The sequence below is a fragment of the Streptomyces bicolor genome (assembly GCF_000719285.1).
Classification (GTDB): Bacteria; Actinomycetota; Actinomycetes; order Streptomycetales; family Streptomycetaceae; genus Streptomyces; species Streptomyces bicolor.
The window spans coordinates 281,659-339,329 of sequence record NZ_JOFS01000006.1 but is presented as its reverse complement, the minus strand read 5'-3'; the positions used below and the strand labels follow the sequence as shown (position 1 = coordinate 339,329).

At 70.9% G+C, this 57,671-nt stretch carries 44 protein-coding genes, 1 tRNA gene and 2 pseudogenes (1 of these 47 running past the window's edge); 18 read left to right on the top strand and 29 right to left on the bottom strand.

Going from position 1 to position 57,671, the window contains the following annotated elements:
* The 12 genes and pseudogenes from IF78_RS0110355 to bldG all read right to left on the bottom strand — a co-directional run.
* Nucleotides 1-1,059 carry the 5' portion of an alpha/beta hydrolase gene (locus IF78_RS0110355; RefSeq protein WP_031482594.1) on the bottom strand. It extends 597 nt beyond the left edge of the window, so 1,059 of the gene's 1,656 nt are visible here — the first part of the coding sequence; its start codon is at nucleotides 1,057-1,059; the stop codon falls past the left edge of the window.
* Between the two features lie 128 nt (nucleotides 1,060-1,187).
* Nucleotides 1,188-2,393 (bottom strand): DNA polymerase III subunit delta', encoded by a 1,206-nt coding sequence (locus IF78_RS0110350; protein WP_031482597.1) that lies wholly within the window; start codon nucleotides 2,391-2,393, stop codon nucleotides 1,188-1,190.
* Between the two features lie 405 nt (nucleotides 2,394-2,798).
* Nucleotides 2,799-6,038, bottom strand: a complete 3,240-nt coding sequence (tmk, locus tag IF78_RS0110345) for a dTMP kinase (RefSeq protein WP_031482599.1) — start codon at nucleotides 6,036-6,038, stop codon at nucleotides 2,799-2,801.
* A gap of 204 nt (nucleotides 6,039-6,242) precedes the next feature.
* Entirely contained in the window at nucleotides 6,243-9,080 is a 2,838-nt protein-coding gene (gene topA / locus IF78_RS0110340; protein ID WP_031482602.1) for a type I DNA topoisomerase, read from the bottom strand.
* Between the two features lie 248 nt (nucleotides 9,081-9,328).
* The gene (locus tag IF78_RS0110335) at nucleotides 9,329-9,526 is read right to left on the bottom strand and encodes a hypothetical protein (RefSeq protein ID WP_031482603.1); all 198 of its coding nucleotides are present in this window, start codon (nucleotides 9,524-9,526) and stop codon (nucleotides 9,329-9,331) included.
* Nucleotides 9,527-9,607: 81 nt separating this feature from the next.
* The gene (locus IF78_RS49595; RefSeq protein WP_234439848.1) at nucleotides 9,608-10,195 is read right to left on the bottom strand and encodes a hypothetical protein; all 588 of its coding nucleotides are present in this window, start codon (nucleotides 10,193-10,195) and stop codon (nucleotides 9,608-9,610) included.
* A 1,054-nt stretch (nucleotides 10,196-11,249) separates the two neighbouring features.
* Nucleotides 11,250-11,918 (bottom strand): annotated as a pseudogene (locus IF78_RS49590) (serine/threonine-protein kinase); the annotation flags it as partial.
* A gap of 422 nt (nucleotides 11,919-12,340) precedes the next feature.
* Entirely contained in the window at nucleotides 12,341-13,882 is a 1,542-nt protein-coding gene (locus tag IF78_RS0110325; protein WP_031482608.1) for a DUF7059 domain-containing protein, read from the bottom strand.
* Between the two features lie 270 nt (nucleotides 13,883-14,152).
* Nucleotides 14,153-14,743: a hypothetical protein gene (locus IF78_RS0110320; protein WP_031482610.1), complete on the bottom strand. Its 591-nt coding sequence runs from the start codon at nucleotides 14,741-14,743 to the stop codon at nucleotides 14,153-14,155.
* A gap of 214 nt (nucleotides 14,744-14,957) precedes the next feature.
* The gene (locus tag IF78_RS0110315) at nucleotides 14,958-17,363 is read right to left on the bottom strand and encodes a sodium-translocating pyrophosphatase (RefSeq protein ID WP_031498156.1); all 2,406 of its coding nucleotides are present in this window, start codon (nucleotides 17,361-17,363) and stop codon (nucleotides 14,958-14,960) included.
* A 306-nt stretch (nucleotides 17,364-17,669) separates the two neighbouring features.
* The gene (locus tag IF78_RS0110310) at nucleotides 17,670-18,107 is read right to left on the bottom strand and encodes an ATP-binding protein (protein WP_031482614.1); all 438 of its coding nucleotides are present in this window, start codon (nucleotides 18,105-18,107) and stop codon (nucleotides 17,670-17,672) included.
* 122 nt (nucleotides 18,108-18,229) lie between these two features.
* Entirely contained in the window at nucleotides 18,230-18,571 is a 342-nt protein-coding gene (gene bldG / locus IF78_RS0110305; RefSeq protein ID WP_003975386.1) for an anti-sigma factor antagonist BldG, read from the bottom strand.
* A gap of 82 nt (nucleotides 18,572-18,653) precedes the next feature.
* On the opposite strand from bldG, the gene IF78_RS0110300 reads away from it, so the two are divergent.
* Nucleotides 18,654-21,461: a DEAD/DEAH box helicase gene (locus tag IF78_RS0110300; protein WP_234439830.1), complete on the top strand. Its 2,808-nt coding sequence runs from the start codon at nucleotides 18,654-18,656 to the stop codon at nucleotides 21,459-21,461.
* On the opposite strand, the pseudogene IF78_RS45930 reads toward IF78_RS0110300, so the two are convergent.
* The 7 genes and pseudogenes from IF78_RS45930 to ssd form a co-directional block, all read right to left on the bottom strand.
* Nucleotides 21,421-21,786, bottom strand: a pseudogene (locus IF78_RS45930) (Rv3654c family TadE-like protein); the annotation flags it as partial. The gene IF78_RS0110300 and the pseudogene IF78_RS45930 sit on opposite strands and share 41 nt — an antisense overlap.
* A gap of 272 nt (nucleotides 21,787-22,058) precedes the next feature.
* Nucleotides 22,059-22,484: a TadE family type IV pilus minor pilin gene (locus IF78_RS0110290; RefSeq protein WP_280514399.1), complete on the bottom strand. Its 426-nt coding sequence runs from the start codon at nucleotides 22,482-22,484 to the stop codon at nucleotides 22,059-22,061.
* Nucleotides 22,471-22,689: a DUF4244 domain-containing protein gene (locus IF78_RS0110285; RefSeq protein WP_031482620.1), complete on the bottom strand. Its 219-nt coding sequence runs from the start codon at nucleotides 22,687-22,689 to the stop codon at nucleotides 22,471-22,473. Before IF78_RS0110285 ends, IF78_RS0110290 begins: the two co-directional genes overlap by 14 nt.
* Before the next feature lie 223 nt (nucleotides 22,690-22,912).
* Nucleotides 22,913-23,701: a type II secretion system F family protein gene (locus IF78_RS0110280; RefSeq protein ID WP_031482622.1), complete on the bottom strand. Its 789-nt coding sequence runs from the start codon at nucleotides 23,699-23,701 to the stop codon at nucleotides 22,913-22,915.
* A gap of 98 nt (nucleotides 23,702-23,799) precedes the next feature.
* Nucleotides 23,800-24,660 carry a type II secretion system F family protein gene (locus tag IF78_RS0110275; RefSeq protein ID WP_031482624.1) on the bottom strand — a complete coding sequence of 287 codons (861 nt, stop codon included), beginning with the start codon at nucleotides 24,658-24,660 and terminating at the stop codon, nucleotides 23,800-23,802.
* Nucleotides 24,661-25,893 (bottom strand): TadA family conjugal transfer-associated ATPase, encoded by a 1,233-nt coding sequence (locus IF78_RS43490; RefSeq protein ID WP_078662375.1) that lies wholly within the window; start codon nucleotides 25,891-25,893, stop codon nucleotides 24,661-24,663.
* A 218-nt stretch (nucleotides 25,894-26,111) separates the two neighbouring features.
* On the bottom strand, nucleotides 26,112-27,224 hold the full coding sequence (gene ssd / locus IF78_RS0110265; RefSeq protein ID WP_031482628.1) for a septum site-determining protein Ssd: 1,113 nt from the start codon (nucleotides 27,222-27,224) through the stop codon (nucleotides 26,112-26,114).
* 573 nt (nucleotides 27,225-27,797) lie between these two features.
* On the opposite strand from ssd, the gene IF78_RS0110260 reads away from it, so the two are divergent.
* On the top strand, nucleotides 27,798-28,631 hold the full coding sequence (locus IF78_RS0110260) for an HAD family hydrolase (RefSeq protein ID WP_031482630.1): 834 nt from the start codon (nucleotides 27,798-27,800) through the stop codon (nucleotides 28,629-28,631).
* 457 nt (nucleotides 28,632-29,088) lie between these two features.
* On the opposite strand, the gene IF78_RS0110255 is transcribed toward IF78_RS0110260, so the two are convergent.
* Nucleotides 29,089-29,913: a Fic family protein gene (locus tag IF78_RS0110255; RefSeq protein ID WP_031482633.1), complete on the bottom strand. Its 825-nt coding sequence runs from the start codon at nucleotides 29,911-29,913 to the stop codon at nucleotides 29,089-29,091.
* Between the two features lie 167 nt (nucleotides 29,914-30,080).
* Between IF78_RS0110255 and IF78_RS0110250 the strand changes: the two genes are divergently transcribed.
* Nucleotides 30,081-31,091 (top strand): ATP-binding protein, encoded by a 1,011-nt coding sequence (locus IF78_RS0110250; protein WP_051827639.1) that lies wholly within the window; start codon nucleotides 30,081-30,083, stop codon nucleotides 31,089-31,091.
* A gap of 44 nt (nucleotides 31,092-31,135) precedes the next feature.
* Here IF78_RS0110250 and IF78_RS0110245 read toward each other — a convergent pair whose 3' ends face one another.
* Nucleotides 31,136-32,464 (bottom strand): polysaccharide deacetylase family protein, encoded by a 1,329-nt coding sequence (locus IF78_RS0110245; protein ID WP_234439831.1) that lies wholly within the window; start codon nucleotides 32,462-32,464, stop codon nucleotides 31,136-31,138.
* Nucleotides 32,465-32,764: 300 nt separating this feature from the next.
* Between IF78_RS0110245 and IF78_RS0110240 the strand changes: the two genes are divergently transcribed.
* The 6 genes from IF78_RS0110240 to IF78_RS49585 all read left to right on the top strand — a co-directional run bounded on the left by IF78_RS0110240 (nucleotide 32,765) and on the right by IF78_RS49585 (nucleotide 41,248).
* Entirely contained in the window at nucleotides 32,765-35,416 is a 2,652-nt protein-coding gene (locus tag IF78_RS0110240) for a SulP family inorganic anion transporter (RefSeq protein ID WP_031482639.1), read from the top strand.
* 413 nt (nucleotides 35,417-35,829) lie between these two features.
* Nucleotides 35,830-37,785, top strand: a complete 1,956-nt coding sequence (gene acs, locus IF78_RS0110235; RefSeq protein ID WP_031482641.1) for an acetate--CoA ligase — start codon at nucleotides 35,830-35,832, stop codon at nucleotides 37,783-37,785.
* A gap of 203 nt (nucleotides 37,786-37,988) precedes the next feature.
* On the top strand, nucleotides 37,989-39,428 hold the full coding sequence (gene nhaA, locus IF78_RS0110230; RefSeq protein WP_031482643.1) for a Na+/H+ antiporter NhaA: 1,440 nt from the start codon (nucleotides 37,989-37,991) through the stop codon (nucleotides 39,426-39,428).
* A 77-nt stretch (nucleotides 39,429-39,505) separates the two neighbouring features.
* Nucleotides 39,506-40,003 carry a phage holin family protein gene (locus IF78_RS0110225; RefSeq protein ID WP_031482645.1) on the top strand — a complete coding sequence of 166 codons (498 nt, stop codon included), beginning with the start codon at nucleotides 39,506-39,508 and terminating at the stop codon, nucleotides 40,001-40,003.
* Nucleotides 40,000-40,938, top strand: coding sequence for an alpha/beta fold hydrolase (locus tag IF78_RS0110220; RefSeq protein WP_031482646.1), 939 nt, complete (start codon nucleotides 40,000-40,002; stop codon nucleotides 40,936-40,938). The genes IF78_RS0110225 and IF78_RS0110220 overlap by 4 nt, the downstream gene beginning before the upstream one ends.
* Before the next feature lie 127 nt (nucleotides 40,939-41,065).
* Nucleotides 41,066-41,248 carry a hypothetical protein gene (locus IF78_RS49585; RefSeq protein ID WP_078662374.1) on the top strand — a complete coding sequence of 61 codons (183 nt, stop codon included), beginning with the start codon at nucleotides 41,066-41,068 and terminating at the stop codon, nucleotides 41,246-41,248.
* A 61-nt stretch (nucleotides 41,249-41,309) separates the two neighbouring features.
* On the opposite strand, the gene IF78_RS0110215 is transcribed toward IF78_RS49585, so the two are convergent.
* The 3 genes from IF78_RS0110215 to nth all read right to left on the bottom strand — a co-directional run bounded on the left by IF78_RS0110215 (nucleotide 41,310) and on the right by nth (nucleotide 44,595).
* Entirely contained in the window at nucleotides 41,310-42,509 is a 1,200-nt protein-coding gene (locus IF78_RS0110215; RefSeq protein ID WP_031482648.1) for a MarP family serine protease, read from the bottom strand.
* A 120-nt stretch (nucleotides 42,510-42,629) separates the two neighbouring features.
* Nucleotides 42,630-43,325, bottom strand: a complete 696-nt coding sequence (locus tag IF78_RS0110210; protein ID WP_031482650.1) for an NUDIX hydrolase — start codon at nucleotides 43,323-43,325, stop codon at nucleotides 42,630-42,632.
* 106 nt (nucleotides 43,326-43,431) lie between these two features.
* A complete protein-coding gene (gene nth / locus IF78_RS0110205; RefSeq protein ID WP_078662373.1) occupies nucleotides 43,432-44,595 on the bottom strand; it encodes an endonuclease III in 1,164 nt (387 codons plus the stop codon).
* Between the two features lie 273 nt (nucleotides 44,596-44,868).
* Between nth and IF78_RS0110200 the strand changes: the two genes are divergently transcribed.
* From IF78_RS0110200 to IF78_RS0110190, 3 genes are all read left to right on the top strand, one after another.
* Entirely contained in the window at nucleotides 44,869-45,543 is a 675-nt protein-coding gene (locus tag IF78_RS0110200) for a Crp/Fnr family transcriptional regulator (RefSeq protein ID WP_015658871.1), read from the top strand.
* Between the two features lie 141 nt (nucleotides 45,544-45,684).
* Nucleotides 45,685-46,551, top strand: coding sequence for an NUDIX hydrolase (locus IF78_RS0110195; protein ID WP_031482657.1), 867 nt, complete (start codon nucleotides 45,685-45,687; stop codon nucleotides 46,549-46,551).
* Between the two features lie 67 nt (nucleotides 46,552-46,618).
* On the top strand, nucleotides 46,619-47,449 hold the full coding sequence (locus IF78_RS0110190) for an MBL fold metallo-hydrolase (RefSeq protein ID WP_031482659.1): 831 nt from the start codon (nucleotides 46,619-46,621) through the stop codon (nucleotides 47,447-47,449).
* Nucleotides 47,450-47,452: 3 nt separating this feature from the next.
* Here the strand turns inward: IF78_RS0110190 and IF78_RS0110185 are convergent, their stop codons facing one another.
* The 3 genes from IF78_RS0110185 to sp36 form a co-directional block, all read right to left on the bottom strand.
* On the bottom strand, nucleotides 47,453-48,277 hold the full coding sequence (locus IF78_RS0110185; RefSeq protein WP_031482661.1) for a nucleotidyltransferase domain-containing protein: 825 nt from the start codon (nucleotides 48,275-48,277) through the stop codon (nucleotides 47,453-47,455).
* Between the two features lie 133 nt (nucleotides 48,278-48,410).
* The gene (locus IF78_RS0110180; RefSeq protein WP_031482663.1) at nucleotides 48,411-48,878 is read right to left on the bottom strand and encodes a RidA family protein; all 468 of its coding nucleotides are present in this window, start codon (nucleotides 48,876-48,878) and stop codon (nucleotides 48,411-48,413) included.
* Nucleotides 48,875-49,036 (bottom strand): Sp36 family protein, encoded by a 162-nt coding sequence (gene sp36, locus IF78_RS47570; protein ID WP_010986011.1) that lies wholly within the window; start codon nucleotides 49,034-49,036, stop codon nucleotides 48,875-48,877. Before sp36 ends, IF78_RS0110180 begins: the two co-directional genes overlap by 4 nt.
* Nucleotides 49,037-49,142: 106 nt before the next feature.
* Between sp36 and bagA the strand changes: the two genes are divergently transcribed.
* On the top strand, nucleotides 49,143-50,120 hold the full coding sequence (bagA, locus tag IF78_RS0110170) for an ATPase BagA (RefSeq protein ID WP_031482665.1): 978 nt from the start codon (nucleotides 49,143-49,145) through the stop codon (nucleotides 50,118-50,120).
* Between the two features lie 52 nt (nucleotides 50,121-50,172).
* Entirely contained in the window at nucleotides 50,173-51,603 is a 1,431-nt protein-coding gene (gene bagB / locus IF78_RS0110165; RefSeq protein WP_031482667.1) for an ATPase BagB, read from the top strand.
* 72 nt (nucleotides 51,604-51,675) lie between these two features.
* Here the strand turns inward: bagB and wblA are convergent, their stop codons facing one another.
* A complete protein-coding gene (wblA, locus tag IF78_RS48850; RefSeq protein ID WP_031482669.1) occupies nucleotides 51,676-52,014 on the bottom strand; it encodes a transcriptional regulator WblA in 339 nt (112 codons plus the stop codon).
* 573 nt (nucleotides 52,015-52,587) lie between these two features.
* Between wblA and IF78_RS0110155 the strand changes: the two genes are divergently transcribed.
* The gene (locus tag IF78_RS0110155; protein WP_031482671.1) at nucleotides 52,588-54,867 is read left to right on the top strand and encodes a transglycosylase domain-containing protein; all 2,280 of its coding nucleotides are present in this window, start codon (nucleotides 52,588-52,590) and stop codon (nucleotides 54,865-54,867) included.
* Nucleotides 54,868-54,958: 91 nt separating this feature from the next.
* Here IF78_RS0110155 and IF78_RS0110150 read toward each other — a convergent pair whose 3' ends face one another.
* Nucleotides 54,959-55,423 (bottom strand): GatB/YqeY domain-containing protein, encoded by a 465-nt coding sequence (locus IF78_RS0110150; protein WP_031482673.1) that lies wholly within the window; start codon nucleotides 55,421-55,423, stop codon nucleotides 54,959-54,961.
* 131 nt (nucleotides 55,424-55,554) lie between these two features.
* On the opposite strand from IF78_RS0110150, the gene IF78_RS0110145 reads away from it, so the two are divergent.
* The 3 genes from IF78_RS0110145 to IF78_RS0110135 all read left to right on the top strand — a co-directional run bounded on the left by IF78_RS0110145 (nucleotide 55,555) and on the right by IF78_RS0110135 (nucleotide 57,528).
* Nucleotides 55,555-56,481, top strand: a complete 927-nt coding sequence (locus tag IF78_RS0110145; RefSeq protein ID WP_031482675.1) for a metallophosphoesterase — start codon at nucleotides 55,555-55,557, stop codon at nucleotides 56,479-56,481.
* 130 nt (nucleotides 56,482-56,611) lie between these two features.
* The gene (locus IF78_RS0110140; RefSeq protein ID WP_031482677.1) at nucleotides 56,612-57,421 is read left to right on the top strand and encodes a Pr6Pr family membrane protein; all 810 of its coding nucleotides are present in this window, start codon (nucleotides 56,612-56,614) and stop codon (nucleotides 57,419-57,421) included.
* 33 nt (nucleotides 57,422-57,454) lie between these two features.
* Nucleotides 57,455-57,528, top strand: a tRNA-Pro gene (locus tag IF78_RS0110135).
* Nucleotides 57,529-57,671: the final 143 nt, after the last annotated feature.

Sequence of the window (57,671 nt, the reverse complement as noted above, 5' to 3'; positions counted from 1 at the left end):
ATCACCGGTCGGGATGGGCTTGGCGTCGAGCTTGCGGAAGAACGACTTGAGGTTCTTGCCCACCTCGGCGGCCTTCGTGCCGAGCGGGCACTCCGGCTGCCGCACGCAGTCCCGCGCGAACGCCTGGAACGCCGTCTCGAAGCCCGCCGTCTGGTCGAGGTTCATCCTGCGGGCGGGCAGCGACGGGTCCATCGCGCCGTCCAGGACCAGCCTGCCCACCCGGTCCGGGAAGAGCCCCGCGTACGTCGCCCCGAGGAAGGTGCCGTACGACGCCCCCACGTACGTCAGTTTCTCGTCCCCCAGCGCCGCCCGCAGGATGTCCATGTCCCGGGCCGCCTCGGTGGTGGAGAGGTGGCGCAGGACGCCGGGCGAGTGCGCTCCGCACCCTTCCGCGAACCGCTTGTAGGCGCCGACGAGCTTCTCGGTCTCCTTCTCGTCGTCGGGCGTGAAGTCCGTCTGCGTGTACCTGTCCATCGCCCGCCCGTCGAGGCATTTGACGGGCTCGCTGCGGGCGACTCCGCGCGGGTCGACCGCGACCATGTCGTAGCGGGCGCGTACGTCGGCCGGGTAGCCGATCCCCGCGTACTGCTGGAGGTAGCCGATCGCCGAGCCGCCAGGTCCGCCCGGGTTCACGAGCAGCGAACCGAGCCGCTCGTCCCGGCCGGTCGCCTTCTTGCGGGCGACAGCGAGCCGGATGCTCCCGGCGTCCGGCTTGGCGTAGTCGAGCGGTGCCCTCATCGTGGCGCACTGGAATCCGGGCGCCCCGCAGTCGCGCCAGCTCAGCTTCTGCCCGTAGTACGGCGCGAGCGCGGCCGGCGTCGACCTCGGGAGCGCGGCCAGGGCCGCCTCGGCCGCCGGCCTTCCCGGGTTCGGCGAACCGCCGGAGGTGCAGGCGGACAGGAGCAGGGTGGCGGCCGCGAGGAAGGCGCCCAACGTGCGGGCTCGCCAAGGGCTTGAGCTGGGGCCGCGGCCGCTGCGACGGCTGGGGTGGCTGCTTTGGCGGCCGTTCCCGGTTGGGCCCGGGTCCGGACTGACTGGAGAGCTGCGCCTGGTGTGCATCAGGCGAGAGTAACTCTGTGCAGCGGCTCGGATGCTGTGCGTGCACGCTACGGCTCGTACGTGTTACATGGTCAACCTTCCGTCGATCACTTGTGGAGGGGAGTGGGACCGGGCGGGCCGCCTCCGTTTCAGCCCGCTCTGAGGGCCATCGTCATCGCCTCCACCGCCAGCAGGGGCGCCACATTGCGGTCGAGGGCGTCGCGGCAGGCGGCGATCGCCTCGATGCGGCGGAGGGTGGCCTCCGGGGCGCTGTCGCGGGCGAGGCGCTCCAAGGCGTCCTCGGCGTCGGTGTTGGCGAGGGCGACGCGGGTGCCCAGCTGGAGAGCGAGAACGTCGCGATAGAAGGCGGTCAGGTCGGTCAGCGCGAGGTCGAGGCTGTCGCGCTGCGTGCGCGTACGGCGCCGCTTCTGCTTGTCCTCCAGCTCCTTCATCACGCCCGCCGTGCCACGCGGCATCCTGCCGCCCTGGGACGCGCCCAGCGCCGCCTTCAGCTCCTCGGTCTCCTTGACGTCGATCTCCTCGGCGAGCTGCTTGGCGTCCTCGGCGGCGGCGTCGACGAGCTCCTGGGCGGCCCTGAGGCAGCCGCCGACATCGCCGAGCCGGAGGGGCAGCTTGAGCACGGCGGTCCGGCGCTCGCGGGCAGCCGGATCGGTGGCCAGGCGGCGGGCCCGGTCGACGTGCCCCTGCGTGGCGCGGGCCGCCGCCGCGGCGACGTCGGGCTCGATGCCTTCCCGCCGTACGAGCATGTCCGCGACGGCATCGACGGACGGCGTCCGCAGGTTCAGGTGGCGGCAGCGCGAGCGGATGGTGGGCAGGACGTCCTCGATGGAAGGGGCGCAGAGCAGCCAGACCGTACGGGGAGCGGGCTCTTCCACGGCCTTCAGCACCGCGTTGGCCGACTTCTCGTTCAGCCGCTCGGCGTCCTCGACGAGGATGATCTGCCAGCGGCCGTTCGCCGGCGAGGTGAACGACTTGCGGACGGTGTCCCGCATGTCGTCGGCGAGGATCTGGGTGCCGACGGCGGCGACGGTGGTGACGTCGGCGTGCGTGCCGACGAGCGCCGTATGACATCCGTCGCAGAACCCGCATCCGGGTGCGCCGCCGAGCGCCCGGTCCGGGCTGACGCACTGCAACGCGGCGGCGAAGGCCCGGGCCGCCTGGTTCCGGCCCGCCCCGGGCGGCCCCGTGAACAGCCAGGCGTGGGTCATCTTGGACGCCTCGGGGGGCGGTGCGTCGGCGGCGGCAGCGGTGACGAGGGCATCGGCGTCCCGAGCGGCTGCGGCCAGCTGCTCGCTGACCCGCTCCTGCCCCACCAGGTCGTCCCACACGGTCATGGGTCACGCCCGCCTTTCGTCCACTCTTCGCGTTGCGGGATCCATTGTGCGGGGCGGCACTGACAATGGAGGCCGGGTCGGGCGGCATGAGGTGGCGGACGGCTCCCGGCTTCGTGCGTGTGCCGACCGGTGGGGGGTATTCGCACAGCGCCGGGGCGGGTGAGGGTTAGTCGCGCGCGTGCCGGCCGGTGGGGCTGGTCGCTTACGCGCGGCGGTAGCCGCACATCAAACAGAGCCCCACGCCCCTTGGGTGGTACCAGGCACGGCGTCGTAGCCGCGCCCGGCAGCGAGCTCATCGAGCGAGCGGCTCAGTCGAGCGGCGCCCCGTCGATACCGGGCGAGCCGGCCGATCTCACGCCGTCCGCAGCACACCTCAGCCGACCAGCCGCCCCAAGCTCAGCGACCTCAGCGCCGCCGACCCCGCCCCCGGCCGCCCTCGTCGTCGTACTCGTCCTCATGCGGCCCCAACAGCTCATCCGCCAGAGTCGGCAGATCATCCAGCGGCGTCTCCTCGGCCCAGTCGGACCGGGCCCTGCGCCGAGGTGCCCCCTCCTCGTCGACCTGAGGCAGCTCACGCGTGCGTTCCTCGTCGCGGAAGTACCCGGGCGGAACCCGATCCCCGGGCTCGTCCCCCGAAACGGGAGGCAGTACGGCCGTCTCATCCGCGGCGCCCGGAGGAACCGGCGGCAGCACAGCCGTCTCAACGGCCGCCCCCGGCGCCACGGGAGGAAGCACGGTGGTCTCGTCCGCCGCGCCCGGAGGAACCGGCGGCAGCACAGCCGTCTCGTCCGACGCCCCCGAAGGCGCCGGCGGCTGCGGCAGCTTCGCCGTCACCTCGGAGTCGGACTCCCCGGAAGCACGGCCGCCGGAACCCCGCTCACCGCCACGCTCCTCGTCACGCACCGGCCGCAGCACCGTCGTCTCGTCCGACGCCTCGCCGGGCACCTTCCCCGGCGTCACCACAGGCGTGGGTACCGTCGCCGCGTCCCCGAAAGCAGGCCCGGACACGGGCCCCGTCGGCTTCGGACCCGCCTCCGCCGCGGCCGCCGCCTGCTCCGCCTGGCGGCGCGCCTCCTCGGCCCGCAGCAGAGCCTCCTCCGCCTTGCGCTGCTTCTCCAGACGGAGGGCCTCCGCCTCGGCACGCAGCCTGGCCTCTTCCTCGGCCTGCTTACGGCGCCGTTCTTCCTCGGCCCTGCGGCGCGCCTCTTCCTCGGCGCGCGCCTTCTCCTCCGCGAGAAGCCGCTGCCGTTCCTCCTCGGCGCGCCGAGCCGCTTCCTCGGCCCGCTGCCGGGCCTCCTCCGCCTGCCGTTCGGCCTCGCGCCGCTGCGCCTCCTCCAGCTCGCGCCGCTTGCGCTCCTCCTCTTCGGCACGCAGCCGGGCGAGCTGCTCCTGGCGCTCGCGCTCCAGGCGCTCCTCCTCGGCCTTGCGGGCGGCCTCTTCCTCGGCCTTGCGGCGGGCCTCTTCCTCGGCCTTCCGGCGCGCTTCCTCCTGCGCCTGGATCTCGGCCTCGGACAGCGGCAGCATCTGGTCGAGCCGGTGCCGGATGACCGTCGTCACGGCTTCCGGTTCCTGGCCCGCGTCCACCACCAGGTACCGGCCCGGGTCGGCCGCGGCCAGCGTCAGGAAGCCGGAGCGCACGCGTGCGTGGAACTCGGCCGGCTCGGACTCCAGCCGGTCCGGCGCCTCGGTGAACCGCTCGCGGGCGACCTCCGGCGCGACGTCCAGCAGCACCGTCAGATGCGGCGCGAGCCCGTTCGTCGCCCAGCGGTTGATGCGGGCGATCTCCGTCGGCGACAGGTCACGGCCCGCGCCCTGGTAGGCGACCGAGGAGTCGACGTAGCGGTCCGAGATCACGACCGCGCCGCGCTCCAGCGCGGGCCGGACCACCGTGTCCACGTGTTCCGCGCGGTCCGCCGCGTACAGCAGTGCCTCCGCCCGGTGCGACAGGCCCGCGCTCGACACGTCCAGCAGGATCGACCGCAGCCGCTTGCCGACCGGCGTCGCCCCCGGCTCGCGCGTGACGACGACCTCATGGCCCTTGCCCCGGATCCACTCGGCGAGCGCCTCGGCCTGGGTGGACTTCCCGGCGCCGTCGCCGCCCTCCAGGGCGATGAAGAAGCCGGACGTCGCGGGCACCTGCTCGGGGTCGTCGCCCCCGAGCACCGCGTCGCGCAGGTCCTGCCGCAGCGGTACGCCGGAGCGGTCGTCGACCTTGGCCAGCACGAGCGCGGCCACCGGCAGCAGCAGCGCGCCGACCAGCATCAGGGTGAACGCGGCACCGCCGTGCGCGAAGACGAACTTGCCGCTCTCCAGGCGGTGCGGCCCGATGAGCGCGGCCACCAGGGGCGCGATCACCGCGCCGAGCGCGACACAGACCCGTACGACCGCGTGCAGATGCTCCGTCGTGCGCGGCCGGCGGAATTCCTCGGCCTCCTGGTCGAGCAGGGTGTGCCCGGTGTTGGCGGACACGCCCGCGCCGAGGCCGGCCAGCGCGACGATCAGCAGCACGGTGGTGACGTCCGGCACGAGTCCGGCAGCCAGCAGGGCGACGCCGGTGAAGGCGAGCACCAGCGCCAGCAGCCGGCGCCGCGACAGGGCGGGCAGCACGGAGGGCGCCGTACGGATGCCGACGACCACGCCGCCGGTCAGCGCGAGCACCAGCAGGCCGTACAGCACCGGCCCGCCGCCCAGGTCCTTGGCGTGCAGCACGGACACCGCGACCGCGGCGGACACCGCCCCGGCGACGGCGGCGCAGGCGAGTACCAGCAGCGGCATCGCGCCGGTACGGCCCTTGTCGACACCCGAACCGGTCTTCGGCCGGCGCAGCCCCTCGAGCGGCGACCGCGCGCGCGGGGTGCGCGTGTCGGGCAGCTCCAGGAAGGTCAGCACGGACAGGGACGCGGCGAACAGGCCGGCCGCGACATACGACGCAAGGGCCGCCTGGTGCTGCTCGAACCAGTCGAGCCCGGCACCGAGCAGGTTGTTGAGCAGCGCGGCGACGACGAGTGCGGCGGCGGCCAGCGGGATCGCCACGAAGCCCGTACGAAGTGACAGGCGGCGCAGGGCGTCCATGTGGTCCGGCAGCGGTCGTACCGTCGCGCCCTCGGGCGGCGGGGGCGGCAGAAGCGCGGGCGCCGCGCTCTCACGGCACACCGTCCAGAAGCGCTCGGCGACGCCGGTCACGAAGACGGTGACCAGGAGAACGGCCAGCGCGTTGTCCGGTGTCCAGTCGATCCACAGGGGCGCGACGATCAGCAGGGCGACCCGCAGGCCGTCCGCGCCGACCATGGTCCAGCGCCGGTCGAGCGGGCCCTCCTGGGAGGTGAGCGACGTCAGGGGGCCGAGGAGTACGGCGCCGAAGAGCAGCGTCGCCAGGATGCGCACACCGAAGACGGTCGCCACTGCGAACGCCACGCCCCGGTAGCCACCGCCGAACGAGCCCTCGGCGATCGCCGCCTGAAGGGCCAGCAGCACCAGCACCAGGAGCGTGAGGATGTCGCCGACACCACCCACCAACTGCGCGCTCCACAGCCGCTTGAGCTGCGGTCGGCGCAGCAGGGCGCGGACGGCGCGCTCGCGGGAGTCCGCGGCCAGGGCGTCGTCGGGGGCGGTGTCGTGGGCCGTAGGCTGCTCGGCACGAGTCATGCTTTCAGCCTATCGGGACCCACTGACAGCCCGACGCGCGCGCCCGAACGCCCGCACGACCCGACACCAAACTGATGCCGATGCGTTCGTTTCGCGAACCGGAAGTGAAGAACCTGACCGTCAACCGGCCCCCGAGAGAGCCGGGTTGGCCCTCCTGGAGACCGGTCGCCCCTCGCGGAGAGGGTGGTTCGGTGGTCCGACGCCTCAGTCGTCCGTCGCCGTCTTGGAAGCCGTCGCCTTCTTGGCGGCCGTCTTCTTCGCCGTCGTCTTCTTCGCGGCCGTCGTGGTCTTCTTCGCCGCGGTCTTCTTCGCGGCCGTCTTCTTGGCCGGGGCGGCCTTCTTGGCGGCCGCCTTCTTCGCCGGAGCCTTCTTCGCCGTCTTCTTGGCGGGACCCTTCGCGCGCTTCTCGGCGAGCAGTTCGAAGCCGCGCTCCGGGGTGATCGTCTCGACGCTGTCGCCGGAGCGCAGGGTCGCGTTGGTCTCCCCGTCGGTGACGTACGGCCCGAAGCGACCGTCCTTGACGACGACCGGCTTCTCGCTGACCGGGTCCGTGCCCAGCTCCTTCAGCGGCGGCTTGGCGGCCGCGCGGCCCCGCTGCTTGGGCTGGGCGTAGATCGCCAGCGCCTCTTCGAGGGTGATCGTGAAGAGCTGCTCCTCGGACTGCAGCGAGCGCGAGTCCGTGCCCTTCTTCAGGTACGGCCCGTAGCGGCCGTTCTGCGCGGTGATCTCCTGGCCCTCGGCGTCGGCACCGACGACTCGCGGCAGCGACATCAGCTTCAGCGCGTCGTCCAGCGTCACCGTGTCGAGCGACATCGACTTGAACAGCGAGGCCGTACGCGGCTTCACGGCGTTCTTGCCGGTCTTCGGGGTGCCCTCGGGGAGCACTTCGGTGACGTACGGGCCGTAGCGGCCGTCCTTGGCGACGATCTGGTGCCCGGTGGCCGGGTCGGTGCCCAGCTCGAAGTCGCCGCTCGGCTTGGCCAGCAGTTCCTCGGCCAGCTCGACGGACAGCTCGTCCGGCGCCAGGTCGTCCGGGATGTCGGCGCGCTGGTGCTGCTCGGTGTCCTTCTCGCCGCGCTCGATGTACGGGCCGTAGCGGCCGACCCGCACCACGATGTCGTTGCCCAGCGGGAACGAGGACACCTCGCGCGCGTCGATCGCGCCCAGGTCGGTCACCAGCTCCTTGAGGCCACCGAGGTGGTCGCCGTCGCCGTTGCCCGCGTCGGCCGCGTCTCCGTTGCTCGTGCCCTCGCCGAAGTAGAACCGCTTCAGCCACGGCACGGCCTGCGCCTCGCCGCGGGCGATGCGGTCGAGGTCGTCCTCCATCTTGGCGGTGAAGTCGTAGTCCACGAGCCGCCCGAAGTGCTTCTCCAGGAGGTTGACCACGGCGAAGGACAGGAAGGACGGAACGAGCGCCGTGCCCTTCTTGAACACATAGCCGCGGTCGAGGATCGTGCCGATGATCGACGCGTACGTCGACGGCCGGCCGATCTCGCGCTCTTCCAGCTCCTTGACGAGCGAGGCCTCGGTGTAGCGGGCCGGGGGCTTAGTGGCGTGCCCGTCGACCGTGATCTCCTGGGCGCTCAGCGCGTCGCCCTCGGCGACCTGCGGCAGCCTGCGCTCGCGGTCGTCAAGCTCGGCGTTCGGGTCGTCGGCGCCCTCGACGTACGCCTTCAAGAAACCGTGGAAGGTGATCGTCTTGCCGGACGCGCTGAACTCGACGTCACGGCCGTCGGCGGCGGTGCCACCGATCTTCACCGTCACGCTGTTGCCGGTCGCGTCCTTCATCTGGGAGGCGACGGTCCGCTTCCAGATCAGCTCGTAGAGCTTGAACTGGTCGCCGGTCAGACCGGTCTCGGCAGGCGTGCGGAAGCGGTCGCCGGAGGGGCGGATCGCCTCGTGCGCCTCCTGCGCGTTCTTGACCTTGCCGGCGTAGGTGCGCGGCTGGGGCGGCAGGTAGTCGGCGCCGTACAGGTGCGTGACCTGGGCACGGGCTGCGGCGATGGCGGTGTCGCTCAGCGTCGTGGAGTCCGTACGCATGTACGTGATGTAGCCGTTCTCGTACAGCTTCTGCGCGATCTGCATCGTGGCCTTCGCGCCGAAGCCGAGCTTGCGGCTGGCCTCCTGCTGCAGCGTCGTCGTACGGAACGGGGCGTACGGCGAGCGGCGGTACGGCTTGGACTCGACGGACCGGACGGCGAACTGCGTCTGCTCCAGGGCGGCGGCCAGGGCGCGGGCGTTCGCCTCGTCGAGGTGGAGGGTGTTCGCGCTCTTGAGTTGTCCCAGGGAGTCGAAGTCGCGGCCCTGCGCGACCCGCCTGCCGTCGACGGTCTGCAGGCGGGCGACCAGCGACGACGGGTCCGACGAGTCCCCGGCGCGGCCGGTCGCGAAGGTGCCCGTCAGGTCCCAGTACTCAGCAGAACGAAACGCGATGCGCTCGCGTTCCCGCTCCACGACGAGTCGTGTGGCGACCGACTGGACACGGCCCGCCGACAGGCGCGGCATGACCTTCTTCCACAGGACCGGCGAGACCTCGTAGCCGTAGAGACGGTCGAGGATGCGGCGGGTCTCCTGGGCGTCGACGAGCTTCTGGTTGAGCTGGCGCGGGTTGGCCACGGCGGCCTGGATCGCGGCCTTGGTGATCTCGTGGAAGACCATCCGCTTGACCGGGACCTTGGGCTTGAGCACCTCCTGGAGGTGCCAGGCGATGGCCTCGCCCTCGCGGTCCTCATCGGTGGCGAGGTAGAGCTCGTCGGACTCCTTCAGCAGGTCCTTGAGCTTCTTGACCTGGGCCTTCTTGTCGGCGTTGACGACATAGATCGGCTCGAAGTCGTGCTCGACGTCCACGCCGAGCCGGCGGACCTCGCCGGTGTACTTCTCCGGCACCTCCGCGGCGCCGTTGGGGAGGTCGCGGATGTGCCCGACGCTCGCTTCGACTACGTAGCCGGGGCCCAGGTAGCCCTTGATCGTCTTCGCCTTGGCAGGCGACTCGACGATGACGAGTCGGCGGCCGCCCTGTGCGGTCTCGCTGGTCGGGGACAACTTCGCTCTTCTCTCCGGTCGACGCTGGGGCCTCCCCAGGGTCGCTCAGTCCCGGGGTCGGGTGGTGGTGACGCTGCGGAGTGTGACGGTACATCCCGCCCCGTTGTCAAACGGGAAAAGCCCGCAACGGCCACTCGAACGGTAACCCGACTTCCGCCATTCCTGCCGCCCGGAGTGCCTACCGGTCTTTTGGAGCCTTTCCGGAAGTCGGCCTCCCAATTATCCGCCGCGCAGCTCATGGGCCGTTCTCAGAGCCGGGTGAGGCACCACGTTCCGAGGGTCAGCGTGATCACCGAGACAAGGCCGGCCAGCGTCGCCGATGCGACGGGGCTCACACCCTGAGCGACGGGTCGGCGCTGCCGCACCCGCACCGTCGTCCACGCCAGCAGTCCACTTCCGAACAGGGCGAACACCACCCCAGCGAAGATCGCCGGTCCCCTCTCCATGGTTCCGCTTGCCCCTTTTCTCCCGTCCGTGAGTGCCCAGCCCGGCGAGGCTGACACGCGCGGACGGCGCACAGGCGAACCTCAGGTGAACGAGGGACCGACGCGGCTGTGGACTCTCAGGGCCCCGCCTCTGCCCGGCGCCCGGGGCGCAGCAGCCACCACAGCACCGCCTTCCCCGCCAGCCCATCCCCTCTCCTCTGCCTCACCGGCCTCGACCTCACCGGGCGCGGGTATCTTTCCGGTCGTCTTCTTGTCGTCGGACCGGCTGACTGTGCACACGACCTTGTTGAAGCCTGGTTCCCAGTCCTCCTCGTCCGCGATCCAGCCATAGACGGTCCGCTCCGGACCGGGGGCCCAGATCGACTCGAATTTGTTGCCACACAGCTTGGTGGCGTTGTCGGAGCCGTTCTTGTGGCTCATTTCCCGGGGCGCCTGAACAGTGCCTATGACCTGGTCGGTGTGGGGTTTGGCGCAGTCGATCAACAGGGCGCTGTAACCGTCTTCCTCTTCCTCGTAGACCCAGCAATCGCCGACGCTCATCTGCCCGACCCAGAGGTTCTCGCCGTCGTCGCGGAATCGGGGTACGACGGCGTAGCAGGCGCCGGCGAAGTCGGTGGCCGTGTCGACCGCCACGACCTGACCGTCCGGCCAGTCGTCGTCGCGGTCCACCACACCGAGGTTCGGCACCGACTCGAATTGCGTCCCCGACCACACCGCCTGCACGCAGTCCCCGGTCTGGCTCGGTGAGTCCCACGGCATCGCCGTACGGATACCCGGCCCCGGTCGGCGACGCCGACCCCTGCGACCCGCTCGCCGAAGGCGAGCTCCTCGCCGCGGCACTCTTCTTGTCCCCGCCGTCACCGCTGGTCAGCGACACAGCGGCCCACGTCCCACCGGCGACGACGAGAACGCCGCCGACGACCAGCGCGACGAGCGCGGTGCACTTCCTGACGCCGAGAGCGGAGGCCGGCCCATCGCCGCCCACCCCGGCGCGGCGACGGTGGGCGCAGCGCTGCTCCAGGGAGGCCGCCGGGGGCACTGGGGGTGCCGCTCGGGCGCGGCGGTGGCGTGAGGGCTCCCGAGTACCGCGGCGGTGTGGGGCTCCCCGCGTACGGCGGCGGCATCGGACTCCCCGCGTACGGCGGCTGCGCGGCGCCACCCGCATACGGCCGCCCGCGCTCCCGGGTTGGGGCGCCTGCCCACCGCCATCCGCATACGTAGGGCCCGCACCCTGCGCATAGGGGTTCCCGGGGTCGAAGTGCGGCGGCGAGGCAGGCGGTCGCCAGACGTCGTACGGCGCCGATCCGGGCGTCCGCCCACCGGATCTGTCCGCCGGAGTGTGCGGTGCCTGCGGGGTGTTCGGAGTCAGAGCCGCACTCGGTGTCTGCGGGGTACCGGACGCCGGCCCGACACCACCTGGCGTCTGCGAGCCACTCGGCGCCGGCCCGACACAACCCGGCGTCTGCCGAGCACCCGCCGCCCGCCCGAAGCCGCCCGGCGGCGGACCCAACTCCCCAGGTCCGGCGCCCACCCCGGGCGCTCCACCCCACCCCGGCAGTACCCCGAGCCCCCCTGCCTGCCGCCTCCGGCATCCCAGGCGTCCCCGCCAGCCCCTGCACCACCCACTCCAGTCCCGTGCCACCACCTCCGGCGCCGACCGCCGCACCGGGTGCTTGACCAGCAACCCGTGCAGTACAGGCGCCAGTTCGCCCGCCCTGATCGGCGGTGTCGGGTCCTCGCCGCGCAGGGCCGTCAGTGTCGCGAAGTCCCCGTGGCGGTCGAAGGGGCCGCGGCCCTCCACGGCGGCGTACAGCGTGGCGCCGAGAGAGAACAGGTCGGCGGCCGGGGTGGGCGGTTCGCCACGCACGCGTTCGGGGCGAGGCAGCCGGGTGCCGAGGATGCCCGCGGTGGCCGTGAGCCGGGGCTCGCGGGACTCGGGCTGGAGAGCGATGCCGTAGTCGGTGAGCAGCACGCGCGCGTAGGGGTCACCCGAAGCGTCCGGCGCCAGAAGGATGTTGGCCGATTTCACATCCCTGTGGAGGATGCCGATCCGGTGCCCGGCGGTCAGCGCGTCGAGCACGGCGAGCCCGACGCGGGCCGCCTGAGCGGGCGTCAGCGGTCCCGAACTCCGCACGACCGCCTGGAGATCCACCGCGTCCGGCCCGTACTCCATGACGATCCACGGCAGCCCCTCGTGCACCAGCACGTCGTGCACCGTCGCCACATGCGGGTGCCCGCGCAGCCGGGCCGCGTGCCGGGCCTCGCTGCGGGCCCGGGCGATCCTCTGCGAGGTCTCGCTCGCGTCCATCGGCACGTCCGGCAGCGTCGCAATCTCCTTCATCGCGACGTCGCAGGCCAACTCCTCGTCGTATGCGAGCCACACGCGGCCCATACCGCCCGCGCCGGGCGTCCGCCGCAGCCGGTACCGCCCGTTGATGACCCTGCCTTCGCCGTGCTCCGGCGTCTCCCTCGCCATCACGCCTCCCCCCGAGACCCGAGAGGCAGCGCGCCTCCCCCGAGGACGCGTCGAGTCTGTCTCTCGAAGGTAGCTTCGCACCTGCCACTGACAGGAGGCCTTTTCGGGGCCAATCACGCCAGACCGGGCACTCGTGACCCGCACACGTCCGGCGGTCTACGGGGAGCCGGGAGATTCGGAGATTCAGAGGCCCGTCCGGGAAGCGCACGCAGCGGGGTGCCCCGGCCGTCGCCCCGGATCACCTCACGCGCGCGGATGACCCACTTCCGGTACCGGCCGGGAGGTATTCCGGTGCGGTGATGTGGATCACCGGAACCGGCTCACCCCAGTGGTCACCGTCAGAGCGCCGCCCCGTCCGCCGGTTCCAGGAACCCCTGCTCCACCAGAAGCCGGATCTGCGCGGGCGTGCGGTCGCGCAGCAAAACCGGGTCCTCGCCCATCAGTTGGGCGATCGCGTCCAGAATGCGGCCCGCGCTCAGCGAACCGTCGCACACGCCCGCGAAGCCCGCGCCGACCGTGTCCACCTGGGTGGCCCGTCGCATGCCGCGGTGCTGGCGCAGCACCACATGCTCCGGGTCCTCAGCGCCGGGCAGCCCGACCTGCTCCTGCACAACCTCGGAGACGAGCCTGAAGTGGTCCTCCAGCAGGGCCGCGTCGTCGCGGTCGCGCAGGTAGTCGAGACGCTCGAAGTGCGCCCTGACCGTGTCACCGAGCGGCTGTTCGATCGGATGCGGCCACTCCTCGACCGTGATCGAGGGCACGGCACCCGACGTCTTCCGCAGGGTGATCCACCCGAACCCCACGGCCTTCACCTTGCGCGCCTCGAACTCGTCCAGCCACGCGTCGTACCGCGCCTGGTACTCGGCCGGGTCACCCCGGTGGTCACCGGCGTCCCGCAGCCACAGCTCGGCGTACTGAGTCACGTCCTGGACCTCGCGCTGCACGATCCACGCATCGCACCCACGCGGCACCCACGACCGCAGCCGTTCCTGCCAGTCCTCCCCCTCCACGTGCTGCCAGTTGGCGAGGAACTGCGCGAACCCGCCCTCGTTCAGCCGCTCCCCCGCCCCCTGAACGATCGAGCGGCACAGATCGTCCCCGCCCATCCCGCCGTCGCGGTACGTCAGCCGTGCACCCGGTGAGATCACGAAGGGCGGGTTCGACACGATCAGGTCGTACGTCTCGCCGTTCTTGAGCGGCTCGAACAGCGAGCCCGTCCGCAGGTCCGCGCCCGGGGCGCCGGACAGCGCGAGCGTGAGCGCGGTGATGTGCAGCGCGCGCGGGTTGAGATCGGTCGCCGTCACACGCGTGGCATGCTGCGCGGCGTGCAGCGCCTGGATGCCGGAGCCGGTGCCGAGGTCCAGCGCGGAGGCGACGGGCGTACGGACCGTGATGCCGGCGAGTGTCGTGGAGGCGCCACCGACGCCGAGGACGACTCCCTCGTCCTTGCTGCCGATGCCGCCTGCCCCACCGACCGCGCACCCAAGGTCGGACACGATGAACCAGTCCTCGCCCCCGGGCCCGCCGTACGGCCGTACGTCCACGGTCGCGGCGAGGTCGCCGTCGGAGTCCCCGCCGACGCGGACCAGCCATCCGCTCTCCAGACAGGCGTCGACGGGCAGAACGCCCGCCACGCGCGCGTGGGGCACGGGCTGCTGCAACAGGAACAGCCGTACGAGCGCCTCCAGCGGCGAGTCTCCGCGGGTCGCCCGGAGCGCGGGCACGGTCTCGCTCCGCGCGAGCGCCGCGTACGCGGGCGCGCCGAGCAGTTCGAGCAGCCCGTCGGCGGTGAAGGAGGCCCCGAGCAGGGCATCCCGCAGCCGGGCGGCTACATCTGGGCGATCGGAGGCGGGCAGCGCGGACAGACTGGAGTCACTCACGCCCTCATTGTGACCCGCGCCCGGCCCCGCCCGCCGCGTAAGACCTCGGCCACCCGCCCCGCGAGCCCTGGAACACCGCCCCCGCAAGCACGGCGCGCCCGTGGCGAGGCCCGGTGCATGACCGGCGCCGCGACTCAGCCACCCGCCTCGCAAGGCCTGCGCAAGCCCTCAGATGTCCGCACGCGCGCGTGCGGCCGTCCGCTCGGCGGCGTCCTGCGGCGGCGCTGGAACGCCCGCCCGCGGCGCCTCGGCCGCCCGGCCCGTCAGATCTCAGCTGTCGGTGGCCGACGCGGAAGCCGAAGCGGCCGCCTCCTTGCAGCCCTCCTGCTTGAGCAGCGCCTTCTTGGTGTCGCCGCCCGATTCCAGCTGCTTGAGAGCGTCGAGGGCGCTCTTGCGCTGGCTCACCACGTCCCTCATCTCTTCGCCGACCTTGCGCAGCCCGGACGCGAACTTCGCCTGGTCCTTCGTGTTGAGCTCGTCCGTCTGCTTCTTCAGCTCGGCGTAGCTCGTGGAGACCGCGGTGAGCTTCTTGATGGCGTCCTGCTGCTTCTTCGCGCCGCCCTCGACGCCCGGCGGCGGCCCGGCCTGCTGGAGGAGCGTCGCGCGGGCCTTGAAGCCTTCGGAGAGGTCCTGGAAGGCCTGGGCGTCGACCTGCTGGAGCTCCTTGGGCGGGCTGTCCTTGGCCGCCTTCGTGATCGCGGCGTCCGCCGCCGCGATCTTGGCGTTCTGCGTCGGCGCCGTGTCACAGATCTTCTTGGCCCAGGCGTCCAGCTCCGGGTTGCCCTCGTCGCTCGTGCATCCCGTCAGTGCCAGCGCCAGTACCGCACCGCCGGACAGTGCGGCCGCGAGCTTCTTGTTCACCGGTTTGGTCCCTTCCGTGGCTCTCGGCCCCCGGACCCTACACGGCGAGCGGGAAACGGCAGCGCGCCACATATCCCTTATGTGGCACTTCCATGCTCTTTGCACCATGTGAGAGAAGCGTCACGGCAAGGGCGTGAACAAGCATGAGGCGGGCGGGCGGCGCGTCAACACGCGCCGCCCGCCCGCCCCTTGAACTGGGCCGTCGTAGGACCGCCTATGAAACCACCGCGGGATCGACCGGTTTGGCCACCCTGTCGGCGTTGCCTTCGTCACCCATGGCGATACCGCGCCGCTTGGAGACGTATACCGCGCCGACGATCACGAGGAGCGACAGTACGGCGATCGTGATCCGTACGCCGACGTTCTTGTCCTCGCCGTAGCTGAACTGGATGACCGCGGGCGCGATGAGCAGCGCGACCAGGTTCATCACCTTCAGCAGCGGGTTGATCGCCGGACCGGCGGTGTCCTTGAAGGGGTCGCCGACCGTGTCGCCGATCACCGTCGCGGCGTGGGCCTCGCTTCCCTTGCCTCCGTGATGACCGTCCTCGACGAGCTTCTTGGCGTTGTCCCAGGCGCCGCCGGAGTTGGCGAGGAACACCGCCATCAGCGTGCCGGTGCCGATCGCGCCCGCCAGGTAGGCGCCGAGGGCGCCGACGCCGAGCGTGAACCCGATGAAGATCGGCGCCATCACGGCGAGCAGACCGGGCGTCGCGAGTTCCCGGAGCGCGTCCTTGGTGCAGATGTCGACGACCTTGCCGTACTCCGGCGTCTCGCTGTAGTCCATGATCCCGGGCTTCTCACGGAACTGCCGCCGCACCTCGTACACCACGGAACCCGCCGACCGCGACACGGCGTTGATGGCGAGCCCCGAGAAGAGGAAGACGACCGCCGCGCCCGCGACCAGGCCGACGAGGTTGTTGGGCTGCGAGATGTCCATCATCAGGCTCATCGGCGCGCCATCGCCGCTGAGTTTCTCGCCCACGTCCCGTGCGCCGGTGGTGATGGCGTCGCGGTACGACCCGAAGAGCGCCGCCGCCGCCAGGACGGCGGTGGCGATGGCGATGCCCTTGGTGATGGCCTTGGTGGTGTTGCCGACCGCGTCCAGGTTGGTGAGCACCTGGGCACCCGCGCCCTCGACGTCGCCGGACATCTCGGCGATGCCCTGCGCGTTGTCGGAGACCGGGCCGAAGGTGTCCATGGCGACGATCACGCCGACCGTGGTGAGCAGGCCGGTGCCGGCGAGCGCCACCGCGAACAGCGCCAGCATGATCGACGTACCGCCGAGCAGGAAGGCTCCGTACACGCCGAGGCCGATCAGCAGGGCGGTGTAGACGGCCGATTCGAGACCGACGGAGATACCGGCGAGGACGACGGTGGCCGGGCCGGTCAGCGACGTCTTGCCGATGTCCATCACCGGTCGGCGGTTGGTCTCCGTGAAGTAGCCGGTGAGCTGCTGGATCACGGCGGCGAGCAGGATGCCGATCGCCACCGCGACCAGCGCGAGGATCCGCGGGTCGCCGTCCTTGGCCTGGATCGCCGCGTCGGTGACGCCGTCGAGGTCGGCGTACGACGACGGCAGGTAGACGAAGACGGCGATCGCGACCAGTACGAGCGAGATCACCGCGGAGATGAAGAACCCGCGGTTGATCGCCGTCATCCCGCTGCGGTCGGACCGACGGGGCGCCACCGCGAAGATCCCGATCATGGCCGTGATCACGCCGATCGCCGGCACCAGCAGCGGGAAGCCGAGCCCGGCGTCGCCGAAGGCGGCGGAGCCGAGGATCAGCGCGGCGACGAGGGTCACGGCGTACGACTCGAACAGGTCGGCCGCCATGCCCGCGCAGTCGCCGACGTTGTCGCCCACGTTGTCGGCGATGGTCGCGGCATTGCGCGGATCGTCCTCCGGAATGCCCTGTTCGACCTTGCCGACCAGGTCGGCGCCGACGTCGGCGGCCTTGGTGAAGATGCCGCCGCCGACACGCATGAACATCGCGATCAGCGCGGCGCCGAGGCCGAAGCCCTCGAGCACCTTCGGCGCGTCGGCCGCGTACACCAGCACCACACAGGAGGCGCCCAGCAGACCGAGCCCCACCGTGAACATGCCGACGACGCCGCCCGTGCGGAAAGCGATCTTCATGGCTTTGTGCGAGACGGCGGTGAGATCCTTTTCCGGCTCTCCCGGCGCCGGGGTCGCTTCCCGTGCGGCCGCGGCGACGCGCACATTGCTGCGCACGGCCAGCCACATGCCGATATAACCGGTGGCCGCCGAGAACGCGGCGCCGATCAAGAAGAACACCGATCGGCCGATGCGCTGATTCCAGTCGTCCGCGGGCAGCAGCATGAGCAGGAAGAACACCACGACGGCGAATACGCCGAGGGTTCGCAACTGCCGGGCCAGATAGGCGTTGGCGCCTTCCTGGACCGCTGCCGCGATCTTCTTCATGCTGTCGGTGCCCTCGCCCGCCGCGAGCACCTGGCGCACGAGTACGCCGGCGACCACGAGCGCGGCCAGCGCGACGACCCCGATGACCGTCACGATGATCCGGTTCTCGTCGGTCAGTACCGCGGCTGCGAGGGTTGTGGGGTGGTCCAGCTGATGAGGGGTAGAAAGCCCCGCCATTCGTCCTCCTTGACGCTTGGGCTGAGCTCAAGATGTGGACGGATTCTAGGTACCGGAACCTGATCAAAACAGATGGCGGTAAACGGAATTAGCCTTCACATGCCGTTCAGCAAATGATCGACGTCAAGCCACTGAACCCGAAAGTGCTAATGCCCTAAAACCATTGACGTACACATGGCCACTTGATCGAATTATCGGCTCATTGATCGTGAATTCCTTCACGAATTCCGCGGCACGTCGCCGACAACCCGAAGGGGCCCTGCTCAGCAGGGCCCCTTCGGGATGAGTGCGGTTCGGCTGGGTCGTTCAGGGGAGCACCGCGGCCGGCGGTGTGGTCGGCCAGGTCATGCGGATCAGGCCACCATGCTCCCCCGCGGAGACCTCCACGTCGTCGACGAGGCCGCTGATGACCGCGAGGCCCATCTCGTCCTCCTCGGCATCCACCTCGCCGTCGCCGCCCACGGCGCCGGATGCCCGCTCGCCGGGAACGGAGCGCGGCGCCTCGTCGCCGACCTCGATGGAGAACTGTTTCTCCTCCTCGATCAGCGCCACCTTCACCGGCGCCGTGATACCGACGCTCTGGTGGAGTCCGACGGCACGGGAGCAGGCCTCGCCGACGGCGAGCCTGACCTCGTCCAGGACGGCCTCGTCCACTCCGGCCCTGCGCGCCACCGCTGCCGCCACCAGTCGGGCGGTCCTGACGTGCTCGGGCAGCGCGCTGAAACGGAGTTCAACGGTGGCCATGCATCCCCCTCCGAACTACGGGCGTGCTGTCCGGAGGACCGGGCCGCCGAAAGCCCGGTCCCCCTTCTCTTTCAACTTCTGCCGTGCCGGAACCCGCGCTCGGGCGGGCCCCGGTCCGGTGATCAGTCGGTCGCCGCCACCGCTTCCTCGACCGAGGTGTGGATCGGGAACACCTTGGTGAGGCCGGTGATGCGGAAGATCTTGAGAATGCGCTCCTGGTTGCAGACCAGGCGCAGGGAGCCCTCATGGGCGCGCACCCGCTTGAGGCCGCCGACCAGTACGCCGAGCCCGGTGGAGTCGAGGAAGTCCACGCCCTCCATGTCGACGACGAGGTGGAAACTCCCGTCGTTCACCAGCTCGACCAACTGCTCGCGCAACTTGGGCGCGGTATATACGTCGATTTCGCCACCGACCTCGACGACCGTACGATCGCCGACGGTACGGGTCGACAGGGACAGGTCCACGGATCCTCCAGCACCTTGCTATCGAGCGGTCGTCCCTCGGGACACCTCGGCTTGAAGCCCCCAGGACGGTTCGCCAGCCGCGATGGCATTCAATCACTTACCGGCAGGCGTGCACGACGCCTTGGTCCCATTGTCCGTCACGCCAGTGACACACTCGGTGCCGATGGCCAAGAATCACCGATCCGATCGATCCCCGACGGGCCCCGTTTCCCGGGTGGACCCGGCCACTGTGCTGGGCCGACTCGCCTCGGGGCCGAGCCGGGCTTCGCGCATCACTCATACGGAGCATGTGCCCCCGCGCGAGGGTCGCCATGCCGTCTGGCCGGACCGGATCCGCGCGGAGGTCATCGCCGCGGTGCAGACCGCGGGAATCGAACATCCCTGGGCCCACCAGGCACGAGCCGCCGAGCACGCCCTGGACGGCGACTCGGTCGTCGTCGCCACGGGCACCGCGTCCGGCAAGTCCCTGGCCTACCTCGTGCCGGTCCTCTCGACGCTCCTGGACGGCTCCGAGGCCCCGAACGGCCGCGGCGCCACCGCGCTCTACCTGGCCCCGACCAAGGCCCTTGCGGCGGATCAGTGCCGCTCGGTGAAGGAACTTTCACATCCGCTGGGCAATTCCGTACGCCCGGCCGTGTACGACGGCGATACTCCGTTCGAGGAACGCGAGTGGATCCGCCAGTACGCCAACTACGTCCTGACCAACCCCGACATGCTGCACCGGGGCATACTCCCGTCCCACCCCCGCTGGTCCTCCTTCCTGAAGGCGCTGAAGTACGTCGTCATCGACGAGTGCCACACCTACCGCGGCGTCTTCGGCTCCCATGTCGCCCAGGTCCTGCGCCGACTGCGCCGCCTGTGCGCCCGCTACGGCGCCTCTCCCGTCTTCCTGCTGGCCTCAGCGACCGCCGCCGAGCCCGCGGTGGCCGCCCGGCGCCTCACCGGCCTGCCGGTGGTGGAGGTCGCCGACGACGCCTCCCCGCGCGGAGAGCTGGTCTTCGCCCTCTGGGAGCCCCCGCTCACCGAGATGCAGGGCGAGAAGGGCGCCCCCGTCCGCCGTACCGCCACCGCCGAGACGGCCGACCTCCTCACCGACCTCGCCGTCCAGGGCGTCCGCTCGGTCGCCTTCGTACGCTCCCGGCGTGGCGCCGAGCTGATCTCGGTCATCGCCCAGGAACGCCTCGCCGAGGTCGACCGCTCCCTCGCTCGGCGTGTCGCGGCCTACCGCGGCGGCTACCTCCCCGAGGAGCGCCGTGCCCTCGAGCAGGCCCTGCACTCCGGCGAACTCCTCGGCCTGTCCGCCACCACCGCCCTGGAACTCGGCATCGACGTCTCCGGCCTGGACGCCGTACTGATCTCCGGATACCCCGGCACGCGCGCCTCCCTGTGGCAGCAGGCGGGCCGGGCCGGCCGCTCCGGGCAGGGGGCACTGGCCGTCCTGGTCGCCCGCGACGACCCGCTGGACACCTACCTCGTCCACCACCCCGAGGCCCTGTTCGACCGTCCGGTGGAATCGACAGTCCTCGACCCCGACAACCCGTATGTCCTCGCCCCGCACCTGTGCGCGGCCGCCGCGGAGATCCCGCTGACGGACGAGGATCTGGCGCTGTTCGGGCCGGAGACCGAGGGGCTGCTGCCGCAACTGGAGGCCGCGAAGCTGCTGCGCCGCCGTACAAAGGCCTGGCACTGGACACGCCGGGAACGGGCCGCCGACCTCACCGACATCCGCGGCGGGGGCGGCCGACCGGTCCAGGTGGTCGAGGCCGGGACGGGCCGCCTGCTCGGCACGGTCGACGCGGGCGCCGCGCACAGCACGGTGCACGAGGGCGCGGTCCATCTGCACCAGGGCCGCACGTATCTCGTCCGCTCCCTCGACCTGGAGGACTCGGTCGCCCTGGTCGAGGAGGCCGCGCCGCCGTATTCGACGGTCGCCCGGGACACGACGTCGATCTCCGTCCTGGAGACGGACGTCGAGGTCCCCTGGGGCGACGGCCGCCTGTGCTACGGCTCCGTCGAGGTCACCAACCAGGTGGTCTCCTTCCTGCGCCGCCGGCTGATCACCGGCGAAGTACTGGGCGAGACGAAACTCGACCTCCCTCCTCGTACGCTGCGCACGCGCGCGGTGTGGTGGACGGTCACCGAGGACCAGTTGGACGAGGCCCGGATCAACCCGGAGATCCTCGGCGGCGCCCTGCACGCCGCGGAGCACGCGTCCATCGGCTTGCTCCCCCTTTTCGCGACCTGCGACCGCTGGGACATCGGCGGCGTCTCGATCCCGCTCCACCCCGACACGCTCCTTCCCACGGTCTTCGTCTACGACGGCCACCCCGGCGGCGCGGGCTTCGCAGAGCGCGCCTTCCACACGGCCCGCTCCTGGCTCACCGCCACCCGCCAGGCCATCGCCTCCTGCGAGTGCGACGCCGGCTGCCCGTCCTGCATCCAGTCCCCCAAGTGCGGCAACGGGAACGATCCGCTGCACAAGAGGGGGGCGGTGCGGTTGCTGACGGTGCTGTTGCGGGGGGCGCCGGAGGAGAAGGCGGGGGATGGGCCGGGTATGCAGGATGGGCCAGGTCTGCAGGGGGACGGGTCGGGTGGGCAGGGAGAGCCGGTTGCGGGCGGAGGTGGGGGCGCCTCGGATGGGGAAAGCAGTGCCCCGGCCGGCGGCGGGGCTGGCCCGGCTGCGGAGTCGGTCAGGGGGCCGGCGTCGGGCGGTCCGTCCCCGCAGGGCCGGGCGGCAGAGGCTCCGTCGGCGAAGTCGCGTCCGTCGGCAGGGACGAGCCCGACTGGGATGAGTCCGTCGCCAGGGACGGGTCCGTCGGCTGGGGCAGGTCCGTCGGCTGGGGCAGGTCCGTCGGCAGGGGCTGGTCCGCGGGTCCCGCCCGCGCCCTGACCTCGGCGGTGAACGGCCCATGGCCCGACGCCGCCGTCACGTCCGAGACCTCGCCCACCACCTCACAGCGCACGAGCCGCACGCCTTGCGCCCGAGCCACCCGCTCCGCACGAGCGCAGGCCGCGGTACCGCCCTCCGCCCAGTGGTCGGCCGCCGCGAGCGCCGCCAGATCCGCGCCACCCGCCGCTTGGTGCCGGGTCACGACGGCTTGGCCCAGGGCGAGTACGACACCGAAGACGACACAGAGCACGGCGATGGCACCGACGCTCCAGACCGTGGCGGAACCGCGGTCGGAGCGCAGATCGGCGGCAGATTTCCGGGCCATGGGCCTGCTGTGGGCGGGTTCCCGGCGCGTATGCCGGTCGGTGACGGACCCGCCGTCCGCGTGCCTGTCGGTGAGGGACCCGCCGTCCGCATGACTCACGGGGGCGGGCCCGCCGTCCGGCTGCCGATCGATGACGGGCAGCCCGACTTCCGCATGGCATTCGGTGACGGGCCGTCTGCCTCCCGCACGGTGGCCGGCGACCGGCCTTCGGCCGTCACGCCGGCCGGTGAGGAGCCCGTGGACAGACCCACGCCCCCGGACGAAGCCCCCTTTCATGTCCCCACCCCCACCATCTCCTCCGCCGACGCCACGGCCTCCTCCCGCACTTCGAAGGGGAGCCCGCGCAGCAACGGCGGCTTGGCCACCACGACCACGCGGATCTCGTCACCCTCCCGGCCGACCGTGACCGTCGCGCCGCGCGGTGCCGCCTCGCGGGCCACCTCGATGACCGCTTCGGCCGGATCCTGCCGGGCTGCCGCGCGGGCGCCCGTCCGGGCGGCGTCCACGCACTGGATCTGTGCGGCCACCACAAGCAGCCCCCACACCAGCGCCATCGCGAACATCACCAGCACAGGCAGCACGACAGCCGACTCAGCCGTCACGAACCCTTGGTCCGACGCCCAGCCCACGGCCCGATCCGGCCCTCGGCCAGATCGCCGGCCCCGCCCCCGCTCGCTCTCCCGCTCACATCCGCGCATCGAGGGCCCTCTTCACGATGGCCTGCAGCTCCTCGCTGACCTGCCCGCTCGTCACGACCTTGTAGAGCACCACGGCGAACGCCACCGCCGCGACGATCCCCATCGCGTACTCGGACGTGACCATCCCCGCGTCCCTCCGGGCCCCACGCCCAGTGCGCATCCTGCACACCAGACCGCGCATCCGCGCCCGTACCGCCTTGCACATCTCAACCCCCGTAAGAATCAGTCCTGTTGAAACATCTGTTGAACATCTTTTGTCGACCGACTGCTGCTGAACGACTGCGGCTGCGCGCCTCTACCGAACGCCGACGCCGAACCCGCGAGCCCGAACCCCGAGCTCTGAACGCCGAGCCCCGAACCACGACGCCCGGAACACCGAACTCCGAACCCCGTCCACTGCCCCGCAGCCGTCACCGCCCCTCACCCCGTCATCCCCCACCCCCTCCCAGCACCCCGCCCGCAAGCCCGATCACCACCGGCGCAACGCCGACCGCGATGAACGCGGGCAGGAAGCACAGCCCCACCGGCGCGGAAACCATCACGGCCGCTCGCCTCGCCCGCTCCGTCGCGGTGCGTGCGCCGTCGGCGCGGGCCTCCGCGGCGAGTCGCGCGACCGGTCCGGCCGCCGGCAGACCCGAAGAGCCGGCTCGCTCCAGCAGCCGCGCCAACGCCCCCGCCCTCGGCAGTGACGCCAGCCGCTGCCACGCCTCACCCGGCTCCCCGCCGAGCCGCACCTCCGCGGCGCCCCGTGCCAGTGCCTCCCCGACGGGGCCGCCCAGGGCCTCGCCCACGGCCTGCGCCGCGATCACCGGACCGGCTCCCGCCGCGACGCAAGCCGCCAACAGATCAGCCGCCAGTGGGAGTTGCCGAGCCACCTCTGCGGCGTCCAGCTCCTTCTCGGTCTCGACGGCTCCCTGCCGACGCCGCCAGAGCCACAGCCCGCCCGCGACAGCCAGCCCCACCGCGACCCCGGCAACACCACCGACCAGGACCCACCCGGCGCCCACGACCGCCACCATGAGCAGCCCTTGCCGCACGCCCTGCCGGACGTCGAGCCGTCGGCGTTTCGACGTCACGTCGGTGGTCGTCATCAACTCGGCCAGCCGACGCCGAACCCTCCGCTCGCGCCGCACCGCCACCGGCCATCCCAACAGCCACCCGACGACCAGCGCCGTCCCCACGGCCACCCCCAGCCTGTGGAAAAGTTCCGCACTCACACCATCACCTCCCTCTTACGTCCCGACCCGCACGCCCCTAGGAACCGCACGACCCCACGTCCCGCACGCACCGAGCCCTCACGACTCCTCACCCCGTCTCACCCCGCCTCCGCCCGCCGCACGATCCGCAGCGCCCACCACATCCCCAGCCCCTCCAAGCCCCCGCCGACCACCAAGCAGCCAAGCCCGGCCCCGGTATGCAGCAGCACATGCAGCGGGTCGGCCCCCATGGCGGCACCGAGCAGCAGCCCCAGGACCGGCAACCCGGCGAGCATCGCCACCGTCGACCGAGCCCCCGCCAACTGGGCGCGCAGGTCCGCGCGCTGGTCCCGTTGGGCCCGCAGTGCTCCTTCCAGCCGTTCGAGTCCGGCCGCGAGCCCGGCGCCCTGATCCACGGCCACGCGCCAGCACGCCGCCAGCCCCAACAGGCCCTCGGCGCCCGACTGCCGCGCCCCGGAGGCGAGCGCGCCCGGCACATCCCCACCGAACCGCGCCGCGGCCAGCACCGCGGCCTGCGCTTCCCCGAGCCCACCGGAGTCCCATGCCGCCCGCAGCAACGCCTCTCCGGGCTGCCGCCCGGCCCGCACCTCCCCGGCGAGCGACCCGCACAGCGCGATCACCGCGTCCGCTCGACGCTCCCGTTCCCGCCGCGCCGCCCGGGCCAGCCGCACCCTCCTCAGCAACGGCACCCCGGCCGCCCCCGCGACGACCGGCAGCACCGACGACCCCAGCACGCCCAGCAACAGCCCGACGGTCGGCGCCCACCACTCGGCCCGTAACCGCCCTCGCAGCCGCCGCAGCTCCCCGGCCAAGTGCCTCCAGTCGGAAGGCCCGGCTCCCGCCACCCCACCACCTGCAAGCAGCAACTGCGCCCGCCGCGCCCCGGAGTTCCGCCCGCCCAGCATCCAGACCGCGGCCCCGAGACACACCACGGCCGCGCCCAGCGACATCTCACCCATTCAGTTCACCGACCCTTCAAGATCAGCACGTCCCGCCATGCGGCCCGCACCCTCACCGCGCTCACCGCTGTCACCCCGAAGCAGTCCTCCCTCACCCCGAAGCAGCCCTCGCAGCCGCTCCCAGCCCCGCTCGCACGCGAACGCCCCCGCGCCCCACCGCAGCGCCGGCACCGTCCGCACCAGCCCCGACGCATCCCGCTCCAGCACATGGACCTCGGCGATCCGCCGCCGCCCCGTCCGATCACGTACGAGGTGCACTACGACCGACAGCGCGGCCGCCAACTGGCTGTGCAACGCGGCCCGGTCGAGCCCGGCCGCCGTGCCGAGCGCCTCCAGGCGGGCCGGCACATCGGACGCCGCGTTCGCGTGGACGGTCCCGCAGCCTCCCTCGTGGCCGGTGTTCAACGCCGCGAGCAGATGGACCACTTCGGGCCCACGCACCTCACCCACGACCAGCCGGTCCGGCCGCATCCGCAGCGCCTGCCGCACCAGGTCCTCGAGGGTGACGAGCCCTGCGCCCTCCTGATTGGCGGATCTGCTCTCCAGCCGTACGACATGCGGATGGTCGGGCCTGAGCTCCGCCGAGTCCTCCGCCAGCACGATCCGCTCACCCGGCCCGACCAGCCCGAGCAACGCGCTCAGCAAGGTCGTCTTGCCGCTGCCGGTCCCACCGCTGACGACGAAGGACAGCCGCGCGTCGACCAGCGCCCGCAGCACCCGATCCCCGCCGGGCGGCACCGTGCCCGCCGCGACCAGCTCGTCGAGCGTGAACGCCCGGGGCCGTACGACCCGCAGCGCCAGGCAGGCGCAGCCGACGGCGACCGGTGGCAGCACCGCGTGCAGCCTGGTTCCGTCGGGCAGCCGGGCGTCCACCCAGGGCCGGGCGTCGTCCAGCCGACGCCCGGCCACCGCGGCGAGGCGTTGCGCCAGACGCCGTACGGCTGCCTCGTCGGGGAAGGTAACGGAGGTCAGCTCCAGACCGCCGCCCCGGTCCACCCAGACCCGGTCCGGCGCCGACACCAGCACATCCGTCACGGACGGATCAGCGAGCAGCGGCTCCAGCGGCCCGCTCCCGACCAACTCCGACCGCAACTGCTCGGCCGCCCCGAGGACTTCGGCGTCCCCGAGCACCCTGCCCTGCTCCCGCAGGGCCTGCGCCACGCGCGCGGGCGTCGGCTCGGCCCCGCTCTCGGCCAGCCACTGCCGCACGCCGTCGAGCAACCCCGCCGACATGTCCGCCCCGGCCCCCGTCGCGCCCGACGCCCACCGCGGCGTGGCCCTACGTCCCCTGCCCGCAGCTGTTCCGCCCGTAGCTGTTCCGCCCGATGCCGACCTGCCCGCCACTGTCCCGCCCGACCGCCACCGCTCAGGAGCCGCCCGCACCGAACCGACCGCGCTGCCGCTGACCCATGCGAGCCCCGACGGGCCCCGGTCGAGCCCCGAAGCCGTACTCATGCCGCCCTCGCCTCCAACAACGCCCGCTCCCAGAACTCCCGGCAGAACCGCGCCAGCGGCCCCCGGCCCACCGCACCCGGCGGTGCCGTGTTCTCGTGCGGGCGCAGCAGGCCCGACTCGATCGGCACCTCGCCCACGAGGGGAAGGTCCAACAGGCGGGCCACCTCCCGGTCGTCGAGCCCGGGTGGGTACGGCCCGCGTACGGCCACGCGCAGATCCCGCAGGACCATCCGGACCGCGGAGGCCACCTGCCGGGCCGCCGCGACGGCGCGCAGTTCGGCGGGGACCACAAGGATCCCGACGTCGAGTTGGGCGAGGGCCTCCGCGACCCCGTCGTCGATACGGCGGGGCAGATCGACGACGACCGCGCCGCCCCGGCGCCTGGCAGCGGCGAGCACCGCGCGCATCGCCTGCGCAGGCACGGCGAGATGGTCGCCGCGATCCCAGCTCAGGACCCGCAAGGAGTGGAGTTTCGGCAGGGACTCCTCCAGCGCGCCGCTGCCGAGCCGCCCGCGTGAGCCGGCGAACGCGGGCCAGCGCAGGCCCTCGGTCGCCTCGCCGCCGAGAAGGACGTCGAGCCCGCCGCCCAGCGGATCGGCGTCCACGAGCAGCGTGCGCAGCCCTTCGCGCGCGGCGGTGACGGAGAGGGCACACGCGAGAGTGGACGCTCCGGCCCCGCCGCGGCCGCCGATGACGCCGACGGTGAGGGCGGGCCGGCCGACGCCCTCGGCGACGTCGGCGATGCGGTCGACCAGCCACTGCTCGCCGTCCGGCAGCATCAGGACGTGATCGGCGCCGATCTCGACGGCCCGGCGCCAGACCCCGGAGTCGTCCTGGTCCCGGCCGACCAGGACCACTCCACGCCTGCGTCCGGCCCCGCGCACCCGGCGTGCGGCGTCGTCCCCGACCAGGACGAGCGGCGCGGCCTCCCAGCTGCCTCTTGGCTCGGGCACTCCGTGGTGGACCTCGGGTGTGGCGCCGGCCGCCGCGCACAGGCGCAGCAGGTCGTCGAGCAGTTCGGCGTCTTCCGTGAGGATCAACGGCCGGCCCGGCCGCCCGGAGGCGGTGGGCGGCGGATCGTGTGTGACGGCTGCGGTCACGGTTTCCATCCCCCTTCGCTGCATCACTCGCGCAGCCCTGCGGCCCCGCGAATCCCAAACGTGTGAAGAACCGGCAAGCGGCCTCCATATGAACGGCCGATACGAACCGGCCAAACTCGCCCGACTAACCAGAACCGGCCATGAAGTCGGCCTGAGCGGGACGCGCTGGAATCACGGTGCAGCGATCCCGGAAATCGTGTGGATCTTGGTCGATAACTGTGGACAACTCGGCGGTTGTGAATATCGCCGTCACCCATACCGGTGACCCCCGCACCGACCCCTGTACGACTTCCGCAGAGCAGCGCGACGGCTACGCACAGTCACGGATCATGCGCATGCAGAAGAGGCGACCGCAGCCGCCTCGCCGCGGCCCCATGGCCGCGCTTGAAAGGGAGAAACCACCCCGGACATGCGACGACCCCCGCCGGGGGGGAGAGCGGGGGTCGTCTCCACGGCCGACTCGGGGGGGGAGGAGTCGGACCGGGTTAGCACGGTCGCGAACGATCCGTGACTTCCATGGTGTACCCGAGAGCCCTCTCAGGCAAACCCACGCGCCCACCTTACGCCGAATGGGCTGCGCCTATGCTCGGGGTCGTGGAAAACCACTCCTTGCCCCGCACAGCCGCCTTCTTTGACCTGGACAAGACGGTCATTGCGAAGTCGAGCACGCTCACGTTCAGCAAGTCGTTCTACCAAGGCGGTCTGATCAACCGCAGGGCCGCCTTGCGGACCGCATATGCCCAGTTCGTCTTCCGCATCGGCGGTATGGACCATGACCAGATGGAGCGCACGCGCGAGTACCTCTCCACGCTCGTCCGCGGCTGGAACGTCCAGCACGTCAAGGAGATCGTCGCGGAGACGCTGCACGACCTGATCGACCCGATCATCTATGACGAGGCCGCCTCCCTCATCGAGGAGCACCACACGGCCGGCCGCGACGTCGTGATCGTGTCCACGTCGGGCGCCGAGGTGGTGGAGCCGATCGGCGAGCTGCTCGGTGCCGACCGCGTGGTGGCGACGCGCATGGTCGTGGGCGACGACGGCTGCTTCACCGGGGAGGTCGAGTACTACGCATACGGCCCGACGAAGGCCGAGGCGATCAAGGAGCTGGCCGAGTCCGAGGGCTACGACCTCTCCCGCTGCTATGCCTACAGCGACTCCGCCACCGACCTGCCGATGCTTCAGTGCGTCGGCAATCCGCACGCCGTGAACCCCGACCGCCCGCTACGCCGCGAGGCACTCGCGCGCGGGTGGCCGATTCTCGACTTCCATCGCCCTGTTCGGCTCAAGCAGCGCATTCCCTCCTTCTCGGTACCACCGCGCCCCGCCCTTCTCGCGGCCGCCGCCATAGGAGCCGCCGCGGCCACCGCCGGCCTCGTCTGGTACGCGAGCCGACGCCGTACGGCGCTCGCCTGACCGGCGCAGTCGGGGTTCCCGAGTACCCCATTCGGCGTATCGACGCCCGTTTGACACAGTTTTGAGAGCAAAAGTAAAGAACTGCAGTCAGGGCTTCCGCTTGGTTGGGTCCTGGAGTACAAAGGACTCAACGGCCCGCGAGACCAAGGACATCCGAGAGGATCACCTTAAATACGCATTTGGCCCCACGGACCGAGCATGGACATTGGGCACCCACGCGACGTCGACCCGTCGATTACGGGCCAGCCGCACCAGGTGACGGGCAAAGTTCCCGACCTGATGGGCAACATATCGAGGACGCTTGGTAACCCGGTGGACATGCCAGCGGCGGTACGAATCCTCGTACCGCCGCAACTCATATGAGCCCCCTTGCGGGGCTTTTCTCATGCCCTATGGCCCTCGGTCCGCCGCGCAACGACCACTCGATCGGCCGTACGCCGCCCCACGCGCGCGTGGGCTACGCCGCCCCGCGCTGCAGCGCCTCGCACACCGCCGTCGACTCGCGCGCCCCGAGCTCGATCGCCTTGCCGCAGTGCGCGATCCAGGCGGCCATGCCCTCGGGCGTTCCGGAGACATAACCGTCCAGCGCCGCCAGATAGGCCGCGCGCCCCAGTTCGGCGTGCCCGACCTCGGCCGGGCAGACGGACTTCGGGTCGAGGCCGCTGCCGACAAGGACGATGCGCTCGGCCGCGCGCGCGACCAGGCCGTTGTGGGACGTGAAGGGTCGCAGCGCGAGGAGCTCGCCGTGCACGACGGCGGCCGTCACCAGGGCGGGCGCCGAACCGCCGGCGATGATCAGGTCGGACAGCCCCTCCAGACGGCCGTGCATCTCCGCCGCGCCCGGCGCAGGCAGCTCGATCAGCGGCTCGTCGACCGGCTCGCCCACCTGGCGCGGGCGCCCGACCGTGTCGTCGTTGCCGGCCGCCGCCACCAGGTGCAGCCGGGCCAGTACCCGCAGCGGCGACTGCCGCCAGATGGACAGCAGTTGACCCGCCTCAGCGGTCAGCCGCAGGGACCCGCCCATGACGCGGGCCTCGTCGTCACCGCTGAAGTCGGTACGCCGGCGGACCTCTTCGAGCGCCCAGTCGGCGCCCGACAGCGCGGCGGAGCCCCGGGCTCCACGCAGGGCCGCCTCGGAGGTGATCTCGTTGCTGCGGCGCCGCATGATCCGGTGCCCGTAGACCCGGTCCACGGCCTTGCGTACGGACTCCACGGACTCGGGCACACCGGGCAGCGACCCGAGGGCCGCGAGCGGATCGGCGGTCGCGCCTGTCGTACTCATGAGTACGACACTACGCGCCCATCCATCACCACCACGCGCCCACCCGCCACGCCGACCGCAGCCCCCATCAGGCTTCGCCTTCACTGACAGCCCGCACCCCACGATCGAGTGGCCTTCCTCACTCCCATCTGCCACATACAGCTACCAGCCCGCTACTCTTCGTGAACATGAAAATTGCTTTCGTCGGGAAAGGCGGCAGCGGCAAGACGACCCTGTCCTCCCTCTTCATCCGCCAGCTCGCCGCGACCGGCGCGCCGGTCGTCGCCGTCGACGCCGACATCAACCAGCACCTGGGGGCCGCGCTCGGTCTCGACGAGGCGGAGGCAGCCGCACTGCCCGCGATGGGCGAGCGGTTGCCCCTGATCAAGGACTACCTGCGCGGCTCCAATCCGCGGATCGCCTCCGTCGAGACAATGATCAAGACGACGCCGCCCGGCGAAGGTTCGCGGCTGCTGCGGGTGCGCGAGCGGAATCCGGTGTACGACGCCTGCGCCCGTCCGGTGGAACTCGACGGCGGCGCCGTCCGTTTGATGGTCACCGGCCCGTTCACGGACTCCGACCTCGGGGTCGCCTGCTACCACTCCAAGACGGGTGCGGTGGAGCTGTTCCTGAACCACCTCGTGGACGGCCCCGACGAGTACGTCGTGGTCGACATGACGGCGGGCTCGGACTCCTTCGCCTCCGGCATGTTCACGCGTTTCGACATCACGTTCCTCGTCGCCGAGCCGACCCGGAAGGGGGTATCCGTCTATCGCCAGTACAAGGAGTACGCCCGTGACTTCGGAGTCGTCCTGAAGGTCGTCGGCAACAAGGTGCAGGGCCAGGACGACCTCGACTTCCTCCGCGCCGAGGTCGGGGACGACCTGCTGGTGACCGTCGGGCACTCGGACTGGGTGCGCGCCATGGAGAAGGGCCGCCCGCCCCGGTTCGAGTTCCTGGAGGACGCCAACCGCCTCGCCCTGCGCAGGCTGCACACGGCGGTGGACGCGACGTACGAGCTGCGGGACTGGGAGCGCTACACGAGCCAGATGGTGCACTTCCACCTGAAGAACGCCCAGTCCTGGGGGAGCGAGCGCACCGGGGCCGACCTCGCGGCGCAGATCGACCCCGGATTCGTGCTCTGCGAGAGCCTCACCGCCCTGCGCGAGGGCAACTCCCGCCTGACTCCGACTGCTTGACCTGTACGACCCGTACGACCTGTGCGCCCGCTTCTGCCCAGCCGCTACTGCCGGACCGTCGGCGCCCCGGGCACCCCCTTCGGGGCCGGGGCTGGATGCGCCGAGAGGAAGGACGCCCAACCCTGCTTCGGGGCCTCGCCGACCCCGAGAGTGCGCAGCTTCCCCAGGGTCGCCGGATCCTGGGCGTCCAGCCAGTCGGCGAGCTGCCGGAAGGAGACGCAGCGCACGTCGGGCTTGTTGCAGACGGCCTCGATGACCTCCTCGACGGCCCGCATGTAGGTGCCGCCGTTCCAGGACTCGAAGTGGTTGCCGATGATCAGGGGCGCGCGGTTGCCGAAATAGGCCCGGTGGAAGCCCTTGAGCAGGCCGTCCCGCATCTGGTCGCCCCAGAAATCGTGCTTGGCGGGGTCACCCTGGCTCGTGGTGCCGGACTGGTTGACCATGAAGTTGTAGTCCATGGTGAGCTGCTCGTAGGAGTGCCCGGGGAACGGCACGAGTTGCATCGACAGGTCCCAAAGGCCTCCCTTCTTGGCAGGCCAGACCTGGTTGTTGACGCCGCTGGAGTCATAGCGGAAGCCCATCTCGCGGGCGGCCTTGACGAAGTTCTTCTGGCCCTCCAGACAGGGCGTGCGGGCGCCGATGAGTTCCTTGTCGTAGTCGAATGGCAGGGGCTCCGCATTCGCCATGCCCGTGTTGGTCTTCCAGGACTTCACGAACCTCTTCGCCTGGCCGATCTCGTCCTTCCACTCCTCCACCGACCATTCGCCGACCCCACCGCCGCTGCCACAGAAGTGGCCGTTGAAGTGGGTGCCGATCTCGTTGCCCTCCAGCCAGGCCAGGCGCAACTGCTTGGCGGTGGCGGCGATGCCCTCCTCGTCGTTGAAGCCGATGTCGGAGCGGCCCGGAGAGTGCTGCGGCGGGCGGTACAGGTCACGTTTGTGGTCCGGCAGCATGTACACGCCGCTGAGGAAGTAGGTCATCGTCGCGTTGTTCGCCTTGGCGACCTTGCGGAAGTGGGAGAACAGCTTCTGGCTGTCCTCGCCGGCGCCGTCCCAGGAGAACACCACGAACTGCGGGGGCTTCTGACCCGGCTTGAGCCTTTCGGGTCTGTGCAGGTGGGGCTGTGCCCCGGTGTACGCGGTGGACCCGTCGCCGATCAGGCGGAACACGCTCTTGGGAGCGGGCGCCGCCGGCTTCGCCTTCTCTGGTCCCGGCGCCCCCTGCCGGGTGGTGTCGGTGCCGGTCGCGCAACCAGTGAGTGATGTGGCGCAGACCGCGGCGATCGCGGTGCCCGCCGCGATCCTGTGCGTCACGACGCCCCTGTGTGTCGCGGCGATCTTGCGGGAGGCGGCGTTCCTGCTGGTGGCGGCCATGTTCCGTCCACCTTCTTCCTTCTCTCGGGGGCCGACAGCGCCGCCAAGGTCGCACGGGACCGAGAAGGAATTAGTACGACAAGCCGACTAATGGGCCACTTCACCCTTCAGGGGGATTTATTAGTCCATTTGCTCGGAAAAACTATTCCGGCCCTTTACTCTGCATTACGATCCGTTTACCGACTGTTGTTCCATCCCGCCGCTGCACGCCGTGACCACACGGCCGCGACCCGACCCCTCGCCCATGAGCGGGGGACCACCAGATCCGCGACCGCGCTGCCCCGGAGGAAGACGGGAAACATGTCCGCCTGCGTCCCCACCCGCGCCGACGACCCGAGTCGAGCGGAACGCACCCACGAGTCGCCCAGCCCGCCCCCGACCCGGCCCCGCCGCAACCGCATCGCGGGCGCCGACGTGTCGGCATCGATCGCGGTCTTCCTGATCGCGCTCCCACTGTCCCTGGGCATCGCCCTCGCCACCGGCGCACCCCTCCAGGCAGGCCTCGTCGCCGCCGCCGTCGGAGGGCTCGTCGTCGGATGGCTCGGCGGTTCCCCGCTCCAGGTCAGCGGCCCCGCCGCCGGCCTCACCGTGGTCACCGCCGACCTCATCCATCAGTACGGCTGGCGGACGACCTGTGCCATCACCGTCCTCGCCGGTCTCGCCCAACTCGGCCTGGGCACCCTCCGGGTGGCGCGCGGCGCGCTCGCCGTGAGCCCCGCCATCGTGCACGGGATGCTCGCCGGCATCGGCGTCACCATCGCCGTCGCCCAGCTGCACATCGTCATGGGCGGCACCCCGCAGAGCTCGGTCCTCGCCAACCTCCGCGCGCTGCCCGCCCAGTTGGCCGAGCTGCGGCCGGCCGCCGTGTCGGTGAGCGCGCTGACCCTGGCGCTGCTGCTGCTCTGGCCGCGGATCCCGGGCCGGGCCGGCCGTCTTCTGCGCAAGGTCCCGGCCGCGCTCGTCGCCGTCGCCGGTGCCACCTCGGCCGCCTCGCTCGCCGGCCTGACCCTGCCCAAGGTCGACCTGCCCTCCTGGCACAGCCACGCCCTGGCCGGGCTGCCGGAAGGCCCGGTGCTGGGCCTGGTCGCCGCGGTGCTGACCACCACCCTGGTGTGCAGCGTGCAGTCGCTGCTCGGCGCGGTCGCCGTGGACAAGATGGTGGCCGCGCGTCCCGGCCTGCACGTCCAGGTCGGACGCTCCCACCTGGACCGCGAACTGCTCGGGCAGGGCGCCGCCAACATCGTCTCCGGCACGCTCGGCGGGCTGCCGGTCGCGGGCGTCGCCGTGCGCAGTTCGGCGAATGTGCAAGCCGGTGCCGTCAGCCGGAACTCCACGATGCTGCACGGCGTTCTCGTAGTAGTCGCCACGCTGCTGATGGTCCCGATCCTGGAACTCATCCCGCTCGCCTCGCTCGCCGCCCTCGTGATGGCCGTCGGCATCCAGATGGTGTCCCTGCACCACATCCGCACGGTGACCCGCCACCGAGAGGTGGTGGTGTACGCGGTCACCACCCTCGGCGTGGTGTTCTTCGGCGTCCTGGAGGGCGTGGTCCTGGGGATCGCCATGGCCGTCACCGTCGCCCTGCACCGCCTCACCCGCACCCGGATCACGCATGACGAGAAGGAAGGAGTCCATCACGTACACGTAAGAGGCCAGTTGACGTTCCTCGCGGTGCCACGGCTCAGCCGGGCCCTGCATCTCGTTCCCCAAGGCGCCCACGCCGTCGTGGAGTTGGACGGGTCGTTCATGGACCACGCGGCGTACGAGTCACTGCAGGACTGGCAGAACACGCACTCCGCGCACGGCGGCACCGTCGAGCTGGTCGGCCGCAGAGCCGGGGTCCGGATCGGTGAACCGACAACACCGGCCGGCCTCCATCTCGACGCCGGGCACGCCACCACCGGGTCGGCCGACTGCCGTTGCCACCCCTGGACGCCCTGGCGCAACCACCAGTGCGAGATCCCGGACTCCGTCCCCTCCCACGGCGGAGGCGAGGGACACACCTGGGACGCACAGGCGACCGGGGCCGGCGACAGCGATGGTTCCGGCGCGCCCCGCACCACCGAGGCCGCCATCATCCCGGGCGAGCCCGGCACAGGCGACGGAGCGGAGGCGAGCGGTGCCATGGCCGGGGCCGGCGATGCCGACGGGCTCACCGGGTCCGCCGGCACCACCGGCTCCGGACAGCCCGCCGGATCCGGCGGTCCCACCGGCTCCGGACGCTCCGGCGAGAGCAGAGCCGACGGCAGCCGGCCGAGCGCGCGTCAACTGGCCCGTGGCATCAGCGCGTTCCAGCGCAACACCGCACCCCTGGTGCGGGGCGAGCTGGCGCGGCTGGCGCGGGAGGGGCAGCAGCCTTCCCAGCTGTTCCTCACCTGCGCCGACTCACGGCTGGTCACGTCGATGATCACCTCCAGTGGTCCGGGCGACCTGTTCGTGGTGCGCAACGTGGGCAACCTCGTTCCTCCCCCAGCCAGCGCCGGGAGGTGCCCCCGGCCGGGCCAGGAGAGCGGGGACGACTCGGTGGCGGCGGCGATCGAGTACGCCGTGGACGTGCTGCGGGTGCGGTCGATCACGGTGTGCGGCCACTCCGGTTGCGGGGCCATGCAGGCGCTGCTCAGTTCCGAGCCCGGCGGCCCGCCGACCCCGCTCAGGCGGTGGCTGCGACATGGGCTGCCGAGCCTGGAGCGGATGTCCGACGAGAGCCGGCCGTTGCCCAGGCTCGCCGGGCGGGCACCGGCCGACGCGGTGGAGCAGCTCTGTCTGACCAACGTGGTCCAGCAGTTGGAGCATCTGCGGGCGCACGAGTCGGTGGCCCGGGCTCTGCGGGCAGGGGCGCTGGAACTGCACGGGATGTACTTCCACGTGGGCGAGGCACAGGCGTACCTGCTCACCGAGGGGAACGGGGACGAGGTGTTCGACGACGTGGGGGTGGCGGATCTGTCGGCGTGAGGCGGGGCGGTGATGCGTGGCCCCGGTCCGCATGGGCCACGCATCCCGGTCGGCACGGAGTCGAGCGCCACCGAGCCGCGCGACGGAGTCGAGCGGCGTCAAGCCGCTCGCCCCGGTCGGCGCAGTGCCGCGCATCCCGTGCGGCCGCGCTGCTGCCGCCACCGGGCGCCGAGGCCGGGCTTCACCTGAGGGTGGCGTCTACCTGCGCCTCGGTGGAATGTGAAAGGGGTAACAGACCTGAACCCGGTCCGTGCGGCGTCCGTGGGAACGGATGACCCCAGGGCCGAAAAGCAGCCCCGGACCTACCCGGCGACAGGTCTAAACCAATTTTCCGTCGACCCTTGTCATCGGGCCCCCGGGTCTGATGAGCTGTGGCCTGGGACACAACGGACACCCTGGGAAAGGGAGATGTCGTGAGCAACGAAAGCCTGGCCAACCTGCTCAAGGAAGAGCGCAGGTTCGCACCCCCCGCCGACCTGGCCGACGATGCCAACGTCACCGCGGAGGCGTATGAACAGGCCAAGGCTGACAGGCTCGGCTTCTGGGCCGAGCAGGCCCGTCGGCTGACCTGGGCCAAGGAGCCGACGGAGACACTGGACTGGTCGAACCCGCCGTTCGCGAAGTGGTTCAAGGACGGCGAGCTCAACGTCGCGTACAACTGCGTGGACCGGCATGTCGAGGCCGGGCACGGCGACCGGGTCGCCATCCACTTCGAGGGCGAGCCCGGCGACAGCCGCGCCCTCACCTACACCGAGCTCAAGGACGAGGTCTCCAAGGCGGCCAACGCCCTGCTGGAGCTCGGAGTTCAGAAGGGCGACCGGGTCGCGGTCTACATGCCGATGATCCCGGAGACCGCGGTCGCGATGCTGGCCTGCGCCAGGATCGGCGCCGCGCACTCCGTCGTCTTCGGCGGCTTCTCGGCGGACGCCCTCGCCACCCGTATCCAGGACGCGGACGCCAAGGTCGTCATCACCTCCGACGGCGGCTACCGCCGCGGCAAGCCGTCCGCGCTCAAGCCGGCCGTGGACGAGGCCATCGGCAAGGTGGACAACGTCGAGCATGTGCTCGTTGTCCGGCGTACCGGCCAGGACGTCGCCTGGGACGACAGCCGGGACGTCTGGTGGCACGAGATCGTCGAGCGCCAGTCCGCCGAGCACACCCCCGAGGCCTTCAACGCCGAGCAGCCGCTCTTCATCCTCTACACGTCCGGTACGACGGGTAAGCCGAAGGGCATCCTGCACACCTCCGGCGGCTACCTCACCCAGGCGTCGTACACCCACCACGCGGTCTTCGACCTCAAGCCCGAGACGGACGTCTACTGGTGCACCGCCGACGTCGGCTGGGTCACCGGCCACTCGTACATCGTGTACGGGCCGCTGGCGAACGGCGCGACGCAGGTGATGTACGAAGGCACGCCGGACACGCCGCACCAGGGCCGCTTCTGGGAGATCGTGCAGAAGTACGGGGTGACGATCCTGTACACGGCGCCGACGGCCATCCGTACGTTCATGAAGTGGGGCGACGACATCCCCGCGAAGTTCGACCTGTCCTCCCTCCGCGTCCTCGGCTCCGTGGGTGAGCCCATCAACCCCGAGGCGTGGATCTGGTACCGCAAGCACATCGGCTCGGACCGGACGCCGATCGTGGACACCTGGTGGCAGACCGAGACCGGCGCGATGATGATCTCGCCGCTGCCCGGTGTCACCGAGACCAAGCCGGGCTCCGCCCAGACCCCGCTGCCCGGTATCTCCGCGACCGTCGTCGACGACGAGGCGAACGAGGTGCCCAACGGCGGTGGCGGCTACCTGGTCCTGACCGAGCCGTGGCCGTCGATGCTGCGCACCATCTGGGGCGACGACCAGCGGTTCATCGACACGTACTGGTCGCGGTTCGAGGGCAAGTACTTCGCCGGTGACGGGGCGAAGAAGGACGACGACGGGGACATCTGGCTCCTCGGCCGCGTCGACGACGTCATGCTCGTGTCGGGGCACAACATCTCCACCACGGAGGTCGAGTCCGCGCTCGTCTCGCACCCGTCCGTCGCCGAGGCGGCCGTCGTCGGTGCCGCCGACGAGACCACCGGGCAGGCGATCGTGGCCTTCGTGATCCTGCGCGGTACGGCCGCCGAGACCGAGCATCTGGTCGCCGACCTGCGCAACCACGTCGGCGCCACGCTCGGCCCGATCGCGAAGCCGAAGCGGATCCTGCCGGTGGCCGAGCTGCCGAAGACCCGCTCCGGCAAGATCATGCGCCGGCTGCTGCGGGACGTCGCCGAGAACCGCCAGCTCGGTGACGTGACGACGCTGACCGACTCGACCGTCATGGACCTCATCCAGGCGAAGCTCCCGGCTGCGCCGAGCGAGGACTGAGCCCGGCCGAGGACTGACTACGGCCATCGAGGGGCACCCGGCTACAAGCGCGCCGGGTGCCCCTCGCGTACGCACGGTGGACAGCGGCGGATGCACTCCCGCGCACACTTAGGTAAACTAAGCAAAGCAACATCACTCATAGGTGCGCCGGGAAGTCTGGTCGGCATGTGCTCCGTCCTGCCCACCGACCGGAGGTCTCCCCCGTGGCCGCGCCCCGCACCCCCGCTCCCGCCCGCAAGATCCTCGGACGGCTGTCGCTCCCCGAGCGGACCTTCCTCACGGAAGCGCTGCGCACCGAGACAGTCGGTGGCGTACTGCTGCTCATCGCCGCGATCACGGCGCTGGTCTGGGCGAACGTGCCCATGCTGCACGACAGTTACGAGACGGTCGGCCACTTCCACCTCGGCCCCGAGGCTCTCGGGCTGAACCTGTCCATCGAGCACTGGGCCGCCGACGGGCTCCTCGCGATCTTCTTCTTCGTCGCCGGGATCGAGCTCAAGCGTGAGCTGGTGGCCGGCGATCTGCGCGATCCCAAGGCGGCCGTACTGCCGGTCATCGCCGCGTTGTGCGGAATGGCGGTGCCCGCGCTCGTCTACACGCTCACCAATGTCACCGGGGCCGGCTCGACCGACGGCTGGGCGGTTCCGACCGCCACGGACATCGCCTTCGCGCTCGCCGTGCTCGCCGTCATCGGCACCTCGCTGCCGAGCGCCCTGCGGGCCTTCCTGCTCACCCTCGCCGTCGTCGACGACCTCTTCGCGATCCTGATCATCGCGATCTTCTTCACCGACCGGATCAACTTCGCCGCGCTCGCGGGTGCCGTCGTCGGGCTGGGCGTCTTCTGGCTGCTGCTGAGGAAGGGTGTACGCGGGTGGTACGTGTACGTCCCGCTCGCCCTGGTCATCTGGGGGCTGATGTACAACAGCGGCATCCACGCCACCATCGCGGGCGTGGCGATGGGCCTGATGCTGCGCTGCACCCGGCACGAGGACGAGACGAGCTCCCCCGGTGAGCACATCGAACATCTCGTACGCCCCCTGTCGGCGGGGCTCGCCGTACCCCTGTTCGCGCTGTTCAGCGCCGGTGTCGCCGTCTCCGGCGGTGCGCTCGGCGATGTGTTCACCCAGCCGGAGACGCTCGGGGTCGTCCTCGGGCTGGTCGTCGGCAAGACGATCGGCATCTTCGGCGGTACGTGGCTGGCGGCACGTTTCACCAGGGCCTCGCTCAGCGACGACCTGGAGTGGGCCGACGTGTTCGCGGTGGCCTCTCTCGCCGGTATCGGCTTCACCGTCTCGCTGCTCATCGGCGAGCTGGCCTTCGCGGGTGACGCCGCGTTGACCGACGAGGTCAAGGCCGCCGTACTGGTGGGGTCACTCACCGCGGCGACGCTGGCCACCGTGCTGCTGAAGATACGTAACGCCAAGTACCGCAGGCTGGTCGAGCACGAGGAGCGCGACGAGGACGAGAGCGGCATTCCGGACATCTACGAGGAGGACGAGCCGGAGTACCACCTGCGGCTGGCCGCCCTCTACGAGCGCAAGGCCGCCGAGCACCGCCGTATCGCCACGGAGAAGGCCGCCGCGCGCCACGCGCTTGCCGAAGTGCCGGGCGGGGCAGGCGAGGAGGAGCAGCGTCGGGCATGATCTGACGGGACGGTACAAAAGACGGAACCGTACGCAGTCAGGCAGAAGACGGAACCGTAACTACGAGGGAGACCGCGATGAGCGCACCCGACGGCAGCCCGGTCGGCGCCGAACGCAGCATCGGCCAGCTGTTCGCCTCGGCGACGACCGAGATGTCGGCGCTGGTGCACGACGAGATCGCACTGGCCAAGGCGCAGCTCAAGCAGGACGTCAAGCGCGGCGCGACGAGCGGCGGCGCGTTCATGGTGGCGGGCGGGGTGCTGCTGTTCTCCCTGCCGATGCTGAACTTCGCCCTCGCGTACGGCATTCGGACCTGGAGCGACTGGAACCTCGCGATCTGCTTCGTGCTGTCCTTCGCGGCGAATGTCCTCATCGCCCTCGTCCTCGCGCTGATCGGCGTCGTCTTCGCGAAGAAGGCCAAGAAGAGCAAGGGTCCGCAGAAGGTCGCCGCCTCGGTGAAGGAGACGGCGGGCGTGCTGCAGAATGCCAAGCCGCACCCGCGTCCGGCCGCGAGGCCGGAGCTGGAGGACCGGGCGCCCGCGGCCATCGAGGCTGTGGCACGCTCATCGTCATGACGGACCCCGCCACCCCTTCGGCGCAACCTGCCTCGGTCGTACGACTTGACGGTCCCTGGACTCACCGGGACGTGGCCGCCAATGGTGCGCGCTTCCACATCGCGGAGATGGGCGACGGCCCGCTGGTGCTGCTGCTGCACGGCTTCCCCCAGTTCTGGTGGACCTGGCGGCACCAGCTCACCGCCCTCGCCGACGCGGGCTACCGGGCGGTGGCGATGGACCTCAGGGGCGTGGGCGGCAGCGACCGTACGCCGCGCGGTTACGACCCGGCCAACCTCGCCCTCGACATCACCGGTGTGATCCGCTCCCTCGGTGAGCCCGACGCCGCCCTGGTCGGCCATGACCTGGGCGGATATCTGGCGTGGACGGCGGCCGTGATGCGCCCCAAGCTCGTACGGCGGCTCGCGGTGGCGTCCATGCCGCACCCGAGGCGCTGGCGTTCGGCGATGGTCTCGGACGTCAAGCAGACGAGTGCGAGTTCCTACATCTGGGGGTTTCAGCGACCCTGGCTCCCCGAGCGGCAGCTGACGGCCGACGACGGGGCGCTGGCCGGCCGGCTGATCCGGGACTGGTCGGGCCCGCGCCTGCCGGACGACGACGCGGTGGAGACGTACCGTCGCGCGATCTGCATCCCGTCGACGGCGCACTGCTCCATCGAGCCGTACCGCTGGATGGTGCGCTCGCTGGCCCGCCCCGACGGCATCCAGTTCAACCGGCGTATGAAGCGGCCGGTGCGCGTGCCGACGCTCCATCTGCACGGCTCCCTCGACCCCGTCATGCGCACCCGCAGCGCGGCCGGTTCGGGCGAGTACGTCGAAGCGCCGTACCGCTGGCGGCTGTTCGACGGGCTGGGGCACTTCCCGCACGAAGAGGACCCGGTCGCTTTTTCCACCGAACTGATCAACTGGCTGAAGGACCCCGAACCCGATCGGTGACCGCGCCGATGCGCCCGGTATCCGGAACTGAACACCTGTCCTACGAACAGCCAATTGCCTGGCGCATAGGCCAATTGGGGGCGCCGGAGGCGGTTATCGACCTTGGGGCAGGGGCAGACGTCGGGGTATGGGCTGGACGCACGACTACAGTGACGCAGCACGCAATCGCCGCTCGGCCGGTGGGCTGAGCTCCCACCAACGAGGCAGCGCCCCGCAGATGCCGGGCTCCGACCTCCGGGTGGGCATTCCGCGCATTCTGCGCCGCCGGGCCCGCTGGGTCTCGGTGCGCCTGCGCCACCCGCGTGGCTGACCCGGCCGCGACCTTCTCACGACCGGGCTGCCCGGCCCTTCGACACAGGCACCTCAGGCGTCTACAGCGCGCAGCTGTCGCTGTCCACCTGCTGGTTGGCGGTACGGCCCTCGACGATGTCCTCCTGGATCTCGTCCACGGTGAGCGCGTAGCCGGTGTTGGCGTCGTCGAGGGACTTGGCGAAGACCACGCCGTACACCTTGCCCTCGGGCGTGAGCAGCGGGCCGCCGGAGTTGCCCTGGCGGACGGTCGCGTACAGCGAGTAGACATCACGGCGCACCGTGCCGCGGTGGTAGATGTCCGGGCCGTTGGCCGGGAGGCGGCCACGCACACGTGCGGCACGCACGTCGTACGCCCCGTTCTCCGGGAAGCCCGCGATGATCGCGCCGTCGCCGCTTTCGGCGTCGGTGGTGGAGAACCTCAGCACGGGCGCGTCCAGGTCCGGCACGTCGAGTACGGCGATGTCGCGCTCCCAGTCGTAGAGGACGACCGTCGCGTCGTACTTCTTGCCCTCGCCCCCTATCTGGACGGTGGGTTCGTCGACGCCGCCGACGACATGTGCGTTGGTCATGACACGGCGGTCGGCGAACACGAAGCCGGTGCCCTCGAGGACCTTGCCGCAACTCGTCGCCGTGCCCATGACCTTGACGATGGAGCGCTGCGCGCGGGTGGCCACCGGGCTGTTCGCGAGGGCCGGGTCGGGCGGCCGGACGTCGTTGATCGGCTCGTTCGCGAACGGGCTGAAGACCTGCGGGAAGCCGTTCTGCGCGAGGACCGCGGAGAAGTCCGCGAACCAGGTGTCCGCCTGGTCGGGCAATGCCCGTGCGACCCCGAGCAGCACCTTGGAGTTGCGGACCTCCTTGCCGAGCGTCGGCAGCGTGGTCCCGGCGAGGGCGGAACCGATCAGCCAGGCGACGAGCAGCATCGCGACGACGTTGACGAGGGCGCCGCCGGTCGCGTCCAGGGCGCGGGCCGGGGACCAGGTGATGTAGCGGCGCAGCTTGTTGCCGAGGTGGGTGGTCAGGGCCTGGCCGACGGAGGCGCAGACGATCACGACGACGACCGCGACGACGGCGGCGGTCGTGCTCACCTCGGCGTTGTCGGTCAGCGCGTCCCAGATGACCGGCAGCAGGTAGACGGCCACGAGACCACCGCCGAGGAAGCCGATCACCGACAGGATGCCGACGACGAAGCCCTGGCGATAGCCCACGATCGCGAACCACACGGCGGCGACCAGCAACAGGATGTCCAGCACGTTCACCGGTTCTAGCCTCGCCTCATCACTTTTCGCTCACCACGGGTCGGCCGCGGACCCGGCCCGCCACGCAACGGAAATCGGACACCACGGCCCCCGGGAAGACACAGCACGGCAGACACCCTGTCATGACCGCCAGTCGAGCGGGACCTGCTTGCCCCGGTCCCAGGGCTGCTCCCAGCCCGAGAAATGCAGCAGACGGTCGATGATTCCGGCCGTGAAACCCCAGACCAGGGCCGATTCGACCAGAAATGCCGGACCTCGGTGGCCGCTGGGGTGGACGGTCGTGGCGCGGTTGTCCGGGTTCGTGAGATCCGCCACGGGGACGGTGAAGACGCGGGCCGTCTCATTCGGATCGACTACGTCGACCGGGCTCGGCTCCCGCCACCAGCCCAGCACCGGCGTGACGACGAAGCCGCTCACCGGGATGTACAGCTTGGGCAGCACCCCGAAGAGCTGGACGCCGCTCGGATCGAGTCCGGTCTCCTCCTCGGCCTCGCGGAGCGCGGCCCGCAGCGGCCCGTCGGCCTGCGGATCGCCGTCCTCGGGGTCGAGGGCGCCGCCGGGGAAGGACGGTTGGCCGGCGTGCGACCGCAGCGAACTGGCCCGCTCCATGAGCAGCAGCTCGGGCCCGCGCTCGCCCTCCCCGAAGAGGATCAGTACGGCGGACTGGCGCCCCGCGCCGTTCTCCGGCGGCAGGAAGCGGCTCAGCTGCAGCGGCTCGACCGTCTCCACCACCCGCACCACCGGATCCAGCCAGTCGGGCAGCCCCTCCTTGCTGAGCACCACCGGCCCGTCCTGCGTATCACTCGAGCGCGTCATCGCCACCCCCGTCGTCCTGCCGGGTCCAACGCCTGAGGGCACCTAGATCGTTCCGGCCCGGCGGCAGCGGGGAGCGACAGTGCCCGGTTCCATCCGGCCCGCCCCGTCATCCGGCCCCCAGCGGCGGGGCCGGCCTGCCGCCCGCGTCCAGGTAGGCCTGGGGCGGGTTGAGTCGCTGTCCCGGGAAGCCGCCCTTCTCGTACTTGAGGAGCTTCTTCGCCTTCTCCGGATCCGTCTCGCCCTCGCCGTACGCCGGGCAGAGCGGTGCCACGGGGCAGGCGCCGCACGCGGGCTTGCGGGCGTGGCAGATACGGCGGCCGTGCCAGATCACATGGTGCGAGAGGTCCGTCCAGTCGCTCTTGGGGAACAGCGCGCCGATCTCCGCCTCGATCTTGTCGGGATCCGTCTGCTCGGTCCACTGCCAGCGCCGCACCAGCCGCTGGAAGTGCGTGTCCACGGTGATGCCGGGGCGGCCGAAGGCGTTGCCGAGCACGACGAAGGCCGTCTTGCGACCGACGCCGGGCAGCTTGACCAGGTCCTCCAGCCGGCCCGGGACCTCGCCGCCGTGGTTCTCCACCAGCGCCTTGGACAAGCCCATGACCGACTTGGTCTTGGCCCGGAAGAAACCGCACGGACGGAGGATCTCCTCGACCTCCTCCGGGTTGGCGGCGGCCAGGTCCTCGGGCGTGGGGTACTTGGCGAAGAGCGCTGGGGTCGTCTGGTTGACGCGCAGGTCGGTGGTCTGGGCGGACAGCACGGTGGCGACCACCAGCTGGAAGGGGTTGTCGAAGTCCAGCTCGGGGTGGGCGTACGGGTAGACCTCCGCGAGTTCCCGGTTGATACGGCGGGCACGGCGGACGAGGGCGGTGCGGGACTCGGCGGTGGGGGGCTTCACGGTGACGGACTTGACGGGGGACGCGCCCTTCACCGAGACGGCGGCCCCCTCGGGGGCGATGACCGGCTTCTTGGTGATCGCCTTCTTGGTGATCGCCTTCTTCGCCGCCACCTTCTTGGCGGGTGCGGCCTTCTTCGCGGCCGCCGTCTTCTTCGCGGCCGCAGTCTTCTTCACAGACCCGACCTTCTTCGCGCCCGCCGTCTTCTTCGCGGACCCGACCTTCTTCGCGGCCGCCGACGTCTTCGCGGACCCGACCTTCTTCGCGGTCACCGACGTCTTCACCGCCGGTTTCTCGCCACCCGCAGCCGTTGCACTCGGCGCCCTTTTCACCGCTTTTGCCGTTTTCCTTCCGCCGCCGGGGTCCTGTTCGCCCATAGCGGAATCGCGACGTACAACCACCCGCCCAGCCCCCTTGGCCTGTGCTCTCACCGGCGATTTGGACACCCGGCCAGCCTAAAGCCCGCCACCGACATCCGCCCCGGACCCCGAGGATCGGCCCCCAATTGGACCCCTGCCGCTTACCTCGGGACACCTGTGCGGCATCCTTGTGACAGATCACACTGTTTGGACCGTCCGGCAAAATGGGGAGCACGGTCCCCTGGTAAGCGGGGGAGCGATCCCCTGAGCAGGTCGACAAGGAGAGAACTCGTGGACGACGTTCTGCGGCGCAACCCGCTCTTCGCGGCGCTCGATGACGAGCAGTCCGCGGAGCTCCGCGCCTCCATGAGTGAGGTGACCCTCGCACGTGGCGACTCCCTGTTCCACGAGGGCGACCCGGGCGACCGGCTCTACGTCGTCACCGAGGGCAAGGTCAAGCTTCACCGCACGTCCCCCGACGGCCGCGAGAACATGCTCGCCGTGGTCGGCCCCGGCGAGCTCATCGGCGAGCTGTCCCTCTTCGACCCGGGCCCGCGCACGGCGACGGCCACCGCGCTGACCGAGGTCAAGCTGCTGGGCCTGGGCCACGGCGACCTCCAGCCCTGGCTGAACGCCCGCCCCGAGGTGGCCACCGCGCTGCTGCGCGCCGTCGCCCGCCGCCTGCGCCGCACCAACGACGCGATGTCCGACCTGGTCTTCTCGGACGTCCCGGGCCGTGTCGCCCGCGCTCTCCTCGACCTCTCCCGCCGGTTCGGCGTGCAGTCCGAAGAGGGCATCCACGTCGTGCACGACCTGACGCAGGAGGAGCTCGCCCAGCTCGTCGGCGCCTCGCGCGAGACGGTCAACAAGGCACTCGCGGACTTCGCCCAGCGTGGCTGGCTCCGGCTGGAGGCGCGCGCGGTGATCCTGCTCGACGTGGAGCGACTGGCCAAGCGGTCGCGGTAGGCACACCAAGTCGTACGACGCCGGGGTCCCGTCTCACCACGAGGCGGGGCCCCGTCGCCGTTGGCCACCCCGTCGCCGTTGGCCACCCCGTCGCCGTTGGCCCCCCTCGAACATCCGCGCACCAGGAGATAGCCTCCGCCCATGGCAAACGGGCAGTGGTACCCACCGGAGTGGCCGGACCGTATCCGCGCGCTCGCGGACGGAAGCCTGACCCCCGTCGCTCCGAAGCGGGCGGCCACCGTCATGTTGCTCAGGGACACCGAGGCCGGGCCTGCCGTGCACATGCTGCGGCGCCGCGCCTCCATGGCCTTCGCCGGTGGGGCGTACGCCTATCCGGGCGGCGGCGTCGATCCGCGCGACGAGCATCCCGTGCGCTGGGCGGGCCCCACGCGCGCGTGGTGGGCGGCAAGGCTCGGTGTCGACGAGGCGGCGGCACAGGCGATCGTCTGCGCGGCCGTGCGGGAGACGTACGAGGAGGCGGGTGTCCTGCTCGCCGGGCCCACCGACGATTCCGTCGTCGGCGACACCACCGGCGAGGACTGGGAGGCGGACCGCGCCGCGCTGGTCGCCCGGGACCTGTCGTTCGCCGAGTTCCTCGACCGCCGGGGACTGGCCCTGCGGTCGGATCTCCTGGGCGCCTGGACCCGCTGGATCACCCCGGAGTTCGAACCCCGCCGCTACGACACGTGGTTCTTCGTCGCCGCCCTCCCGGAGGGCCAGCGCACCCGCAACGCCTCCACGGAGGCGGACCGCGCGGTGTGGATCCGGCCCACGGAGGCCGCCGCCTCGTACGACAAGGGCGAGCTGCTGATGATGCCGCCCACGATCGCGACCCTGCGCCAGCTGACCGGGTACGACAGCGCCGCCGAGGCCCTCGCCGCCGCGCCCGGCCGCGACCTCACCGCCGTCCTGGCGCAGGCGCGGCTCGACGACGGCGAGATCGTGCTCTCGTGGCCCGGCCACGACGAGTTCACCAAGCACATCCCGACCGGCGGAGCCCCCGCATGAACGTACCCGCAGCGGCGGCGACGCCCTCAGTGCCCACAGCGCCCACAGCCCTGGAAGGCCCTCTCGTATGACGGACGCAGCAGCCCTCCCCGGCCAGCCGCGAGGCGGGGTCCTCACCGGCCCCGCCACCGCCCGCGCCGTCAACGTCCTCGCGCCCAACCCGTCCGCGATGACCCTGGACGGCACCAACACCTGGATCCTCTCGGAGCCGGACTCCGACCTGGCCGTCGTGGTCGACCCGGGCCCGCTGGACGACGGTCACCTGCGCAATGTCGTCGCCATGGCCGAGAAGGCCGGAAAGCGCATCGCCCTGACCCTGCTCACCCACGGCCACCCCGACCACGCCGAGGGCGCCGGACGCTTCGCCGAGCTGACCGGCACGCGCGTGCGTGCGCTCGACCCGGCGTTGCGGCTCGGCGACGAAGGGCTCGGCGCGGGGGACGTGGTCAGTGTCGGCGGCCTGGAGCTGCGCGTAGTACCGACGCCCGGGCACACCGCCGACTCGCTCTGCTTCCACCTTCCGGCCGACCGCGCCGTCCTGACCGGCGACACGATCCTGGGGCGCGGCACGACGGTCGTGGCGCACCCCGACGGCCGCCTCGGCGACTACCTGGACTCACTGCGGCGGCTCAGGTCCCTCACGGTCGACGACGGCGTGCATACCGTCCTCCCGGGGCACGGCCCCGTCCTGGAGGACGCCCAGGGCGCCGTCGAGTTCTACCTCGCCCACCGCGCCCACCGCCTCGCCCAGGTCGAGACGGCGGTCGAGGACGGCTACGAAACCCCGGCCGAGGTCGTCGCCCATGTGTACGCGGACGTGGACCGCTCTCTGTGGCCGGCGGCAGAGCTCTCGGTTCGGGCGCAGCTGGACTATCTGGAGGAGCACGGCCTCATCTAGGGCCTAGGAGATGGGCCGCAGGGCTTTGACGCCGTGCACGCGCGCGTACTCCCCCGCCAGCCACGGCCCGAGGTCATCGACGTACGACCGGAGTACACCCGGGTCGCCCGTCGGTTCGTATCCGAGCCCGGCCGCCACCCGCATCTGCTCGGCCCGGGCGGGGTAGTACGCCCCGAACGCCTCGGCCATCTCCCCCAGATCACTGGTCCACCCGCCCCAGTGAGGCATGACCAGCGTGAACCCCGTCCGCACCAGGTGCCGGGACATGAACCGCACCAGCGGCCGCCGGGCCTCGTCACTGTCATCGACGCCGGCGATGCGCTCCCGCCACCGAGGCAGCAGAAGGCCGAGATCGCCGTTGGTCTCGCGCGCGAGCAGCGAGTCGGGGCGGTAGCGCGGCAGGTACTCGGCGAGATCCTCCCCGAGCAGCGGCGTACAGAGGCAGGCGACGAACCATCCGAGGTCGTACGTCTCCAGGTCGCTCAGCAGCCGCCCGCGGCCGTACAGCAGCGTCCCGGCCCCGTCGATCTGCGCGAACTCCTTGTCCAGGCCCTCGTCGAGCACGCGCGCGTCCGCCCGGTCCGCCTCGGTCGGCTCCTCGCGCAGGGCGACCAGCAGATCGAGGTCGCTGCGCCCCACGCGCGCGGTGCCGCGCGGAATCGACCCGTAGAGGTAGGCGCTGTGCAGCCGCGCCCCGAAGACGTCGAGCAGACGGTCCCGGGCGGTGACGACAACCGGCCGGAAGACGTGGGGGACGCGCCCGAGGGAGCCTTCGCGCGCGATGTAGCCCTGAGCGTCGAGTCCTCGGCGCGGGACGGTTTCGGCCATGGGGCCACTGTGCCCTGCCGGACGGCCCGGGACGGCTCGTTATCGGCGTCGTACAGCGATGTTCAGCCTGTCCGGGGTCACCCCCGGACAGACATACGCACGGCGGCCCTACGCCGCCCGCACCGCCGAAGGCCTACGCCCCCGTCAGCTCCACCTGGACCTCGACCTCCACCGGCGCGTCCAGCGGAAGCACGGCAACGCCCACCGCGCTGCGCGCGTGGACGCCCTTGTCGCCGAGGACCTCGGCCAGGAGTTCGCTGGCGCCGTTGATGACGCCCGGCTGGCCGGTGAAGTCCGAGGCGGACGCCACGAACCCCACGACCTTCACGACGCGCGCGATGCGGTCCAGGTCGCCCGCGACGGACTTGACGGCGGCCAGGGCGTTCAGCGCGCATGTACGCGCCAGTTCCTTGGCCTCCTCCGGCGTCACCTCCGCGCCCACCTTGCCGGTGACCGGCAGCTTGCCGTCCACCATGGGGAGCTGGCCGGCGGTGTAGACGTACACGCCCGACTGGACCGCCGGCTGGTACGCGGCGAGCGGAGGCACGACCTCCGGAAGCGTCAGACCGAGCGCGGCGAGCTTCGCCTCGGCCGCGCTCACGCCTGCCTCTCCCGCTTCAGGTAGGCGACGAGCTGCTCGGGGTTGTTCGGCCCGGGCACGACCTGGACGAGCTCCCAGCCGTCCTCGCCCCAGGTGTCCAGAATCTGCTTCGTGGCGTGGACGAGCAGCGGCACGGTTGCGTATTCCCACTTGGTCATGTGGCCGACTTTATCCGTTGCCCGCGGGGGTCCATGCGGCCGACCGCTGTCAGGTTGTCCACAGGCTGCTGCGTGACTCGCGCGGCGACTGGTTAGGCTCGAAGGCGTGAGCAGGCTCCAGGTCGTCAGCGGCAAGGGCGGGACCGGAAAGACCACGGTCGCCGCCGCGCTCGCGCTCGCTCTCGCGACCGAGGGGAAGCGGACGCTTCTCGTCGAGGTCGAGGGCAGGCAGGGCATCGCGCAGCTCTTCGAGACAGAGGCGCTGCCTTATGAGGAGCGGAAGATCGCCGTCGCTCCGGGGGGCGGGGAGGTGTACGCCCTCGCCATCGACCCCGAACTGGCCCTTCTGGACTATCTCCAGATGTTCTACAAGATGGGCGGCGCCGGCCGGGCTCTGAAGAAGCTCGGCGCCATCGACTTCGCCACCACCATCGCGCCGGGGCTCAGGGACGTACTCCTGACCGGCAAGGCGTGCGAGGCCGTCCGCCGCAAGGACAAGAGCGGGCGGTTCGTATACGACTACGTCGTCATGGACGCGCCCCCCACCGGACGCATCACCCGCTTCCTGAACGTCAACGACGAGGTGGCGGGCCTCGCCAAGATCGGCCCGATACACAACCAGGCGCAGGCCGTGATGCGGGTGCTGAAGTCCGCGGAGACAGCCGTGCATCTGGTGACGCTGCTGGAGGAGATGCCGGTCCAGGAGACCGTGGACGGGATCGCCGAGCTGCGGGGGGCGCGGCTGCCGGTGGGGCGGATCATCGTGAACATGGTGCGGCCCGAGGTGTTGGACGCGGCCGATCTGGAACTCGTACGGAGTGTCCCGCGGGCCGCCGTGGCCAAGTCGCTGTCCTCGGCCGGGCTCGGCGGGGCGCGGCGCGGCGGGAATGCCGAGCGGCTGGTGGACCCGCTGCTGGCGCAGGCCGACGAGTACGCCGAGCGGTACGCGCTGGAGCAGGAACAGCGGGCGGTGCTGGACGAGTTGGGGCTGCCCGTGCACGAGTTGCCCTTGCTGTCCGAGGGCATGGACCTGGCGGGCCTGTACGAACTCGCGCGGGAGCTGCGGGAACAGGGTCTGACATGAGTTCGTTCACCAGGTGCGAGCGGTACGCGGTACGTCGGAAGCAGGGGATGTCATGAGTCGTCCGGAACCGGCCCACACGCACGACGCCGCTCGCCAGCCGCACCACCCCCAGCATCTCTCCCCCACGCGCGTGCTCGATCTCGACCCGCTGCTGGACGACCCGAAGACCCGCATCGTGGTGTGCTGCGGCTCGGGCGGCGTCGGCAAGACCACGACCGCGGCGGCGCTCGGGCTGAGGGCCGCCGAGCGGGGGCGGAAGGTCGTCGTGCTGACGATCGACCCGGCCCGTCGGCTCGCCCAGTCCATGGGCATCGACTCCCTCGACAACACCCCGCGCCGCGTGAAGGGCGTCGAGGGCGACGGCGAGCTGCACGCGATGATGCTGGACATGAAGCGCACCTTCGACGAGATCGTCGAGGCGCACGCGGACCCCGAGCGGGCGGCCGCGATCCTGGGCAACCCCTTCTACCAGTCGCTCTCGGCGGGCTTCGCGGGCACGCAGGAGTACATGGCGATGGAGAAGCTGGGGCAGCTGCGGGCGAAGGACGAGTGGGACCTCATCGTCGTCGACACGCCGCCGTCCCGCTCGGCGCTGGACTTCCTGGACGCGCCCAAGCGGCTGGGCTCGTTCCTGGACGGCAAGTTGATCCGGGTGCTGCTGGCCCCGGCGAAGGTCGGCGGGCGCGCGGGGATGAAGTTCCTGAACGTCGGCATGTCGATGATGACGGGGGCGCTGGGCAAGCTGCTCGGCGGGCAACTGCTGAAGGACGTGCAGACGTTCGTGGCCGCGATGGACTCGATGTTCGGCGGGTTCCGCACGCGCGCGGACGCCACGTACAAGCTGCTCCAGGCGCCCGGGACGGCGTTCCTGGTGGTCGCGGCCCCGGAGCGGGACGCACTGCGGGAGGCCGCGTACTTCGTGGAGCGGCTGGCCGCCGAGGACATGCCGCTCGCCGGTCTGGTGCTCAACCGGGTCCACGGCAGCGGCGCCGACCGGCTGTCGGCCGAGCGGGCGCTCGCCGCCGCGGAAAATCTTGAAGAGCCCCGCATTGTGGATCAGGAGGGCGGGAAAGCTGGACTTCGTAACTCCCCCGACACGTACGGCAGTTCACCATCGTCCGCTTCGGAAGCTCCGGCTCCTGACGAAGGCTCCCCCGCCACCACGGACATGGAGCGAACCACGGACACGGAGGACACGCAGCGAACCGCAGCCGCGGACGAGCCGCAGTCCGTCGCCCCTCATGTGGAGCGATCCGTCGACCAGCTCACCGCAAGCCTGTTGAGGCTGCACTCCGAACGTATGCAGTTGCTCTCCCGCGAGCAGCGCACGCGTGACCGCTTCACCGCGCTCCACCCCGAGGTGGCGGTGGCCGAAGTGGCCGCGCTGCCCGGCGATGTGCATGACCTCGCGGGACTGCGGGACATCGGAAACCGGCTCGCGGCACATCGGCCGGAGCTGCCCGACCCCGCGGTCGACGCCTGAGGGAGTCCTCCGGGGCCCGCCCGAGGGCGAACCCTGCGTGCTCCGTGTGCGGGGAGACCCGGGTGGGCCCCCTCAGCTCACCGCCGCGTAGTTCTCGTACACCTCGTCGTCGTCGAGGGGCACGAGACCGACCCCACGCTCGTACTCAAGACGAGCCGTCTCCAGCAGCCGGCGCCACGAGGTGACGGTCGGCCGCCTGCGCAGCAGTGCGCGGCGCTCCCGCTCCGTCATGCCTCCCCACACGCCGAACTCGACGCGGTTGTCCAGCGCGTCGGCCAAGCACTCGGTCCGCACCGGGCATCCGGTGCACACCGCCTTGGCCCTGTTCTGCGCTGCTCCCTGAACGAACAGTTCATCCGGATCGGTAGTGCGGCAGGCCGCCTGCGCACTCCAGTCGACTACCCAGCCCATACCGGCGCCGTCCTCTCCCGAATCGAGGCTCCCCCACGGCGGCAGCGGCATATTCACCGCCGCCAGTTGAGGACGTTACGGAAGGTGGGCACAGCGCAACACCCCCTTCGGGCCCAATCTTGAATGGCCCGAACGGACTATGCGTAAGCGGCAGATCACCCGGGGGAGTGAGCTGGCGACATGCGTGACCTTCCCGGCAAACCGGGACAGTTCTGTTGAGTCACAACGGACGCCGGATGACACACAAGGCGGATTCGGACACGCGTCCACCAAAAAGTTGGGGAACCTCCGGAACGATTCGGGGTCGCCGGACGTATTGATACGTGGCCGCACTGCTGTGACAGTTGAGAGCAGCTTAGGCCAAGGCCTGTGCGCCTGTCCGGCGAATGGGCTGCATCCATCATGCGAGCTCCCATCGCGGGCGGACGCTGACTTTGCCGTGCCATGGCATACGTCGCCCCGACGCACCGTCGCACCGCATATCGGCGCACCATGGCCGACATCACTCACCGGGCCGGGCTCTGGCACCGGTCGGCCCTCGGTTCGCTCATGTCTACGGTTTAGGCTTCGCTCATGCCAAAGAAGCGCTCGGGCGGTGGCCTGTCGGCAACGCAGCAGGCGGCCAAGTTCCTCGGTGTCAGTGTGCTCGCGGGAGCCGTGCTGGCGGGTATCGCGCTGCCCGCGGTCGGCGCGCTGGGACTCGCGGCCAAGGGTTCGGTCGAGAGTTTCGACGAACTCCCGGCCAACCTCAAGACCCCGCCGCTGAGCCAGCGCACGACGATCCTGGACGCCAAGGGCGGCACGATCGCCACGGTCTACTCGCGTGACCGCACGGTGGTCGACCTCAAGGACATCTCGCCGTACATGCAGAAGGCGATCGTCGCGATCGAGGACGCCCGCTTCTACCAGCACGGCGCGGTCGACCTGAAGGGCGTCCTGCGCGCCCTCAACCGCAACGCCCAGAGCGGCGGCGTCAGCGAGGGCGCGTCCACGTTGACGCAGCAGTACGTGAAGAACGTCTTCGTCGAGGAGGCCGGCGACGACCCGACGAAGGTCGCGCAGGCCACCCAGCAGACCATCGGGCGCAAGATCAAGGAGCTGAAGTACGCGATCCAGGTCGAGGAGGAGCTCGGCAAGAAGAAGATCCTCGAGAACTACCTGAACATCACGTTCTTCGGCCAGCAGGCGTACGGCGTCGAGGCCGCCTCCGAGCGCTACTTCTCCAAGTCCGCCAAGGACCTCGAGCTCCAGGAAGCGGCCCTGCTCGCCGGCATCGTCCAGTCGCCCAGCCGGTACGACCCGATCAACGACGAGGCCGAGGCCATCAAGCGGCGCGACATCGTGCTGCAGCGCATGGCCGACGTCGGCGACATCTCCCAGGCGGATGCCGACAAGGCCAAGGAGACGCCGCTGGGCCTGAAGGTCAGCAAGCCCAAGAACGGCTGCATCACCGCGGTCAAGGGCGCCAGTTTCTTCTGCAAGTACGTCGAGAAGGTCATCCTCAGCGACCCGGTCTTCGGCAAGGACCGCGAGGCCCGCGCCAAGATCTGGAACCAGGGCGGACTGACCGTCACGACGACCCTCGACCCGCAGGCCCAGGAGTCGGTCCAGGACTCGCTCAAGCAGCACGTCTACCAGACCGACAAGGTCGCGGCCGCGACCACACTGGTCGAGCCCGGCACCGGCAAGATCCTCGGCATGGGCCAGTCGAAGCCGTACGGCTCCGGCAAGAACGAGACCGAGCTCAACTACTCGGTGGACGCGGCGTACGGCGGCTCCAACTTCGGCTTCCCGACCGGTTCGACGTTCAAGCCGTTCGTGGCGGCGGCCGCGCTGGAGGAGGGGCGGCCCGCGACGCAGGAGTACCCCGCTCCGTACCAGATGCCGTACCCGCAGACGGTGCGGGGCTGCGAGAAGCCCTGGGTCAACGACGGCGACTACAAGCTGGAGAACGAGAACGAGTCCGAGGTCGGCCCCTACCGGCTCGAGGAAGCCATGGCCAAGTCGGTCAACACCTACTTCGTGCAGATGATCGAGGACATCGGCATGTGCCCGGTCGTCAACATGACCGACAAGCTCCACGTGCGCCAGGGCAACGGCAAGAACATCCCCGAGGTGCCGTCGTCGATGACGCTCGGTTCGACCGGTATCTCGCCGCTCACCATGGCGAGCGCGTACGCCGCCTTCGCGTCCCGCGGCATGTACTGCACGCCGGTCGCCATCGAGTCGATCACGCAGAAGGTGGGCGGGCAGCAGAAGTCGCTGGACGTGCCGAAGTCGACGTGCTCGCGGGCGATGTCCGAGAAGACGGCGGACACCATCAACACCCTGCTGCGCGGAGTGGTCGACTCCGGCACGGGCAGGAAGGCCGGTCTCGGCGATCGCGAGAGCGCCGGTAAGACGGGTACGACGGACGAGCGCCGCAACGCCTGGTTCGTCGGCTACACGCCCAACCTCTCCGGTGCCGTCTGGGTCGGCAGTGCCACCCAGGAGGTCAAGATGCGCAACATCACCATCGGCGGCGAGTACCACTCGCTGGTCTTCGGTGGTGAGGTGCCCGGCCCGATCTGGAAGGACGCCATGAGCGGCGCCCTCGCGGGCAAGTCCGTCGAGAACTTCAACCTCGTCGACATCCCGAAGGGCGACCGCGACCGGGGTGACGAGGGCGACGACAACGGCAACCAGAACGGCGGCAACGACGGGGACAACGGTGACAACCTCATCGGCGGCCTGGTCGGCGGCGGCAACAACGGCGGCTCGGACGGCGGCGCCTTCCCGACCCCGACCTTCTCGATCCCCGAGGGCTGGTGGCAGGGCCAGAGCAACGGGAACGGCAACGGGGGTCGTGGCTGACAGGCTGGCCGTGTGAACCGGCTGATCGCGTGAGAGAGGGGCCCGGCAGATGCCGGGCCCCTCTTCATGGAACCGAACTCCGGCGGCCGTCTCAGCCGGCGAGCAGCTTCTTCACCGCCGCGGCGACCCGGCCGCCCTCCGCCTGGCCGGCCACCTTCGGGTTCACGATCTTCATGACGGCGCCCATGGCGCGGGGCCCCTCGGCACCGGCCGCCTTGGCCTCCTCGACGGCCTGGGCGACGATCTGGTTCAGCTCGTCGTCGCTGAGCTGCTTCGGCAGGTACGCGGCGAGGACCTCACCCTCCGCCTTCTCCCGCTCGGCCTGCTCGGCGCGACCACCCTGCGCGAAGGCGTCGGCCGCCTCACGGCGCTTCTTCGCCTCGCGGGTGATCACCTTCTGCACCTCGTCGTCGGAGAGCTCGCGCTTCTCCTTGCCCGCGACCTCCTCCTTGGTGATCGCGGCGAGCGTCAGCCGGAGCGTCGAGGAGCGGAGCTCGTCGCGCTCCTTGATCGCGGCGTTGAGGTCTTCCTGCAGCTTCGACTTGAGCGTGGTCATGGGGTTGATTGTCGCAGGTGTGGGAGGGGGGACGCCCGTTGATTTCAAGGGACCTGTACGCGGGCGTCCTACGGGACGCGGTCGAGGACGGCCCGGCACGGAGCGCTCCGCCGGTCTGACACGATGGTCGTATGCGCGCGCGATATGGAGTTCCCCTGGGAATCGCGGCGGTTGGCACCGCCGGACTGCTCTACTCGGCGGGTTTTGAGGCCCGTTCCTTCCGCCTGCGACGGGTGACGATCCCCGTCCTGCCCGCGGGCATGCGCCCGCTGCGGGTGCTCCAGGTCTCCGACATCCACATGGTGGGCGGCCAGCGCAAGAAGCAGCGCTGGCTGCGCTCGCTGGCCGGCCTGCGCCCCGACTTCGTGATCAACACCGGTGACAACCTCTCCGACCCGGAGGGCGTGCCGGAGGTCCTGGACGCGCTGGGTCCGCTCATGGAGTTCCCGGGCGCGTACGTCTTCGGCTCGAACGACTACTACGGCCCGAGGCCGCGCAACCCCGCCCGCTACCTGCTGGAGAAGGTCCAGGGCCGCCACGGCCTGAACGGCAACCCGCCCGTCGTCGGCGCGATCCACAACCCCTGGGAGGACCTGCGCGACGGCTTCGACGCCGCGGGCTGGCTCAACCTCACCAACACGCGGGGGACGCTGAAGGTCGAGGGCGTGTCGGTGGAGCTCACCGGCCTGGACGACCCGCACATCAAGCGGGACCGCTACGCACAGGTGGCCGGCGGTCCGTCCGGCACCGCCGACTTCGCGATGGGCGTGGTGCACGCGCCGTACCTGCGAGTCCTGGACTCGTACACGGCCGACGACTATCCCCTGATCCTGGCCGGCCACACCCACGGCGGCCAGGTCTGCATCCCCTTCTACGGCGCCCTGGTCACCAACTGCGACCTGGACACGGACCGCGTGAAGGGCCTGTCCACGCACACGGCGGAGGGCCGTACGGCCTACCTCCACGTCTCGGCGGGCTGCGGCACGAACCGCTACACGCCGTTCCGCTTCGCCTGCCCACCGGAGGCGACGTTGCTGACGTTGGTGGGGCGGGAGTAGCGGGGTGAGGTAAGGGGCGGCGGCTGGTCGGCTGGTCGGCGTAACGAAGTGGGGGCGACCTGGCGCCTTCGGGTAACCCGCACGGATTACCCGTATCGCCCGATTCGTCCACCCTGCTTAGCGTGAGGGCATGACCGCCCCGATACCCAGGGACATCCCGGACCTCCCCGCGATACCGGGCATCCCCGCGCTGCTGCCCTCCCACGTCCCCGCCACGGCGGTGACGACCCCCACACGCCGCCCCCTGGCCGCCGCGTACCGCCTGCTGGTCGCCCTGGCCGCCGCCGCGGCGGTGACCGCCGAGATGATCGCCGGCGGCCCACTGCGCACCCTGAGCCACTTCGCGATCCAGAGCAACATCCTGCTGGCCCTGGTCTTCGCCCTCGCGGCCCGCCGCGCCTGGACCGCGCGCCGCCCCCTGCCACCGGCCCTGACGGGCGCCACGCTGCTCTACGCCGTGGTCACGGGCCTCGTCTACCACCTGCTGCTGACGAAGGGGGCGACCTCCTACGCACTCCCCGGCGCCCTCATGGGCGAGACCACCCCACCGACGGGCTGGCACACGATCACCAACCAGGTCCTGCATACGGCCACCCCGATCGCCGCCGTACTGGACTGGCTGCTCCTCACGACCCCCGGCCAACTGCGCCTACGACGGGCAGCGAACTGGCTGCTCTACCCCCTCACCTACTTGGCGCTCACCTTCGTCCGCGGCGAACTCCTGGCCCCCGGCACCCCGGGCCGCTACCTCTACCCCTTCCTCGACGTGGCCCAGCACGGCTACAAGAGCGTCCTCGGCAACGCCCTCCTCCTCGGCCTCGCCATCTACGCCCTGGCCATAGTCCTCGTGGCCCTCGACCACACCCGCCCCAACCCGATCCGCCGCCGCGCCCATCACCGCACGAAAACCGGATTTCGTCTCCGGCCACCAGTGGGCTAAAGTAAACGTCGTCGCCGCGACAAGCAGTGACATCGGGGTGTAGCGCAGCTTGGCAGCGCGCTTCGTTCGGGACGAAGAGGTCGTGGGTTCAAATCCCGCCACCCCGACAGAGAAACACCAAGTCAGGGCCCTGATCCACCAAGTGGATCAGGGCCCTGACGGGTTTCTGGAGATCGTTTGCGAGCAATCCGGGAGAAGATCTTGGTCGGCTTCTCCCAGGGGGTCAGCGCCTGAGCAGGCCGAGGCACGT

What these genes read in the sequence shown, in the direction of transcription:
- IF78_RS0110220 (WP_031482646.1), top strand. Translation starts at nt 40,000, where the DNA reads ATGACGGACCCCGCCACCCCTTCGGCGCAACCTGCCTCGGTCGTACGA.
- IF78_RS0110275 (WP_031482624.1), bottom strand. Translation starts at nt 24,660, where the DNA reads ATGGGTGAGATGTCGCTGGGCGCGGCCGTGGTGTGTCTCGGGGCCGCG.
- IF78_RS0110195 (WP_031482657.1), top strand. Translation starts at nt 45,685, where the DNA reads ATGGCAAACGGGCAGTGGTACCCACCGGAGTGGCCGGACCGTATCCGC.
- wblA (WP_031482669.1), bottom strand. Translation starts at nt 52,014, where the DNA reads ATGGGCTGGGTAGTCGACTGGAGTGCGCAGGCGGCCTGCCGCACTACC.
- IF78_RS0110310 (WP_031482614.1), bottom strand. Translation starts at nt 18,107, where the DNA reads ATGGCCACCGTTGAACTCCGTTTCAGCGCGCTGCCCGAGCACGTCAGG.
- IF78_RS0110300 (WP_234439830.1), top strand. Translation starts at nt 18,654, where the DNA reads ATGGCATTCAATCACTTACCGGCAGGCGTGCACGACGCCTTGGTCCCA.
- sp36 (WP_010986011.1), bottom strand. Translation starts at nt 49,036, where the DNA reads ATGACCAAGTGGGAATACGCAACCGTGCCGCTGCTCGTCCACGCCACG.
- IF78_RS0110255 (WP_031482633.1), bottom strand. Translation starts at nt 29,913, where the DNA reads ATGAGTACGACAGGCGCGACCGCCGATCCGCTCGCGGCCCTCGGGTCG.
- IF78_RS0110210 (WP_031482650.1), bottom strand. Translation starts at nt 43,325, where the DNA reads ATGACGCGCTCGAGTGATACGCAGGACGGGCCGGTGGTGCTCAGCAAG.
- IF78_RS0110290 (WP_280514399.1), bottom strand. Translation starts at nt 22,484, where the DNA reads ATGCGCGGATGTGAGCGGGAGAGCGAGCGGGGGCGGGGCCGGCGATCT.
- bagB (WP_031482667.1), top strand. Translation starts at nt 50,173, where the DNA reads ATGAGTCGTCCGGAACCGGCCCACACGCACGACGCCGCTCGCCAGCCG.
- ssd (WP_031482628.1), bottom strand. Translation starts at nt 27,224, where the DNA reads ATGGAAACCGTGACCGCAGCCGTCACACACGATCCGCCGCCCACCGCC.
- IF78_RS49585 (WP_078662374.1), top strand. Translation starts at nt 41,066, where the DNA reads ATGGGCTGGACGCACGACTACAGTGACGCAGCACGCAATCGCCGCTCG.
- tmk (WP_031482599.1), bottom strand. Translation starts at nt 6,038, where the DNA reads ATGACTCGTGCCGAGCAGCCTACGGCCCACGACACCGCCCCCGACGAC.
- IF78_RS0110225 (WP_031482645.1), top strand. Translation starts at nt 39,506, where the DNA reads ATGAGCGCACCCGACGGCAGCCCGGTCGGCGCCGAACGCAGCATCGGC.
- IF78_RS0110350 (WP_031482597.1), bottom strand. Translation starts at nt 2,393, where the DNA reads ATGACCGTGTGGGACGACCTGGTGGGGCAGGAGCGGGTCAGCGAGCAG.
- IF78_RS0110240 (WP_031482639.1), top strand. Translation starts at nt 32,765, where the DNA reads ATGTCCGCCTGCGTCCCCACCCGCGCCGACGACCCGAGTCGAGCGGAA.
- IF78_RS0110155 (WP_031482671.1), top strand. Translation starts at nt 52,588, where the DNA reads ATGCCAAAGAAGCGCTCGGGCGGTGGCCTGTCGGCAACGCAGCAGGCG.
- IF78_RS0110140 (WP_031482677.1), top strand. Translation starts at nt 56,612, where the DNA reads ATGACCGCCCCGATACCCAGGGACATCCCGGACCTCCCCGCGATACCG.
- IF78_RS0110335 (WP_031482603.1), bottom strand. Translation starts at nt 9,526, where the DNA reads ATGGAGAGGGGACCGGCGATCTTCGCTGGGGTGGTGTTCGCCCTGTTC.
- IF78_RS0110285 (WP_031482620.1), bottom strand. Translation starts at nt 22,689, where the DNA reads ATGTGCAAGGCGGTACGGGCGCGGATGCGCGGTCTGGTGTGCAGGATG.
- IF78_RS0110245 (WP_234439831.1), bottom strand. Translation starts at nt 32,464, where the DNA reads ATGGCCGCCACCAGCAGGAACGCCGCCTCCCGCAAGATCGCCGCGACA.
- nth (WP_078662373.1), bottom strand. Translation starts at nt 44,595, where the DNA reads ATGGGCGAACAGGACCCCGGCGGCGGAAGGAAAACGGCAAAAGCGGTG.
- IF78_RS0110260 (WP_031482630.1), top strand. Translation starts at nt 27,798, where the DNA reads ATGCTCGGGGTCGTGGAAAACCACTCCTTGCCCCGCACAGCCGCCTTC.
- IF78_RS0110315 (WP_031498156.1), bottom strand. Translation starts at nt 17,363, where the DNA reads ATGGCGGGGCTTTCTACCCCTCATCAGCTGGACCACCCCACAACCCTC.
- IF78_RS0110145 (WP_031482675.1), top strand. Translation starts at nt 55,555, where the DNA reads ATGCGCGCGCGATATGGAGTTCCCCTGGGAATCGCGGCGGTTGGCACC.
- IF78_RS0110250 (WP_051827639.1), top strand. Translation starts at nt 30,081, where the DNA reads ATGAAAATTGCTTTCGTCGGGAAAGGCGGCAGCGGCAAGACGACCCTG.
- IF78_RS0110190 (WP_031482659.1), top strand. Translation starts at nt 46,619, where the DNA reads ATGACGGACGCAGCAGCCCTCCCCGGCCAGCCGCGAGGCGGGGTCCTC.
- IF78_RS0110185 (WP_031482661.1), bottom strand. Translation starts at nt 48,277, where the DNA reads ATGGCCGAAACCGTCCCGCGCCGAGGACTCGACGCTCAGGGCTACATC.
- IF78_RS43490 (WP_078662375.1), bottom strand. Translation starts at nt 25,893, where the DNA reads ATGTCGGCGGGGTTGCTCGACGGCGTGCGGCAGTGGCTGGCCGAGAGC.
- IF78_RS0110150 (WP_031482673.1), bottom strand. Translation starts at nt 55,423, where the DNA reads ATGACCACGCTCAAGTCGAAGCTGCAGGAAGACCTCAACGCCGCGATC.